Source organism: Mycobacterium mantenii, from assembly GCF_001667865.1.
GTDB classification, from domain to species: Bacteria; Actinomycetota; Actinomycetes; order Mycobacteriales; family Mycobacteriaceae; genus Mycobacterium; species Mycobacterium mantenii_A.
On the sequence record NZ_LZJP01000110.1, the window covers coordinates 113,389 to 170,318 of the forward strand.

At 64.3% G+C, this 56,930-nt stretch carries 59 protein-coding genes and 1 other RNA gene (2 of these 60 only partly in view); 37 read left to right on the forward strand and 23 right to left on the reverse strand.

Annotated features, from left to right (window positions below; all coding sequences use genetic code 11):
* The 9 genes from A5688_RS21190 to ssrA all read left to right on the forward strand — a co-directional run.
* A protein-coding gene (locus tag A5688_RS21190; RefSeq protein WP_242660274.1) for a mechanosensitive ion channel family protein crosses the window boundary here: on the forward strand, positions 1-49 show its end. 938 nt of this gene lie to the left of the window's left edge; only the last 49 of its 987 coding nucleotides appear in the window; its start codon lies beyond the left edge, outside the window; the stop codon is at positions 47-49.
* The gene (locus A5688_RS21195; RefSeq protein WP_067910421.1) at positions 46-537 is read left to right on the forward strand and encodes a hypothetical protein; all 492 of its coding nucleotides are present in this window, start codon (positions 46-48) and stop codon (positions 535-537) included. The genes A5688_RS21190 and A5688_RS21195 overlap by 4 nt, the downstream gene beginning before the upstream one ends.
* 43 nt (positions 538-580) lie before the next feature.
* The gene (ftsE, locus tag A5688_RS21200; RefSeq protein WP_007772842.1) at positions 581-1,270 is read left to right on the forward strand and encodes a cell division ATP-binding protein FtsE; all 690 of its coding nucleotides are present in this window, start codon (positions 581-583) and stop codon (positions 1,268-1,270) included.
* Positions 1,271-2,164, forward strand: a complete 894-nt coding sequence (gene ftsX / locus A5688_RS21205; protein ID WP_067830720.1) for a permease-like cell division protein FtsX — start codon at positions 1,271-1,273, stop codon at positions 2,162-2,164.
* A 2-nt stretch (positions 2,165-2,166) separates the two neighbouring features.
* On the forward strand, positions 2,167-2,676 hold the full coding sequence (gene smpB / locus A5688_RS21210; RefSeq protein ID WP_065052255.1) for an SsrA-binding protein SmpB: 510 nt from the start codon (positions 2,167-2,169) through the stop codon (positions 2,674-2,676).
* A complete protein-coding gene (locus A5688_RS21215; protein ID WP_120312574.1) occupies positions 2,673-3,515 on the forward strand; it encodes a DMT family transporter in 843 nt (280 codons plus the stop codon). The genes smpB and A5688_RS21215 overlap by 4 nt, the downstream gene beginning before the upstream one ends.
* 53 nt (positions 3,516-3,568) lie before the next feature.
* Positions 3,569-4,414, forward strand: a complete 846-nt coding sequence (locus tag A5688_RS21220; RefSeq protein ID WP_067910416.1) for a maleylpyruvate isomerase family mycothiol-dependent enzyme — start codon at positions 3,569-3,571, stop codon at positions 4,412-4,414.
* A 166-nt stretch (positions 4,415-4,580) separates the two neighbouring features.
* A complete protein-coding gene (locus tag A5688_RS21225) occupies positions 4,581-5,543 on the forward strand; it encodes a hypothetical protein (RefSeq protein WP_067830714.1) in 963 nt (320 codons plus the stop codon).
* A 133-nt stretch (positions 5,544-5,676) separates the two neighbouring features.
* Positions 5,677-6,044, forward strand: a transfer-messenger RNA (tmRNA) gene (gene ssrA, locus A5688_RS21230).
* A 127-nt stretch (positions 6,045-6,171) separates the two neighbouring features.
* Here the strand turns inward: ssrA and A5688_RS21235 are convergent.
* From A5688_RS21235 to A5688_RS21245, 3 genes are all read right to left on the reverse strand, one after another.
* Positions 6,172-7,566: an aromatic ring-hydroxylating oxygenase subunit alpha gene (locus A5688_RS21235; protein ID WP_067910576.1), complete on the reverse strand. Its 1,395-nt coding sequence runs from the start codon at positions 7,564-7,566 to the stop codon at positions 6,172-6,174.
* Positions 7,567-7,585: 19 nt separating this feature from the next.
* Positions 7,586-8,497, reverse strand: coding sequence for an SDR family NAD(P)-dependent oxidoreductase (locus A5688_RS21240; RefSeq protein ID WP_347559125.1), 912 nt, complete (start codon positions 8,495-8,497; stop codon positions 7,586-7,588).
* Positions 8,498-8,573: 76 nt separating this feature from the next.
* Positions 8,574-9,470 carry an enoyl-CoA hydratase/isomerase family protein gene (locus A5688_RS21245; RefSeq protein ID WP_067830712.1) on the reverse strand — a complete coding sequence of 299 codons (897 nt, stop codon included), beginning with the start codon at positions 9,468-9,470 and terminating at the stop codon, positions 8,574-8,576.
* An 80-nt stretch (positions 9,471-9,550) separates the two neighbouring features.
* On the opposite strand from A5688_RS21245, the gene A5688_RS21250 reads away from it, so the two are divergent.
* The 8 genes from A5688_RS21250 (at position 9,551) to A5688_RS21285 (ending at position 18,369) form a co-directional block, all read left to right on the forward strand.
* Positions 9,551-9,985 carry an SRPBCC family protein gene (locus A5688_RS21250; RefSeq protein WP_067830709.1) on the forward strand — a complete coding sequence of 145 codons (435 nt, stop codon included), beginning with the start codon at positions 9,551-9,553 and terminating at the stop codon, positions 9,983-9,985.
* A gap of 33 nt (positions 9,986-10,018) precedes the next feature.
* Positions 10,019-11,338 carry an amidohydrolase family protein gene (locus tag A5688_RS21255; protein WP_082955088.1) on the forward strand — a complete coding sequence of 440 codons (1,320 nt, stop codon included), beginning with the start codon at positions 10,019-10,021 and terminating at the stop codon, positions 11,336-11,338.
* Positions 11,335-12,528: an acyl-CoA dehydrogenase family protein gene (locus tag A5688_RS21260; RefSeq protein WP_067830706.1), complete on the forward strand. Its 1,194-nt coding sequence runs from the start codon at positions 11,335-11,337 to the stop codon at positions 12,526-12,528. Before A5688_RS21255 ends, A5688_RS21260 begins: the two co-directional genes overlap by 4 nt.
* Positions 12,518-13,606, forward strand: coding sequence for an acyl-CoA dehydrogenase family protein (locus A5688_RS21265; protein ID WP_067910413.1), 1,089 nt, complete (start codon positions 12,518-12,520; stop codon positions 13,604-13,606). The genes A5688_RS21260 and A5688_RS21265 overlap by 11 nt, the downstream gene beginning before the upstream one ends.
* A complete protein-coding gene (locus tag A5688_RS21270; RefSeq protein ID WP_242660272.1) occupies positions 13,603-15,744 on the forward strand; it encodes a CoA transferase in 2,142 nt (713 codons plus the stop codon). Before A5688_RS21265 ends, A5688_RS21270 begins: the two co-directional genes overlap by 4 nt.
* Positions 15,734-15,964 (forward strand): hypothetical protein, encoded by a 231-nt coding sequence (locus A5688_RS21275; RefSeq protein ID WP_067830700.1) that lies wholly within the window; start codon positions 15,734-15,736, stop codon positions 15,962-15,964. The genes A5688_RS21270 and A5688_RS21275 overlap by 11 nt, the downstream gene beginning before the upstream one ends.
* On the forward strand, positions 15,961-17,079 hold the full coding sequence (locus tag A5688_RS21280; RefSeq protein ID WP_067910410.1) for a thiolase family protein: 1,119 nt from the start codon (positions 15,961-15,963) through the stop codon (positions 17,077-17,079). The genes A5688_RS21275 and A5688_RS21280 overlap by 4 nt, the downstream gene beginning before the upstream one ends.
* Before the next feature lie 75 nt (positions 17,080-17,154).
* Complete coding sequence (locus A5688_RS21285) at positions 17,155-18,369, forward strand: cytochrome P450 (RefSeq protein WP_067910407.1); 1,215 nt, start codon at positions 17,155-17,157, stop codon at positions 18,367-18,369.
* A gap of 17 nt (positions 18,370-18,386) precedes the next feature.
* On the opposite strand, the gene A5688_RS21290 is transcribed toward A5688_RS21285, so the two are convergent.
* A complete protein-coding gene (locus A5688_RS21290) occupies positions 18,387-19,607 on the reverse strand; it encodes a CaiB/BaiF CoA transferase family protein (protein WP_067910404.1) in 1,221 nt (406 codons plus the stop codon).
* 11 nt (positions 19,608-19,618) lie between these two features.
* Complete coding sequence (locus tag A5688_RS21295; RefSeq protein ID WP_067910401.1) at positions 19,619-20,824, reverse strand: cytochrome P450; 1,206 nt, start codon at positions 20,822-20,824, stop codon at positions 19,619-19,621.
* Positions 20,825-20,931: 107 nt separating this feature from the next.
* On the opposite strand from A5688_RS21295, the gene A5688_RS21300 reads away from it, so the two are divergent.
* The 6 genes from A5688_RS21300 to A5688_RS21325 are packed head-to-tail and all read left to right on the forward strand — an operon-like array spanning position 20,932 to position 27,270.
* Entirely contained in the window at positions 20,932-22,167 is a 1,236-nt protein-coding gene (locus A5688_RS21300; RefSeq protein ID WP_067910398.1) for a CaiB/BaiF CoA transferase family protein, read from the forward strand.
* 14 nt (positions 22,168-22,181) lie between these two features.
* Complete coding sequence (locus A5688_RS21305; protein ID WP_278185191.1) at positions 22,182-23,393, forward strand: CoA transferase; 1,212 nt, start codon at positions 22,182-22,184, stop codon at positions 23,391-23,393.
* Positions 23,390-23,836 carry a VOC family protein gene (locus tag A5688_RS21310; RefSeq protein WP_067910395.1) on the forward strand — a complete coding sequence of 149 codons (447 nt, stop codon included), beginning with the start codon at positions 23,390-23,392 and terminating at the stop codon, positions 23,834-23,836. Before A5688_RS21305 ends, A5688_RS21310 begins: the two co-directional genes overlap by 4 nt.
* Before the next feature lie 46 nt (positions 23,837-23,882).
* Positions 23,883-25,082 (forward strand): cytochrome P450, encoded by a 1,200-nt coding sequence (locus A5688_RS21315; protein ID WP_067830678.1) that lies wholly within the window; start codon positions 23,883-23,885, stop codon positions 25,080-25,082.
* A gap of 2 nt (positions 25,083-25,084) precedes the next feature.
* The gene (locus A5688_RS21320) at positions 25,085-26,128 is read left to right on the forward strand and encodes an acyl-CoA dehydrogenase family protein (protein WP_067910392.1); all 1,044 of its coding nucleotides are present in this window, start codon (positions 25,085-25,087) and stop codon (positions 26,126-26,128) included.
* Positions 26,129-26,130: 2 nt separating this feature from the next.
* The gene (locus A5688_RS21325) at positions 26,131-27,270 is read left to right on the forward strand and encodes an acyl-CoA dehydrogenase family protein (RefSeq protein ID WP_067830669.1); all 1,140 of its coding nucleotides are present in this window, start codon (positions 26,131-26,133) and stop codon (positions 27,268-27,270) included.
* An 11-nt stretch (positions 27,271-27,281) separates the two neighbouring features.
* Here A5688_RS21325 and A5688_RS21330 read toward each other — a convergent pair whose 3' ends face one another.
* Complete coding sequence (locus A5688_RS21330; RefSeq protein ID WP_067910389.1) at positions 27,282-27,488, reverse strand: hypothetical protein; 207 nt, start codon at positions 27,486-27,488, stop codon at positions 27,282-27,284.
* A 119-nt stretch (positions 27,489-27,607) separates the two neighbouring features.
* On the opposite strand from A5688_RS21330, the gene A5688_RS21335 reads away from it, so the two are divergent.
* Positions 27,608-28,903, forward strand: a complete 1,296-nt coding sequence (locus A5688_RS21335) for an amidohydrolase family protein (RefSeq protein ID WP_067830664.1) — start codon at positions 27,608-27,610, stop codon at positions 28,901-28,903.
* A 4-nt stretch (positions 28,904-28,907) separates the two neighbouring features.
* Here A5688_RS21335 and A5688_RS21340 read toward each other — a convergent pair whose 3' ends face one another.
* The 4 genes from A5688_RS21340 to A5688_RS21355 form a co-directional block, all read right to left on the reverse strand.
* On the reverse strand, positions 28,908-30,092 hold the full coding sequence (locus tag A5688_RS21340) for an adenylate/guanylate cyclase domain-containing protein (protein WP_165607493.1): 1,185 nt from the start codon (positions 30,090-30,092) through the stop codon (positions 28,908-28,910).
* Positions 30,093-30,400: 308 nt separating this feature from the next.
* Complete coding sequence (locus A5688_RS21345; RefSeq protein WP_067910386.1) at positions 30,401-31,342, reverse strand: SMP-30/gluconolactonase/LRE family protein; 942 nt, start codon at positions 31,340-31,342, stop codon at positions 30,401-30,403.
* Positions 31,339-31,902: a nuclear transport factor 2 family protein gene (locus A5688_RS21350; protein ID WP_242660270.1), complete on the reverse strand. Its 564-nt coding sequence runs from the start codon at positions 31,900-31,902 to the stop codon at positions 31,339-31,341. The genes A5688_RS21345 and A5688_RS21350 overlap by 4 nt, the downstream gene beginning before the upstream one ends.
* A gap of 102 nt (positions 31,903-32,004) precedes the next feature.
* A complete protein-coding gene (locus A5688_RS21355; RefSeq protein ID WP_067910383.1) occupies positions 32,005-32,820 on the reverse strand; it encodes an SDR family NAD(P)-dependent oxidoreductase in 816 nt (271 codons plus the stop codon).
* Between the two features lie 175 nt (positions 32,821-32,995).
* Between A5688_RS21355 and A5688_RS21360 the strand changes: the two genes are divergently transcribed.
* Entirely contained in the window at positions 32,996-33,853 is an 858-nt protein-coding gene (locus A5688_RS21360; protein WP_067830990.1) for a mycofactocin-coupled SDR family oxidoreductase, read from the forward strand.
* Positions 33,854-33,876: 23 nt separating this feature from the next.
* Here A5688_RS21360 and A5688_RS21365 read toward each other — a convergent pair whose 3' ends face one another.
* Both A5688_RS21365 and A5688_RS21370 read right to left on the reverse strand, forming a co-directional pair.
* Positions 33,877-34,638 carry an enoyl-CoA hydratase/isomerase family protein gene (locus tag A5688_RS21365; protein ID WP_067910554.1) on the reverse strand — a complete coding sequence of 254 codons (762 nt, stop codon included), beginning with the start codon at positions 34,636-34,638 and terminating at the stop codon, positions 33,877-33,879.
* A gap of 32 nt (positions 34,639-34,670) precedes the next feature.
* Positions 34,671-35,867: a cytochrome P450 gene (locus A5688_RS21370; protein ID WP_067830640.1), complete on the reverse strand. Its 1,197-nt coding sequence runs from the start codon at positions 35,865-35,867 to the stop codon at positions 34,671-34,673.
* A 94-nt stretch (positions 35,868-35,961) separates the two neighbouring features.
* On the opposite strand from A5688_RS21370, the gene A5688_RS21375 reads away from it, so the two are divergent.
* Positions 35,962-36,774, forward strand: coding sequence for an enoyl-CoA hydratase-related protein (locus A5688_RS21375; protein ID WP_067830637.1), 813 nt, complete (start codon positions 35,962-35,964; stop codon positions 36,772-36,774).
* Positions 36,775-36,776: 2 nt separating this feature from the next.
* Entirely contained in the window at positions 36,777-37,979 is a 1,203-nt protein-coding gene (locus A5688_RS21380; RefSeq protein WP_067910379.1) for an acyl-CoA dehydrogenase family protein, read from the forward strand.
* Between the two features lie 2 nt (positions 37,980-37,981).
* Here the strand turns inward: A5688_RS21380 and A5688_RS21385 are convergent, their stop codons facing one another.
* The 10 genes from A5688_RS21385 to A5688_RS21430 all read right to left on the reverse strand — a co-directional run bounded on the left by A5688_RS21385 (position 37,982) and on the right by A5688_RS21430 (position 47,326).
* Positions 37,982-38,752 carry an enoyl-CoA hydratase/isomerase family protein gene (locus tag A5688_RS21385; protein WP_067910376.1) on the reverse strand — a complete coding sequence of 257 codons (771 nt, stop codon included), beginning with the start codon at positions 38,750-38,752 and terminating at the stop codon, positions 37,982-37,984.
* Positions 38,753-38,762: 10 nt separating this feature from the next.
* Positions 38,763-39,560: an enoyl-CoA hydratase/isomerase family protein gene (locus A5688_RS21390; RefSeq protein ID WP_067830610.1), complete on the reverse strand. Its 798-nt coding sequence runs from the start codon at positions 39,558-39,560 to the stop codon at positions 38,763-38,765.
* A gap of 6 nt (positions 39,561-39,566) precedes the next feature.
* Complete coding sequence (locus A5688_RS21395; protein WP_067830598.1) at positions 39,567-40,418, reverse strand: enoyl-CoA hydratase/isomerase family protein; 852 nt, start codon at positions 40,416-40,418, stop codon at positions 39,567-39,569.
* Entirely contained in the window at positions 40,415-40,648 is a 234-nt protein-coding gene (locus A5688_RS21400; protein WP_082955086.1) for a lipoyl domain-containing protein, read from the reverse strand. Before A5688_RS21400 ends, A5688_RS21395 begins: the two co-directional genes overlap by 4 nt.
* Entirely contained in the window at positions 40,645-42,666 is a 2,022-nt protein-coding gene (locus A5688_RS21405; RefSeq protein WP_067910373.1) for an alpha-ketoacid dehydrogenase subunit alpha/beta, read from the reverse strand. Before A5688_RS21405 ends, A5688_RS21400 begins: the two co-directional genes overlap by 4 nt.
* Positions 42,667-42,752: 86 nt before the next feature.
* Positions 42,753-43,100, reverse strand: coding sequence for a nuclear transport factor 2 family protein (locus tag A5688_RS21410; RefSeq protein ID WP_242661383.1), 348 nt, complete (start codon positions 43,098-43,100; stop codon positions 42,753-42,755).
* A 53-nt stretch (positions 43,101-43,153) separates the two neighbouring features.
* Positions 43,154-43,549: a Zn-ribbon domain-containing OB-fold protein gene (locus tag A5688_RS21415; protein ID WP_067830575.1), complete on the reverse strand. Its 396-nt coding sequence runs from the start codon at positions 43,547-43,549 to the stop codon at positions 43,154-43,156.
* Positions 43,546-44,718 (reverse strand): acetyl-CoA acetyltransferase, encoded by a 1,173-nt coding sequence (locus tag A5688_RS21420; RefSeq protein ID WP_067910370.1) that lies wholly within the window; start codon positions 44,716-44,718, stop codon positions 43,546-43,548. The genes A5688_RS21415 and A5688_RS21420 overlap by 4 nt, the downstream gene beginning before the upstream one ends.
* Complete coding sequence (locus A5688_RS21425) at positions 44,715-46,208, reverse strand: class I adenylate-forming enzyme family protein (protein WP_067910367.1); 1,494 nt, start codon at positions 46,206-46,208, stop codon at positions 44,715-44,717. The genes A5688_RS21420 and A5688_RS21425 overlap by 4 nt, the downstream gene beginning before the upstream one ends.
* Positions 46,205-47,326: an LLM class flavin-dependent oxidoreductase gene (locus tag A5688_RS21430; RefSeq protein ID WP_242661381.1), complete on the reverse strand. Its 1,122-nt coding sequence runs from the start codon at positions 47,324-47,326 to the stop codon at positions 46,205-46,207. Before A5688_RS21430 ends, A5688_RS21425 begins: the two co-directional genes overlap by 4 nt.
* Between A5688_RS21430 and A5688_RS21435 the strand changes: the two genes are divergently transcribed.
* The 7 genes from A5688_RS21435 to A5688_RS21465 all read left to right on the forward strand — a co-directional run bounded on the left by A5688_RS21435 (position 47,311) and on the right by A5688_RS21465 (position 53,831).
* Complete coding sequence (locus A5688_RS21435; RefSeq protein WP_082951107.1) at positions 47,311-48,207, forward strand: MaoC/PaaZ C-terminal domain-containing protein; 897 nt, start codon at positions 47,311-47,313, stop codon at positions 48,205-48,207. The genes A5688_RS21430 and A5688_RS21435 overlap by 16 nt on opposite strands.
* A 2-nt stretch (positions 48,208-48,209) precedes the next feature.
* Positions 48,210-48,833, forward strand: a complete 624-nt coding sequence (locus A5688_RS21440) for a TetR/AcrR family transcriptional regulator (protein ID WP_067830559.1) — start codon at positions 48,210-48,212, stop codon at positions 48,831-48,833.
* The gene (locus A5688_RS21445) at positions 48,823-49,572 is read left to right on the forward strand and encodes an SDR family NAD(P)-dependent oxidoreductase (protein ID WP_067910364.1); all 750 of its coding nucleotides are present in this window, start codon (positions 48,823-48,825) and stop codon (positions 49,570-49,572) included. Before A5688_RS21440 ends, A5688_RS21445 begins: the two co-directional genes overlap by 11 nt.
* A 73-nt stretch (positions 49,573-49,645) precedes the next feature.
* Positions 49,646-50,413, forward strand: coding sequence for an enoyl-CoA hydratase-related protein (locus tag A5688_RS21450; RefSeq protein ID WP_082951106.1), 768 nt, complete (start codon positions 49,646-49,648; stop codon positions 50,411-50,413).
* 10 nt (positions 50,414-50,423) lie between these two features.
* Positions 50,424-52,064, forward strand: coding sequence for a class I adenylate-forming enzyme family protein (locus tag A5688_RS21455; RefSeq protein WP_067910360.1), 1,641 nt, complete (start codon positions 50,424-50,426; stop codon positions 52,062-52,064).
* Complete coding sequence (locus A5688_RS21460) at positions 52,061-52,702, forward strand: nuclear transport factor 2 family protein (RefSeq protein WP_067830545.1); 642 nt, start codon at positions 52,061-52,063, stop codon at positions 52,700-52,702. The genes A5688_RS21455 and A5688_RS21460 overlap by 4 nt, the downstream gene beginning before the upstream one ends.
* Position 52,703: 1 nt before the next feature.
* Positions 52,704-53,831, forward strand: coding sequence for an acyl-CoA dehydrogenase family protein (locus A5688_RS21465; RefSeq protein ID WP_067910357.1), 1,128 nt, complete (start codon positions 52,704-52,706; stop codon positions 53,829-53,831).
* A gap of 20 nt (positions 53,832-53,851) precedes the next feature.
* On the opposite strand, the gene A5688_RS21470 is transcribed toward A5688_RS21465, so the two are convergent.
* Positions 53,852-54,772: an SDR family NAD(P)-dependent oxidoreductase gene (locus tag A5688_RS21470; RefSeq protein ID WP_242661378.1), complete on the reverse strand. Its 921-nt coding sequence runs from the start codon at positions 54,770-54,772 to the stop codon at positions 53,852-53,854.
* A gap of 83 nt (positions 54,773-54,855) precedes the next feature.
* Here A5688_RS21470 and A5688_RS21475 point away from each other — a divergent pair, with 83 nt between their 5' ends.
* The 3 genes from A5688_RS21475 to A5688_RS21485 all read left to right on the forward strand — a co-directional run.
* Positions 54,856-55,467 carry a TetR/AcrR family transcriptional regulator gene (locus tag A5688_RS21475; RefSeq protein WP_068268263.1) on the forward strand — a complete coding sequence of 204 codons (612 nt, stop codon included), beginning with the start codon at positions 54,856-54,858 and terminating at the stop codon, positions 55,465-55,467.
* A gap of 103 nt (positions 55,468-55,570) precedes the next feature.
* Positions 55,571-56,338, forward strand: coding sequence for an SDR family oxidoreductase (locus A5688_RS21480; protein ID WP_067830519.1), 768 nt, complete (start codon positions 55,571-55,573; stop codon positions 56,336-56,338).
* Positions 56,335-56,930: the start of a DUF427 domain-containing protein gene (locus tag A5688_RS21485; protein ID WP_067830523.1), read on the forward strand. The gene runs 685 nt beyond the window's last position; the window shows 596 of its 1,281 coding nt (coding positions 1-596); its start codon is at positions 56,335-56,337; its stop codon lies off the right edge, out of view. Before A5688_RS21480 ends, A5688_RS21485 begins: the two co-directional genes overlap by 4 nt.

Below are 56,930 nucleotides of genomic sequence, written 5' to 3' on the forward strand. Positions count from 1 at the left end.
CGAGCAGCAGTCCGACGATGAAGTCCAAGGTGCGGTGCAGAAGCGTTGAAGTTCACCCTGAACATCCTCGAGAAGCGCGGCGACGACACGGATGCGGAGCATCGCTGGCCGAAGTACGTGTTCGGCGGGCGGATGCGCACGTCGACACTCGTGCTGCTCATCGCGTTCTTCGCCGCGTGGTGGGTCTACGACACCTACCGCCCCGAACCGCCGGCCAAGCCGCCGGCGCAGCAAATTGTGCCGCCGGGCTTCGTGCCCGACCCCAACTACACGTGGGTGCCGCGCAGCCGCGTGCAGGCGCCGCCGACCGTCACCTATACGCCCACTCCGACGAGCACACCGCCGCCCCCGCCACCGCCACCGCCGCCGCCGGTGACGACGACCACGACCACGACACCGCCGTTCCAGCTGCCTCAGCTGCCGTGCATCCTGCCGCAGCCGTTCTGCCCGCCCAGCTCGAGCCCGGCCACACCGCCGTCGCAGCAACCGCAGCCGGGGCCCGGCCCGACGCCGACTTCGCCGCCACCGGCCAGTTGACTTCGCCTGCCAGCGAAATTCACCGCTACACTGGCGTGCCGTGATGATCACCCTGGACCATGTCAGTAAGAAGTACAAAGCGTCGGCCCGTCCGGCGCTGGAGGACGTCAACGTCAAGATCGACAAGGGTGAATTCGTCTTCCTGATCGGCCCGTCGGGGTCGGGCAAGTCCACGTTCATGCGGCTGCTGCTCGGCGCGGAGAACCCGACCAGCGGTGACGTCCGGGTGTCGAAGTTCCACGTCAACAAGCTGCGCGGTCGTCACGTCCCGAAGCTGCGCCAGGTCATCGGCTGCGTCTTCCAGGACTTTCGCCTGTTGCAGCAAAAGACCGTCTACGAGAACGTCGCGTTCGCGCTCGAAGTGATCGGCAAACGAACCGACGCGATCAACCGGGTGGTGCCGGAAGTGCTGGAAACCGTCGGCCTGTCCGGCAAAGCCAATCGGTTGCCCCACGAATTGTCCGGTGGCGAGCAGCAGCGGGTGGCGATCGCCCGCGCGTTCGTCAACCGGCCGCTGGTCCTGCTGGCGGACGAGCCGACGGGCAACCTCGACCCAGATACCAGTAAGGACATCATGGATTTGTTGGAGCGGATCAACCGCACGGGGACGACGGTGCTGATGGCGACGCACGATCACCACATCGTCGACTCGATGCGCCAGCGCGTCGTCGAATTGTCGTTGGGCAGGCTGGTTCGCGACGAGCAGCGCGGCATCTACGGGATGGACCGCTAAGTGCGCTTCGGCTTCCTACTCAACGAGGTCCTTACCGGGCTCCGGCGCAACGTCACGATGACGGCCGCGATGATCCTGACGACGGCGATCTCCATCGGGTTGTTCGGCGGCGGTCTGCTGGTGGTCCGGCTGGCCGACAACTCGCGCGAGATCTATCTCGACCGCGTCGAGACGCAGGTGTTCCTGACCGACGACATCTCGGCCAACGACACGACATGCACGTCGGCGCCGTGTAAGGGGTTGCGCGACAAGATCGATGCGCGCCAAGACGTCAAATCGGTGCGCTTCGTCAACCGGCAGGACGCCTACAACGACGCCATCAAGAAGTTCCCGGAATTCAAGGATGTGGCGGGTAAGGACTCGTTTCCCGCGTCGTTCATCGTCAAACTGAACAACCCCGAACAGCACGCCGAGTTCGACGCCGCGATGCAGGGCCAGCCCGGGGTGCGCAGCATCCTCAACGAAAAGGACCTCATCGACCGGTTGTTCGCCGTGCTGGACGGCTTGCGCGATGCGGCGTTCGCCGTCGCGCTGGTGCAGGCCGTCGGGGCGATCCTGTTGATTGCCAACATGGTGCAGGTCGCGGCGTACACCCGGCGCACGGAGATCGGGATCATGCGGCTGGTGGGTGCCAGCCGGTGGTACACCCAGCTGCCCTTCTTGGTGGAGGCGATGCTGGCCGCGTCCATCGGGGTGGCCATCGCCGTCGTCGGACTCATGTTGGTTCGGGCATTGTTCCTGGACAACGCGCTGAGCCAGTTCTATCAAGCACATCTGATCGCCAAGGTCGACTACGCCGACATCCTCTATATCTCGCCGTGGCTGTTCCTGCTCGGCGTGTCGATGGCGGCAATGACGGGGTACGCGACCTTGCGCCTCTATATACGGCGGTAGCTGTGGCCAAGGGATCCGGCCGAGCCAAGGCGGCGGGCGGCAAAGGTGGCAGCAAACAGGTGATTGCCACCAATCGCAAAGCGCGGCATAACTATTCGATCATCGAGTTGTTCGAGGCCGGAGTGTCTTTGCAGGGCACCGAGGTCAAAAGCCTTCGCCTGGGCCAAGCGTCGTTAGCTGACGCGTTCGCAACGATCGACGACGGCGAAGTGTGGTTGCGTAACTTGTACATTCCGGAGTATCAGCACGGTAGCTGGACCAATCATGAGCCGCGTCGCAACCGAAAGTTGTTGTTACATAGGCAACAAATTGACAGGCTGGTCGGCAAGATACGGGATGGTAACCTCGCCTTGATGCCGCTGTCATTGTATTTCTCCGAGGGCAAGGTCAAGGTGGAACTGGCCTTGGCGCGCGGTAAAAGGGCTTACGACAAGCGCCAGGACATGGCGCAGCGCGACGCACAGCGCGAAGTGGTCCGGGAAATGGGGCGCCGAGCAAAGGGCATGACCTGATCGGGGCGGCATACGCCCAGCTGTCGGCCGTTACGTACGGCGTCAGCGATTTCGTGGGCGGCGTCGCAGCTCGGCGGGTGGCCGCGCTGCGCGTGATGCTCGTCGCCTACCCGATCGAGACGCTGCTGGTGGGCGTGATGGCCCTCTTCGTCGGCGGCCCCATCCATCTCGGTGCCGTCATCTGGGGTGCCCTGTACGGCATCGGCATGGCGTTCGGCATGTGGGCGTTCTTCGCGGCGCTCGGCTCCGGGCCCATTTCTGTTGTCTCACCACTGGCCGCGGTGCTCAACGCCGCGGTGCCCGTCGCGGTCGGCATGGCGCTGGGGGAGCGGCCCGGCCAAGCGGCCCTGGTGGGCGTCGTGCTGGCGCTGGCGGCGGTGATGCTGGTCAGCCGCGAGGCTCCCGTCGAGGGGACCCCGTACCGGTTCACTCCAAAAGTGGCCTGGCTCACAGTGGTTGCGGGCTCGGCGATGGGGCTGAACCTGGTGTTCCTGCACCAAGCGCCGCACGTGTGCAAACTGTGGCCGCTGTTCTTCGCCCGGGTGGCGGCCAGCCTCGTGGTGTTCGCGATGGCGAAATCCAGCCAGAACCTGGCGATGCCGCGGGGGCGGCCGCTCAAATTGGCCGTGGCCGTTGCGGTGCTGGACATTTTCGCCAACATCACCATGCTCGCGGCGCTGCACACCTGGCTGCTGTCGCTGGCCAGCATCTTGATTTCCCTTTATCCGGCCGCGACGGTCGTGCTGGCGATGGTCGTGCTGCGCGAGCGGGTGACCCGACTTCAGGGCATCGGCATGGTGCTCGCCATGGGATCCGTGGCGATGATCGCCTCAGCCTGACGGGTGTGGTGCCGCTTCTGTTGACGGGGAAGCATCGGCCTACGATCCTGAGCATGGCCGATCGCCCCGTCACCAAACTCGACAAGCCCGCCGTCCTCTCCGGTCTCTTCGCGGTGTGGGACGACATCGACGCGCTGTTGGGCGGGCTGTCCGAAGCGCAGTGGCGGGCGGCGAGTCCCTTGCCGGGCTGGGACGTCAAAGCCTTGGTGGCGCACATCATCGGCACCGAGTCGTTCCTCGCCGGCATCGCCGCACCCCAGCCCGATATCGACGTCTCGGCGCTGGAGCACGTGCGTAACGACATCGGCGTGATGAACGAGTGCTGGGTTCGCCATCTGAGCACGCACGCCGACGCCGACGTGCTGGAAAGCTTCCGGGCGATCACCACCGATCGGCGCGAAGCGCTCACGAACATGTCCGGCGACGAGTGGGACGCCGTGACGATGACACCCAGTGGGCCGGACTCCTATGGCCGGTTCATGCGGATCCGGGTGTTCGACTGCTGGATGCACGAGCAAGACATTCGAGTGGCGTTGGGGCGGCCGCCGTCCGACGACGAGCTCGCCGGCCCCGCGGCCTCGCTCGCCGTCGACGAGATCGCCGGCACCATGGGCTACGTGGTGGGCAAGCTGGCCAAGGCGCCCGACGGTTCACGCGTCCAGTTCGAGCTCACCGGTCCGCTGGCCCGCACCATCCGGGTCGGCGTCGACGGCCGGGCCGCGGTGGTCGACGACTTCGGTGGTCAGGAGCCCACCGCGACCCTCCGGCTCGACGGGCTGCAGTTCACCCGGCTCGCCGGTGGCCGCCCGATGTGTCCCGCCCGCTCGCAGGACATCGAGTTCGGCGGCGATGAAGAGGTCGCCGCGCAGATCGTCGAGCGCCTCAATTTCGTTATCTGACAAGATTTTTCGTTTCACTCGGCAATCTCTGGGCCGTGACGGAGTAAACAAAGCGAGATATGTCACACCTGGGCATCGAAGGTGTCTTGGGGGCCGGTGAACGGGTAGGCGGCAAGGGAGCGCGCCTTGCGCCGACCCATCGTCAACGCCAGGAGGGCCATACAAAATGACTGCACCCGATACCTCGAGACTGCTCGCGCAACTGCGCACGCTGCTCGACCTGACCAACACCGAGATCCAAATCGCGGAGACCCGCGTCGTCCAGGCGCGCACCGAGGCGGTGCGCCGCGAGCTTTCCCAGAACGCCGGAAACGGCCGTGCGCGGGCCGAAGCGATCGAATCGGCGATACGAGACCTGGGGGGTTACCCCGACGTGATCGGTCCCTTCCTGGGCCGCGCCGCCGCGGCGGTCAAAGCGCTGACCGAGCAGGCCGAACCCTTCGACGAGGCGCTGCTGGGTGACCTCGCGCTCGAAGACCAGCTGCTGGACCGGGCTCGCTACACCAAGGCGCTGGCCGTCGCCGCAAAGCGCCAGGACATCGTCGATCTCGCCGACCGCCTGATCACCGCTCACGCGGCGACCGTTGACTGGCTGACCACCGTGCTCGCCGAGGATGCGCTGGGCGGACCGGCGGCGCTTCGCCGGACCCCGATCCAGATGGCCGCCGGCACCGCGGTGAAGCTGGTCAACCTGCCGGTTACCTGGTCCGCCCGTGGGGTGGACCGGGCCGTGGATGCGCTGCGTTCCACCGGTCCGGCGATCAACGACCTGGTCAAGCGCGGTGGCAACGCCGGCGAGATCGCCGCGAAGGCGCTGTCCGCGTCACAGAGCGCCGCTTTGCGGGCCGCGGAACGGGTCACCCGCTCCGAAGGGGCGGACCGGGCCGCCGACGCCTTGCACTCCGGTCGCGCCGCGGTCGGTGTCCTGGATGAGTCCGAGTTGCCCATCGGTAACTATGACGAACTCAATGTCAGCGAGGCGGTGGCCGCGATCAAGGATCTCACCACTCCCGACGACGTGCGGGTTGTCATCGCCTACGAGGAGGCGCACAAAAACCGGCAAGGCGTTGTCTCGGCGGCGCAAACCCGTATTGCTGCCATCGCCCAAGAGGTGGTCGGCATCAACTAGCGATCCGACTGCGACCGAATCCCCCGGTGTCAGGCGCCGGGGGATTCGGCGTCCCAGCCGGAACATATTTGCGTTGCCGCTGGTTGATAGGCAGGTACCATTGATATTCCTGCCGAAAGTCGGCGGGGTGCGAGGGGCTGAAAGGTTTCGACTTCGCGCATCGAATCAAGGGAAGCGTGCCGGTGCAGGCAACTGACCACCGTAAGCGTCGTTGCAAACAGATAAGCGCCGATTCACATCAGCGCGACTACGCTCTCGCTGCCTAAGCGACAGCTAGTCCGTCAGACCGGGAAAGCCCTCGACCCGGACCCTGGCGTCAGCTAGAGGGATCCACCGATGAGTCCGGTCGCGGGACTTATCGGGACACCAACAGCGACTGGGATCGTCATCCTGGCTTGTTCGCGTGACCAGGAGATCCGAGTAGAGGCATAGCGAACTGCGCACGGAGAAGTCTTGAGGGAATGCCGTAGGACCCGGGTTCGATTCCCGGCAGCTCCACTGAGAATGTGCTGGTCAGAGCCTTTCAGCTCTGGCCAGTTTTCTTTTCTTTTCAACCTCGCATCACCGACCCAAACGGTCGACTGGTGTAGGGAACGGCCTCTGTCCGGAGAGCGACGCTGCTTACCTTTCAGCGGCCGTCATTCTCATCGACAGAACCGAACAGGTACCTGTCGGCGATCGCGTGCTCGTTCCGGATCGACATCTCCTGGGCGGTGTTCAGCCACAGCCCGTCGAAGCCCGCCGAATGCATGCCAGCGTGAATGGCTCCGATATTCTTCAAGTCCTGCGACGGCAACTCGCCCCAGGCGTCGTGATCCTGCCACCGCTCGAACACTTGCCACTGTGTTTGGGGAACCTCCCGGGGTGCGAAATGCTCCAACGAGAACATTTCGAACGTGCACCGATTCGGGTCTTCGGCGTCGGGCAGCATGCGGTATCCGAGCAGGCACGATTTCTCGACCAGGATGACCATCGTGGGAAACACGTGCCAGTCGCCGTTACCCGCGAAGTACTGCTCCATGGACATCTGCGGAAAGTCGACGCCTTCCGCCCGTGCGAGTTCCTCACACAGTTGGTGATAGAGCACGAACGGCGGGACTTCGCTTGGCTCCTGGGTCGCCAGCTTTTGCGCGGCCCGGGAGTCGCGTTCGGTGACCAGTGAGCCGACCTCAAGGTATTGGTATTGCATCGAATTTGCGAATACCTCCGGTCGTGCCGCCAGTTCCTGGCGCGCGCTGTCGCGGCTGGCATGTTCGGGGCGCTGGGTGTACACGAACCGAGAGTGGTTTTTGTATGTGATCGTGGGGGTGTACGGGGCGTAGACGTACTCCTGCGGGGCAGCGGGCGCTGCCGATGGCCGCGGGCCCTCTGCGGATCGCATCGTTTGCGGGTGGGTGCCGGGGGTGTGGTAGCCCTCGATGAACGCGTCGACAACCGTCTTCCAGTTGGCCGGCAGGAAGGTGCGCTTGCGCCAGCGGTAGCGCATGTCCTGCAACCGGAATGGCGCCAGCGCGGTCGGCAGCGGGTCCAGCCATTCGAGCAGATCAGGCGGATCTTTCGACATGCTGACAAACACCCAACCGCCCCAGTTATCAACGGCGACCGGGCGTAGGCTCCATTGCTCCCTTGGGCGGGAGGCGAATTCGTCGCGGCATGGAACGAAGGATGACCGCCCGTCTAAGCCATAGCGCCAGCCGTGAAACCCACAGCGCAACTCCTTGTCCTGCGAACATCCGCTGCCCTGGACGATTTTCATCCCACGGTGGGCACAAGCGTTGTGAAACGCCTTGATCCCGCCATCCTTCTGACGCACCACGGCGATGGATTGCCGGCCGATCGTGTACTCGTAATAACAACCGGGGGAGGGGATTTCCTCTTCGCGACACGCAGGCTGCCAAACTTGGGTGAATAATCGATCCAATTCGAGTTGCAGGAACTCGGGATCGATGTACCTACTCTTCGGCACGAACGTCTCACCGCAGGCATACTTCTTGGGCACCCGCTCGGTGGCAAGCTCGGTCATGATCACCCTCTCCGTCGGGTCAACTGGCGGGTGGCTTGTCGAAGATGTTGGGATACAGGACGGCTTCCTTGAACGACGCCTCGATCTCGGCGAAAGCAGTCGGGATATCCCAGGTTCCCGACGTCGACACGATTTCGCGTTCGACGACCGGGTTGGACATCAGGCTGATACGGCCGTTGCCGGCGAAGATGACGCGCCGGTTGAGCCAATCAGATTGCACGCTGGCCAGATACACCACGGGCGGCACGCAGTTCTTCGGCGATAGGCGAACGTTGGACTCCGAGTAGTCCATGCTCCCGCCACCCTTGATGCCCTGGGTCATGCGGGTGCCGGCGATCGGCGCGATGGCGTTGCAACGCACCCCATAGTTCCGTAATGCGTTGGCGCACGAGAAGGTCAGGCCGACTATGCCCATTTTGGCGGCAGCATAATTGGGCTGGCTGGGGGCGCCCTGCAGTCCCGACATCGACGTGAACGTGATCAGTCGGTACTGCCCGCCTCTGTTTTCGCGCCACCATGCCGCCGCGTGGCGGGTGACGTTGAACGTGCCTTTGAGGTGCACCGAGACCACTGCGTCCCAGTCCTGCTCGCTCATCTTGAATACCATGCCGTCGCGCAGGATTCCCGCGGCGTTCACGACGACATCCAAGCCTCCGAGCATTTCGGCGGCGCGGTCGATGAGATCCGCACACGCAGCGAAGTCGGTGATGTCGGTGGTATCGGCGAATGCCTTGCCGCCCCGGCTCGTGATCGTCGCGGCCACACTTTCGGCCGGGCCCGCGTCTTGGCCGGTCCCGTCGACGCCGACTCCGGCATCCGACACCAGGACCGTTGCGCCCTCGGCCGCCAGGCCCTCGGCGACCGCAGCCCCAATTCCCCGTCCAGCGCCGGTTACCAGTGCAGTGCGTCCGTCAAGCACACCCATCGTCATTCAGCTCCCTGTGCCGTTTGCTTTTCAGCATACAGAACACACATACAAAATCTGTATAGGTGTTGCATCACCGAAACTATTCGAATCCCCACTCGGAATAGCGGCGCTCGAGCTCGGCCATGGCCTCCCGGCCGCCGCGAGAGCTACGCTCCTTCATGAAGTTGAACTCGTCATCACGCCAGGACAGGTTGCTGAACACGGTGTGGCCCATCGGGACCCAGTCGCCGAACTGTGCCATTCCGACCGCGTGCCAGAACGCGATCAGCGCGTGCTTTCCCACCATCAACCCGTCGGCTGAATGATGGGCTATCGCGTGGGCGTACCGCATGGCTTCGTGGCGCAACGACTCGGCGGGCACCACTGACGCGGCCACGCCCCATTCGCGCAGCTCGGCCGCCGTCACCTTGCGCCCGGTGATCATTGCCTCGTAGCCGCGGTTAGGCCCTAATTTGAGCAGCGCCAACGGCATAGCTGTGGAGAATCCTGCGAACCCGATGCGCGCCTGCGGGCGAGCGAGATACATGTCGTCGGAGACAATCAGAATGTCGGCGGCGAGAGCGAGGTTCATTCCGGCGCCCAGCGTGGCGCCCTGGCAGGCCGCGATCACCGTCTTGGGAAACTCCAGCCAGTTCGTCAGGTGCCGGTGCAGTCGTCGCGCGTTGCCTAAGCGTGCGGTCTGTGGCAACCGCTTCCCCTTGGTCAGCCCTGCTTGCTCCACCGGGAGCCGGCGGACATCGTCGCCGCTGCAGAAGTCCTTGCCCTCGGCCAGGAGGATGACGACTTTGACCTCATCGTCGTCTTCGGCGCGGGTCAGCCGCTCCTTGAACAGGTTGTGCATGTCGGGCGACAGGATTGCGTTGCGCCGGTCCGGCCGGTTGATGGTGATCTGAGCGATGTGCGGTTCGACGACTTCATAACGGACCCAGTCGTCATCAACTACGTATTCGCCTTCGGCGGGGGCGTCGGCGCTCATATCACCGCTCCTTCGCGCACTCGACAGTACACAGATACAGTAGTCGATCAACTGTTACATGGTGGTGGTACCTTCAGCGAATGCCATCGTTCACGGTCACCAAGCGGCTCGCAGCATCGCCGGACGCAGTCTGGGCAGTCCTGGCTGACTTCGGCAACGTCGATTGGATCCCCGGGCCCAGCGATGTCCGGGTCGAGGGCAAAGGGCCAGGCATGCGGCGGTTCATCGCCGCAAGTAGTGAGACGCCGGTAATCGAGACGCTCATCTGGATCAAGCCGGATGAGCGCGCGCTATCGTACGAGATCGCCAACAATCCGATGCCAGTCAGCCGATTTGTGGCGGTCAATACCGTCTCCGAAAGCGCGGATGCTGTTGGGGAATCGATCGTCGTCTGGGACATCGACTATGAGCCGATAGGTGATGATGCCGACGCGCGCGATGCCATGGAGGCCGTCTACGGCTTGATGGCGGGCTGGGTGCAGGACTTCGCCAATGAGCGGCGGACGTCCGGATAGAACACTTAGACATAATTTGTTAATTAGTCTAAAATGCATCAGGTGATTGATCCTCTCGATCTGGTGTTGATCAGTGTGGACGACCACACCGTCGAACCGCCCGACATGTTCACTGGGCGGGTACCACGCCGTTTCGCCGACGACGCTCCACGCATCGTCGAGGACGCCGACGGCGTGTGTTTTTGGGAGTATGACGGTCTGCAGCTGCCCAACATCGGACTCAACGCGGTCGCGGGCCGGCCCAACGACGAGTGGGGATTTGAGCCCTCTCGATTCAGCGACATGCGGGCAGGCTGTTACGACGTCGACGCGCGGGTGAACGACATGAACGCGTCCGGTGTGTTGGCTTCGCTATGTTTTCCGTCGTTTCCCACCATCTCCGGCGCGCTCTTCACCTACCGGGGTGACCGTGAGGTCTCCGAGGTGATGGTCCGCGCCTACAACGACTGGCACATCGAGGACTGGTGCGGCCGTCATCCCGACCGGTTCATCCCGATGGGCATTCTGCCGCTATGGGATCCGGCGTTGGCCGCGGCCGAGGTGCATCGGCTGGCGCGGTTGGGCTGCCGGGCGGTGACAGCACCGCAGCACATTGGCAACTACGGCCAGCCGCCGTGGCAGGACCCGCATTGGGACCCGCTGTGGGAGGCTCTGTGTGAACAGAACTGCGTGGTGAACATCCACATCGGCACGGGAGGCGGCATGCCCGTGCCGTCCGACCTGACCACCTACCTCGCGTACAACGCGATGATCCCCCTTGACACCCAGCGGTTCACGGCCGATCTGCTGTTCTCCCCGGTCCTCACGAAGTTTCCAACTATCAAGTTCTCCCTATCTGAGGGCGGGATCGGCTGGATCCCGTTCCTGTTAGAGCGATTCGAGGACATCTATTCCCGCCAGCGGGCGTGGACCGGAGACGATCTCGGTGATGGGCTGAGCCCCACCGACGTATTCCGACGCAACTTCATGTCATGTTTCATCCGTGACCGCGTGGGCATCGAGATGCGCGACCGTATCGGGGTGGAGACCATCTGTTGGGAGATGGACTATCCGCACTCGGACAGTAGTTGGCCTGACGCACCCGAGCAGCTCGCTGCGCAGCTGCAGGGCTGCAGCCCTGACGAGGTCGAAGCGATCACGTGGAATAACGCCGCCCGTGCTTTCGGCTACACCGGCGTTGAGCGACTCGGAAGAGTCAACTGCACCGTTGCGGCATTGCGGGGGAAGATCGCCGGCTTGGATCTGTCCGCCCCGAAGGTAGACGCCGGCCGCGCGCCGAAGGCAGGTGCCACGGCGATCACGTACGGGGACATGAAGGTGCGGATGGCCTCGATCCTTCGCGGTGGAGCGTGACCGAGCCAGACTATGGCGTTGTCCTCGCCGACGCTGATCGCGAGTTCCGCGATGAGGTCCGCGCTTTTCTCGCATCAGCGCTGACGTCTGAGGTCCTGGGTCCCGGAGGCAACGAGACCGACCGCCTGGACCGAATGCGTTTGTGGCAGAGACGGCTCTACGACGCCGGTCTGGCCGCGATCTCTTGGCCTGTGCAGTTCGGCGGCCGCGCCGCCACACCGGTGCAGCAGCTGATCTTCAACGCGGAGATGGCTGCCGCCCGCGCGCCCGAACCCATTAATCGGAGCGCCGTCAATCAGCTGGGGCCCACCATCATTCAGTGGGGCAGCGACCAGCAGCGCGCACGCTATCTGCCCAAGATTCTGTCTGGAGAAGAGGTATGGTGTCAGGGCTTCAGTGAGCCCGAGGCCGGCAGCGACTTGGCCGCGCTGAAGACAAAGGCCGATATCGACGGCGACGAATTGGTGATCACCGGACAGAAGGTCTGGACTTCAAAGGCCCAATACGCAGACTGGATTTACATTCTGGCGCGTACCGATCTGACGGCGGATAAGCACCATGGAATCAGTTACATCCTGGTGCCTTTAGCAACCCGCGGAATAGCGGTGCGCCCGATACGGCAGATCACCGGTCAGTCGGAGTTCAATGAGGTTTTCTTCGATTCGGTGCGTGTGCCGCTGATCAATGTTCTCGGGCCGTTGAATGGCGGTTGGAAGGTGGCCAAGTCCACACTGGGCTTCGAGCGTGTTGGCCAGAGTCGCACTCATCGCATCGAGCGGCGGCTTGCGATCCTGGTCAAGATGGCTCAGGAGGAGAATGCGCTGGCCCGCAACGGCTTTAACGACAGCTATGTCGCCGATCGGATTGTCGGATTCGCGGCGCAGGTGGAGGCGCTTCGGCAGATTTCGGCACAGGCGACCGCCGCGGGCGTCCGTGGTGTCAGCCCTGGCCCGGAGGCGTCGGTGGCCAAGTTGCTGACCTCGGAGGTCGACCAGGCGATGGCGAATTTCGGGTTGGAACTCGCCGGCCCCGCCGGCACGTTGGAGCGCGGCTCGATCGGGGCGATCAAGAACGGCAATGTCGCTCAGAGCTACTTGTTGATGCGGGCCGCGACCTTCGGTGCGGGCACATCGGAAATCCAGCGCAATGTGATTGGCGAGAAGCTCCTGGGGCTGCCCCGTGACTGCTAACGCCCTGTCGTCATTGACCGAGATAGCCGACACCGCAGCAGAACTGGCCCGGCTGCGCGAATCGGCCGACGATGTCCTGCGGCGGGCATGGTCGCCGCAGGCATTCCGGAGCCTGCTCGACGGCCCCGGGCCGGTCTTCGACCCAGTGCTGTGGCAGACCATCGCAGAGTTGGGATGGCCCGATGTTTTGGTGAGCGATGCGGGCGGCGGGGGAGGCGGGGGTCTTCGTGAGTTGTGCGTGCTGGCCGAGGCGGCAGGCGCAGCGGCGGCCCCGGTCCCGCTGGGCGTAGCGGCTGTCGCAGGCTGGTGCGAGGATCGGTGCGCGGACGGCGTCAGCCTGGTGTTACCCGAGCGCGGTGAACTCACTGGCGCCGGCAACATCTCCGGAGTATGGCCGCTTGTGCCCTTCGCTGCGGTTGCGACCAGGCTCCTGGTCTGCGCCGGCAAGAACGACCAGACTGTTCTGGGTGTGGTCGACCCGACCGGCGCAGGCGTGACATGTGAGGCGGTCACTCCACTGGATCACAACCCTGCTGCCCGAATCTCCATGCAGGAAGCACCGATTGATGTCATCGAGTGGGGTGAGCCAGCCGAGGTCCGCCATCACGGCGCGACAATGCGTGCACGGGTCGCCCAGGTGGCCGAACTGGTCGGCATCGCCTCGGCCGCCAACGAAGCCGCGGTCGAATACGCCAAGCAGCGCACCGCGTTTGGCCACCCGATAGGTGCATTCCAGGCGATCAAGCACCGCCTCGTCGACCAGCGGTGCGCGATCGAAGTCGGGCGGGCCCTTGTCAACCGCGCCGCCGACGCGTGCCAGCACGGGCATCCCGACGCCGCGGCGCTGGCATCGCTTGCTGCATATTGGGGCATCGACTCGCTGCGCGCCGTACCTGAGGGCGCGACCCAGGTGTTCGGCGGCATCGCCTACACCTGGGAGCACTACGCCCACATTCACCTTCGCCGCGCGGCGGGTGCTGCGGCAGGACTCGGAGGCCGCGCATACCACCGCGATGCGGTCACGCGCTGGCTGGACGGCCGGCATCGCTCCGCCGACAACGAGGAGCGTGGAGTGTGAACGCTACCGATCGAATTTCTTTCCTATCAGGAATCAACGTCCTCGAAATCGGCGACGGGATAGCCGGTTCGGCGGCGGCGGCCCTGCTCGCTTGTCTCGGCGCTGTCGTCACCAAGGTGTCCGAGGTAAAAACGACCGGCCGGGTTGGACCCGTGCTCAGCACCCCAGCGGGGCCCGTCGCGGCCGTCGACTTGACCCTCGATCGCGGCAAGCGAATCGTCGGATCGCCACCGGATCTGTCGGCACTGATCAATGAACACGACATCGTGATCGTGGACCACAACGCCGCCGTGGACCCGCCCATGGCCGACAACGCCGTTGTGGTGACTGTCAGCCCCTTCGGACTCGATGGACCGCGGTCGTCTCAGCGGGGCGGTGAACTTGTCGCTCAGGCTGCCGGCGGGCTGCTCGCCACGATCGAGGGAGCCGACGGAGCGCCCGTGCCCGCCCCGGGCTATGTCGCGCTTAAGGCGGCGGGCGCGGCCGCGGCGTTGGCAGCGTTGCACGGCCTCGATCAGCGCAACTCCACGCACGCGTCGGTATTCGTCGACGTCTCGGTTCAGGAGGCAGTGGCGTTCACCGCGGCTCTGCCAGAGTGCGCTCATGTGCTCTACTCGTGCCCGGGGAGGGCGGGCAGCGGGCGCTATGTCGCACCGTCGGGTTTGTTCGGGTGCCGCGATGGGATGGTTCGCATCACCGCGGTGGAAAACCACCAGTGGCGGGGTCTGCTTGCCGCACTGGGCCATCCGGCGTGGGCCGCGGGCCTCGACGAACGAGCCGCCCGGATCGAACAAGCCGACCTGATCAATGAACATGTCCGTGCGTGGGCGGCAACGCGTGACAAAGAAGGGTGCGCCGCGCTGCTGCAGGCCAACGGTGTGCCGTCGACACCGGTCAATACTCCCACGGAAATCCTGACCTCACCCCAGTTCTCTTCTCGCAGCGCGATTTCGACGACGGAGCTTTGCGGTGTGGCAGTGTCCGTGTTGGGCCCGCCATGGCTGGTGCACACGGGTGGGCGATCAGATCACCGACGCACCGGTCGCTTGGCCGACCTGAAGATCGTCGAACTGACCCACGTGTTGGCCGGACCGATCATCGGCGCATTACTCGGCGCGATGGGAGCGCGGGTTGTGAGGCTGGAAGACCCCGAGCGACTCGACATTTATCGACGCACCGGCCCCTTCGCCGGAGGCCGGCCGGGCGTCGAGCGCGGCGCCTACTTCGCAGTCGCCAACCACTCCAAGCAGAGCATTCTGATTGAGCCTGGCCGGGCGGTGCAGGACGTCGACGCGGCGGTGGCCGACTGCGACGTGCTTATCGAGAACGTCGGCACGTCACGACTCACCCGGCTGGAGGTGGAGCCCGCTGCGGTCACCGGCTCGGGCAGGCTCGCGGTTCGGGTGTCGGGCTTCGGGGCGACTGGCCCCATGGCGGGATACCGCGTGTACGCCAACAACGTTCAGTCCTACGGGGGTCTGGCCGGGCTGACCATCGGCTCCGACGGGTCACCGGCGCGGCTCGGTACGGTCCTCGCCGACCCGCTGTCCTCGGTGGTGGCCGCCGCGGTGATAGCCGCGTGGGCCATCGGGCCCGCCCGCGATACCGGAGCGGTGATTGATCTGTCCATGGCCGAGGTCGTCGCGTCGACGGTGGCCGAGTTCGTCGCTGCGGCCTCGGTCGCCGAAGAGCCGGTGGACGACAACGCGGCCGCCTCGCACCGCGGGGTGTACCGAAGCCGCGACGGCCGCTGGGTAGCTGTTGAACTTGTTGAACCCAGTGACTGGGAGTGTTTAGCCGGCTTCCTCAAAGCGCAGATGGATTCGCCGCACGGCGTGGTGACCGAGCAACTGGCAGCGCTAATCGCCGCTGCGTCGGCTGACGACGTGGCAGCGCGCTTGACCGCCGCGGGGGTGCGCGCCCAACCGGTGCAGCGCGCCGAGGATCTGGTGGCCGACGAGCATCTGGGGGCCCGCGGATTCTTCCCCGAAATCACTCATCCCGACCCCGAAATCGGTACCGCCCGATTGGTCGGGCTGCCATGGCGATTCGCGGGCCTGGGCGCTATTCGGCTGGCGCCGCCGCCGGGGCTGGGCAATGCAAACGCTCGTCAGGAAAGGATGACCAATGCCCGGTGACCCGACCGCGACGGTGTGGGCCTCGACCTTCGTACCGGCGAAATCGCCGATCCCCGGTTATGGCCAGGACGGCTACAGCGTCGCGTGGGTGGACACCCCCGACGGGCGGCTTCAGGTGCTGGTGTTGGGACCGAGGCCGGAACCGGGCACGGTCGGTCGTGTCGTCGAAAAGACCTTGGGAGACACCGCAACTGTGTTGTTCGAAGGGGATCCGAGATGACCGGTGTACGCATTGCCGGAGTCGGCGTCACCCCGTTCGGCAAGTACGGTGATACCGCGCTGGCGGATCTCGGTGTCACGGCCGCCGAGAAAGCGCTTGGAGATGCGGGTCTCGACTATGACGCTGTCGGCGAGGTCTTCACTTCCAGTTCGATGGCGCCGCCCCAGACAGGGTTGAAGGTGGCGCATCGTCTGGGCCGCACCGGAATTCCCGTGACCGCAATCGAAAGCGCCTCAGCGGGAGGCATGGTCGCGTTGCGGCACGCCGTCTGGGCGGTCGCGTCGGGCCGTTGCCACACGGCTTTGGCGATCGGCTACGAGAAGACGACGGCTCTCGAACCCGGCGGGGTGGTACCGGCTGCGGTCGATTTCTGGGACCGCTTCCCGCCGCAGATTCACTATGCCATCGAGGCCAATCGGTGGCTCTACGAGGCCCAGTGCGGTCCGGACGCAATCGGTGCCGTCGCAGCCAAGTCGTACAACCAAGCAAGGCTGAATCCGTTGGCGGCGCGCCGAACCGACGACGAGGTGACGGTCGAGCAGGTGATGTCAGCCCGCATGGTCGCCGAGCCGCTGACGAAGATGATGTGTCACGCCTCCGTAGACGGCGGAGCCGCGATCGTGGTGACGGGCGGAGACCGACCGCGATCGGTGGCGGTCAACTCGATCGAGCAGACCAGCTGGCCGCAGGACCCGACGTGGCCCGTCAAGGGTCCATGTGTCGGCCCTCCGTCACAGATCACGCTGACCGCTCAGCGGGCCTTCGACGCTGCGCAGGTCGTCCCGTCTGATATCGGGATTGTCTCCCTGCACGACATGTGCGCCAGCGAGGAGATCACCGCGCTCATCGCGATGGGCCTCGCCGACGTCAAGGATGTGGCTGACCTTGCCCAATCAGGTGGACTGGCGTCGGGCGGCCGCTTACCAACGAACACCGACGGCGGTTGCCTCGCCCGTGGCCACGCCTTCGGCGCAACCGGATTGGCACAGGCAGCTGAGATAGTCAGTCAGCTTCGGGGCGAAGCGGATTCGCGGCAAGTCCCCGATCCCCGGATCGGGCTGGCACAGGCGATGGGCGGTGGCGGGTCCTGTGTCGTCGCCGTGCTGGGCCGGTGATCCCGGGCGTGGGGGTGGTGGGACAGCGGTGCGGGCGCAGCGGGCCGACTTTCAATGCTGTAGCGAGGTCGATCCATGACGGTTCTTGATAATCCGATCCAATTGTTCGGCGCGGACGCGGTACAGGACCCCTATCCGTTGTATGACCAGATGCGTGCTGTGGCGCCGGTGCATCGCATCGGAAATTCGGCGTTCTACGCCGTGTGCGGTTGGGATGCGGTGATGGAGGCCGTCGAACGGGTCGACGATTTTTCTTCGAACCTAACGGCCACCATGGTCTATCACGACGACGGGACGGTCACCCCATTCGAGCTGGGTTCGCCGGGGGATCAATCTCACGTGTTGGCCACCGCGGATGATCCGGTGCACGCGATGCACCGCAAAATCTTGCTGCCGCACTTGTCCGCCAAGCGGGTCCGTGTCATCGAGGAGTTCGCCGCCGATACCGCTGATCAGTTGTGGGACGAGCATCTGCGCGGCGGTCACATTGAATGGATGAGCGCTGTGGCCAACCGGCTTCCGATGATGGTGGTGGCCAGGTTGCTGGGCCTGCCCGACGACGACGTCGACGACCTCATCCGCCTCGGCTACGCCACCACGACGTTGCTCGACGGGATTGTCACACCGGCACAGCTCGAGGCCGCCTGGGCTGGAGCAGCCGAACTGTCCACGTACGTGATGGAGCATTTCGAAAAGGCAGCGGAGAATTCCGACCACGGTCTCATCAGTGACCTGGCCGCACGCTGTTCGTCCGGGGAGCTTGAGCAAGCACCAGCTCTCCGGATAATGCTGACGCTGTTCAGCGCCGCCGGTGAGTCGACGGCATCACTTCTGGGAAGCGCGGCGTGGATTCTCACCGACCGACCCGAGATTCAAAAGCGGCTTCGTGACAACCCCGAATCCCTGGGCGCCTTCATCGAAGAGACATTGCGCTGCGAGGCGCCGTTTCGCGGCCACTACCGACACGTAATGCGCGGCACCACACTCGGCGGAGTCGAGGTAGCCGCCGACTCTCATCTGCTGCTGATGTGGGGAGCGGCTAATCGCGATCCAGCCCACTTCGACGCGCCGAATGAGTTTCGCCTCGACCGCGGTAACCCCAAAGGACACGCGACCTTCGGCAAGGGCGCGCACTTCTGCGTGGGGGCTGCACTGGCGCGGTTGGAGGCGCAGATCGTGTTCCGGATGCTGCTGGCGCGCACCAGCTGGATAGAGGCGGCCGACGTTGGGGAGTGGTTGCCCAGCATTCTGGTCCGGCGCCTGAACCGTCTTGAGTTGGCCGCCCGATAGGCCGCGCGGGTGGTCCGTCAGCCGATGGCGCCGCTGTCCTTGAGGGCGATGATCCGGTCCCAATCGTCACCGAGTTCGAGGATCAACTCCTCGGTGTGTTCGGCGAACTCCGGTGCTGGACCGAGATGCAAAGGCGTCTGGTCGAACAGCACTGGACTGGCCACCAAGTCGAAAGACTCGCCGTCGCGCTCGATTGTGACGATGCCGCCATTGGCGCGCACCTGCGGGTCAGTCGCCACCTCGGCCGTGTTGAGGACCGGGGCCCACTGGCCGTCGAAGTCCGCGAACACTTTGCGCCAGTGTTCAAGAGGGTGTGTCGCGATGGCGGCACGCAGCACGTCGGTTGCCTGGTGGGCGTTCTCGGTGAGCAGCTCATGGCTGGCGAATCGCTCGTCGGCGGCAAGTTCAGGAATTCCCACACGTGCGCAGAATTCCGGGAAGTACCGAAACGCCTGCAGCATAGACAATCCCAGGAATCGATTGTCGCTCGTTCGGTAGAAACCGGTGAGTGGATTGTGCGGCGCTACGTTGGCGCCGGCCGGATTGGCCACCCACGGCTCGCCGCTGACCAGGGCGGCGTTGACGGCCACGCCCATTGCCCATACTCCGACACCAAGCAGCGAGATGTCCACTGTGCGTGCCACGCCCGTCCGTTCGCGCTCGAACAGCGCTGCGGCGATGCCACCAGCGATCGTCATGCCGCCGAGTGAATCGCCGTACGCGGGGCCCGGTTGCGCGATTACTCCATTGAGGTCACTGGGCGTCGTGCTGGCGGCGCCGGCGGCGCGACTCCAGAACCCCGTCATGTCGTAGCCACCCTTGGCGCCATCATCGCCGAGCGGACCATAGGCGCTGCCACGGGCGTAGATGATCTTCGGGTTGACCGCCCGGACGTCGTCGACGTCGATCTTGAGCTTCTTGCGGGCGTCGGGCAGAAAATTGGTGAGAAATACATCGCTGGTCCGTGCAATGTCCATCAGCAGCTCGTGCCCGTCGGGGGTTGAAACATCGATCGCTATCGACCGTTTACCCCGGTTGGCGTGCTCCATCACGGGATTGCGCCGGCCTTCCACGGTGATGTTGCCCAGCTGACGCAGGCCGCGCTGCGAGTCGCCGGTGCGAGGGTGCTCAACCTTCAACACATCGGCACCCCAGTCGGCCAGCACAGCGCCCGCCGCAGGAACGAACGTCCACTGCGCGACCTCCAGGACGCGCACGCCGTCCATCGGTCCGCTCATCGATGCGCCTCTCAGCGGTAGTTCAGCACGACCGGCAAGTGATCGTGGGTATGCACTAGCGCGGACGCCCGCGGCACACGCTCGCCGACCACGTGAATGCCGGTGGCGCGCTTGGCGATTTCGTCCAGCAACAGGCGCGCCTCTCGTCGGGCGAGCGCGGCGCCCATGCAGAAATGTTCACCCACACCGAATCCGAGGTGACTTGCAGCGTCGTCGCGGGTGATGTCGAACTGCTCGGCGGTCGGTCCCCAATGGTCCTGGTCGCGATTGGCCGATGCATACGCCAGCAACACGCCGTCGCCTTTCCTTACGGTCGCGCCGCGCAGGTTCACATCGTTGGCGGCCTGGCGGGCCATGCTCATCACCGGCGTCCAGTACCGCAGGACCTCCTCGACCGCGTTGGCGCTCAGACTTGGGTCTGCGAACAACTTCTCCGCTTGGTCGGGATGCCCGTCGAGGCAGTCTGCGATTCCCGCGATCAGGCTCTGCGTAGTTTCGCTGCCCGCCGCCAGCAGCGTCAGCGCGTAAATCATCACCTGCGTCTCGTTGAAAGGTTCTCCGTTGACCGTCACCTCCGACAACAAGGTGAGCAGATCGTCTTGTGGATCGTCCTTACGTTCGGCGACCAGACCCAGCAGGTACGGGCCGATGTGTTCGAAAATGAACGCGAGGTCATCGTCACTGGCCACCCCGCTGCCGACGTTCGCGATTGTGGTCGCCCAACCTGCGACCCTGGGCCAATCCTCCTCAGGCACTCCGAGCAGGTAGGCGAAAACATAGACAGGAATGGGCTCGGCGATCCGCTGGATCCAGTCGAACTCACCATCCGGCAGGCCGTCGAGGACGTCGTTGACGACTTGGCGCACCCGCGCTTCCATCTTGGCGACCGCCGCCGGCGTGAAACGGACGCCGATGGCCTTGCGATGCTCACGGTGTTCCGGGGGATCCATGAACATGATGCCGCGGCCCTGGTATCCCTGTGGGTCGCGGCCCTCCCGGTGCGCAATCAGATCCATCATTATGCCGATACGCTCGGACTTGAACTTCTCCGGACGCGCCGAGATGCCCTTGATGTCTTCATATTTGGTAATAACCCAAAACTTGCCCTCCTCGTACCAGTGCACGGGGTCGGCTTCGCGCAACTGTGCAAATGTCGCGTTCGGGTCGCCGAGGTAGAACGCCGGCTCGTCGAACCGGGCGGCTGCGATCGTCACCATAGAGTGAACAATAGAACATCGAGTGTCAATCTGCGAGCACCGGCCACCCGACCACGGATGCACCCAGCCTGTTGGCAGAAGAACAAAATCTGTTTTATTGTTGCACAGTGACCAGCGCCTTATCCCATCTTCGCGTGTGCGACCTGGGCGGCCAGCTGGCCGGGGCCGGCGCGACGAAAATTCTGGCGGCCTTCGGCGCCGAGGTGATCCGGGTCGAGGATCCGGTTACTCGCGGGATGTGGGACGCACTGCGCGGCGTGGGCCCGTTCGTCGACGATCGCAGGGGAGTCAACCTGGGCGGCGGTTTCAACAACCACAACGTGGGCAAGCTCGGCGTAACCATCAACCTGCGCGTCGACGCCGGTAAGGACCTGCTCCGCGAGCTGATCGCGGTGTCCGACATCGTGTGTGAGAATTTCGCAGCCGGCGTGCTGGCCAGGATGGGCTTCGGCTACGACGAGCTGCGACGTATCAAACCCGACATCGTCTACGTGTCGAATTGCGGCTTTGGCCACACCGGTCCGTATCGGGATTTCAAGACCTGGGGCCCGATCGTGCAAGCCCTGAGCGGGCTCACGTTCACGGCTGGGCTGCCCGGCAGGGAACCCGCTGGATGGGGTTTCTCCTACATGGACCACATCGCGGCGTACTACATGGCCGCCGCGATTCTGGCGGCGGTACACCATCGCGAACGCACAGGCGAAGGCCAGCACGTCGATTTGGCGACGGTGCCGGCCGGCATCGCCATGCTGCCCACCGAGGTGCTCGACTGGACCGTGAACAAGCGGCGCGCACGCTCAACCGGGAGTCCCCACGGCAATCGCGCCGACTTCGATGAGATGGCCCCGCACGGGATCTACCCGTGCCTGGGTGAGGACCGGTGGATCGCCATCGCTTGCCGCGACGATCGCGATGTCGCGGTCCTTGCCAAACTCGTTGACAAACCGGAACTGACTGCCGACCGGTTCGCGACACTCGAGCAGCGGCTCCGCGTCGCCGACGAGCTCGATGAATTGCTCAGCGCATGCACCCGGACGCGCGAGGCCTCTCTACTGGCAAGCGAACTCACCGCTGCGGGAGTTCCCGCCAGCGTTGTCAAGTCGCCCCGTGAACGCATCGACGAAGATCCCGACCTAGCGGAATGGGGTCTCTTCCCGGCCGTGGAGCACCCAGAGATCGGGACGGTGCGGGTCGAGGGGCTGCCGCTGCGAATGTCGGCCTCGCCGTGGAATGTTACGCGGGCGGCGCCCTGCCTCGGCGAACACAACCGCCAGGTGTTGGGCGGATTGCTCGGTCACAGCGGTCAGGAACTGGACGAACTGACGAAGCAGGGTGTGATCTGAACGCACTAGCCGGAATTCGCGTCGTCGAGATCAGCGACCAGTTCACGCCCATTGGTGGACGGGTACTCGCCGAACTCGGCGCCGACGTGATTGTCGTTGAACCTCCGACCGGATCTCCACACCGGTCGCGCCCACCGTTTGCGCTCGAGGTTCCCGGGCCCGATGCCAGCCTGCGGTGGTGGGGCGGAAATGCCGGAAAGCGCTCGGTGACCATCGATCTCGACACTCCGCAGGGGATGATTGCGCTGCAGCGCCTGATCGCGCGCGCCGACATTGCAATTTCGGGGGCCGGGCCAGTGGGCGATGGCCCGCTTGGCTACGTCAAGACCGCGGCCAATAACCCGTCGTTGATCTGGGTAGCGGTCAGCCCGTTCGGCCTGAACAGCGCCCGAGCCGACCAACCGGTCACCGACCTCACCATGCTCGCCGGAGGGGGGCCGGTGTGGAACTGCGGCTACGACGACCATTCACTGCCACCGATCCGCGGTGCCGGCGAGCAATCCGCAAACATAGCCGGAATGTACTGCGCCATCGGAGCATTGGTTGCGCTTGCCCATCGTGACCAGACCGGCGAGGGGCAACTGGTCGACGTCAGCGTCAACGCTGCCTGCAATGTCAGTTCCGAGCAGGTGACCTACCACTGGCTGGTCAACAACGAGACATGCGTTCGACAGACCGGTCGGCATGCATACTTCACGCCGAGTCAGCGGACCCAAGTTCTTTGCGCAGACGGCGCGTACGCCACCACCGGCGTGTTGCCCCGGAAACCACACGAGTTCGCCAACCTGCTGGCGTGGCTCACCGAGCTCGATCTAACCGACGAGTTGCCCGAGGCCGTGTTCCTGGAGCTGGCCGCCTCGCGCGACGCGCCGGTGGACATCGCGCAGATCGGCGCCGACGACGAAACCACCGCGATCCTGACGGCGGCCCGCGAGGCGCTCACTCTGATCGCCTCGCGATTACCGGCCAAGGCGTACTTCCTGGAGAGCCAGCGCCGCGGATTCCCAGCCGGAGCGCTGCTGTCGCCTGACGAGGCATTCGAGGACGAACACGTCGCCGCCCGTGGGTTTAAGGTGCCGGTGCGCCACCCGGAGTTGGGGGAAACCTTCAACTACCCGGGCACACCGTATGTGTTCAGTGCCGCGCCGACGTCCACCCTGACTCGCCCGCCTCTGGTTGGCGAACACAACGCACTGCTCGACGAAATTGTCGACGACACCACATGAGCGGCGGCCACCGACTCACTCACATCGGACTATGTGTCAGTGACATTGGCCGGTCAATCGGATTCTATTGCGAGGCTCTCGGATTCGACGAGGTCAGTCGAATGCACGTCGAAGGGCCTGAGACAGCACAACTGCTAGACGTGCCCGGACTGGTGCTTGACCTTGTTTACCTGCAGAGGGACGGATTCCGCCTCGAGTTGCTGAGCTACGCGGCGCCGGGGGTTCACGGGAATGTCGAGCCGCGGCAGATGAACGCGGTGGGATTTAGCCATCTGTCGTTTCGCGTCGACAACCCCGACGAACTCATCGCGCGGATCGAGCGCTCCGGGGGGCGGGCACGACCCGAACGGACGGTGACATTCGAAGGTGGCAACCGCGGCCTGATGGCCACCGACCCCGACGGCAACTGGCTGGAGTTGATTGAACACCGCCCTAGACAATGATCAACTGATCACAAAACGTTCGATTGTTCAGTCAAATGATAGAGTCATGGCTGTGCCGGCCACCAGTGAGCTGATGTATTCGCCGTTCTCTAAGGCGATCTTCGACGATCCGTACCCCGTCTACCGGCGACTGCGCGACGAGGCACCGGTCTACCGGGATCCCGAGGACCGCTGGTGGGTGCTGTCCAGATTCGACGACGTCTCGCGGGCACTTCGGGACTGGGAGACGTTCTCGTCCAAGCTGGGTCCGGCACCGGAGAATCCCGACAACGACGGCCGCAAATACTCCGTGATCTCGATGGACCCCCCTCGCCATGACCGTATTCGCGGTGTCCTCAAGGGCTTCTTCACGCCAAAAGCGGTCGCCGCGATGGAGTCCGCCCTGCAAGCGGTGGTCAACACCCATCTTGACCGGCTGCGCCCCGGAACCACCGTCGACGCCATGGAGGCCTTCGCGTTCTCGGTTCCCACCGACGTGATCGGCGACCTGCTCGGCGTGCCGCACGGCGATCGTGCGCAGCTGCGCGTTTGGTGGGAAGCCTTCCTGACGCGCGAGGAAGGCGAAGTGGTCATGCCGGCCAAGGCCATCGAAGCGAATCGGATGATCAGCCAGTACATCGGCGACCTCATCGAACGACGCCGTACCGAACCCGGGGACGATCTGATCAGCATCGTGCTCCAGGCCACCTTCGACGACCCCGAGGCCGGCGGTGAGCGCTCGTTGACCGCGCACGAGGTGCTCATGTTCTGCAACCTGCTTTCGGCCGCGGGGTCGGAAACCACTCAGAAATTGATCTCCAACGGCTTGGTGGCCCTCGCGGAGCATCCCGACCAGTGGCAGCGAATTGTCAAAGACCGCAACCTTATTCCCGTAGCCGTCAACGAGGCACTTCGTTATGACACCCCGAGTCATTGGGTGGCCCGCACGCTGACGCGGCCCATTGAGCGGCACGGTGTCACCATGAACGCCGGAGACTGGGTGCTGCTGCTCCTGGGCAGCGCGAATCGGGATGAACGTCGATACAAAGACCCCGACCGTTTCATCATCGGGCGGCCTCGCGGCACCGACGTCTATTTCGGCTGGGGAATCCACATCTGTCTTGGGCAGTGGCTGGCGCGCCGGGAGGCGCAACTGGTGTTCGAGTACATCGCCAAGAAGTTCCCGAACTACGGCATTGGGGCGCACGAGCGGGTGCTCACCGCGACCGTGCGCGGCTACACCCGCGTGGAGATGACCCTGCGCTGACCATGGACATCGCCTTCACCGACGAGCAGCAACTGCTGCAGGACACCGCCACCCGGCTGGGGGAGAGCCTCGCCGTCACCGGCCCCGAACAACTGCCTACCGATGCGGCGCTCGACGCACAGTGGCGCCAGGTTGTGGAACTTGGTGTGCCGACGCTGCGTTCGCCTGCCTTGTGCGGACTCGCGGCCAGCGGCGTGGAGACCGCCATCGTCATCGAGCAGCTGGCGCGAGCCCTCAGCGCCGTACCGGTGATAGGCCAAGCGGTGCTGGCCACCGAGCTTTTAGAGGCTGCCCGTGCCGAGGAGGAACTGCAGCTCGTCGCGGACGGAAGCCTGCGGGTGGCGCCGGTGCTGACGATGGACTTGGCGGGATTTGCAGCGGCGAATCAGCCAGGAGTGGCATTCGACGCGGCGGGTGCTACCCACGCACTACTAGCGGTCCGAACGGATGCTCAACGCAAGCTCGTCTGCGCGCCGCTTGATGGTGACAAGGCAGCTGCCCTCGACCTGACCCGCGTGTTGCGCCGCACACCAGCCGATTTGGCGGCTTCGGCAGGCGCGACCGGGGAGCCCATCAGTGATGAGCGCTGGCAGCGGGTGGAGTCGCTGGCCATGACCGCGCTCGCCGCCGACCTTGTCGGCGTCATGCAAGGTGCGCTCGACGATGCGGTGCGCTACGCCGGCGAACGCGCGCAGTTCGGAGTCAAGATCGGCTCATTCCAGGCGGTGGGACATCTGCTCGCGGATGCCCTGGTACAAGTGGAAGGCGCCCGCAGCTGTCTGTGGTACGCCGCGTGGGCGATCGACCAACTGCCGGTTGAGGAGGCGCGGTTGGCAGCGATGACGGCGAAGGCATACGCCGCCGCGGCGGGCCGCGAGGTGGTGGAGACGACCGTTCAGGTATTCGGCGGCATCGCGATCACGTGGGAGCACATCTCGCATCTGCGGCTGCGTCGTACGCTGCTGGACCGGCGCGTATTCGGTGACGAGGTGGCACACTATGACGCCATCGCAGCGATGCGGTTGGCCAACCGGGAGTTGGCGTAGCGATGGACTTCAACGACAACGCGCCCGAAGCGCAGTTCCGCGCCGAGCTGAGGCAGTGGCTTTCCGAACACGCCGCGGACGCTTCGATCCCCGAGGATCCCGCCGCCCGCGCTGATGCGCAAAACGCTTGGCATCAAACGCTTTACAAAGCCGGGTACATCGGACTCTCCTTCCCCGTCGAGTATGGAGGGCACGGCAAGGCGCCCATCTACGAGGCGATACTCAACGACGAACTCGGCCGTGCCGGCGCCCCGCCTATTGAGGGGGTCGGCCACCTCAGCAACGCCTTGCGGTTGTTCGGTACGGACGAGCAACGGGACACCCTGCTGCCCGGGCTGTTGTCCGGCCAGGTGCGGTGGTGTCAGGGATTCTCCGAACCCGAGGCTGGATCCGACCTAGCGGGCCTGAAGACCCGCGCCGAGTTGATCGAGATCGAGGGACATCTGCGGTTCCGCGTCAATGGCCGCAAGATCTGGACCAGCTTCGGGGCCGTGGCCGACTGGTGTTTCCTGCTGTGCCGCACTGAGCCCGACGCCCCCAAACACGCAGGTATTTCGGCGCTTCTGGTACCGATGTCGACGCCAGGAATCCAGGTCCGCCCGATCGTCAACGCCGCGCGCAACCGTGAATTCACCGAGGTCACGTTCGACGACGTGGACGTACCTATGGCCAATCTGCTAGGTGAGCGCGGCCAGGGCTGGTCCATCGCCAGCCAATTGCTGGCCTACGAGCGCGGTCCCGGCGACATCAACTGGGTCAGCCGACTCTCGACACAATTGCGGCGGCTAGAGAACGACATCCGGACCGGCTGGCTCCTCGACTCACCCGCGGCGCGGGCCCGGCTTGGGCGGGCCTACGTGGAGTTACGCGCTCTCCAGATCAAGGTTCAGCGGTCACTCACGGAGCGCCAACACGGAAAACTTCCGGGCCCGGAGGGCTCGGTCGACAAGCTGCTCATGGCCCGGGCGGACCAGTACTTGGGCCACACCATGATGGATTTGTCCGCCAGCGGCCCTCTTCTCACGGAGGGCCTGGAATGGGACATCTACCTCTGGTCGCGCGCCGCCGGCATCTACGGGGGCACTGCGCAAATTCAACGCAACATCGTCGCGCAGCGGGTGCTTGGACTGCCACGCGCCTGAGCAGGTGCCCGTTACCCCGGCCCGGCCTCGGTCAGGTGTCTGTACGCCTCTTTGAGACCGTTGAGCCGCCTTTCGAGGATCTCGTCGCCCGCATGGGCCCCGCTGAGTTTCGCGCTGACCTCGGCAATCTCCGCGGAGAGCCGTTCGGCCGCTTCACCCTTGGTGAGCAAGTCTTGGTCGGCCCAGTCGTCATGGGGGATGCGCTCATGCGAGTCCATCGTCTCTCCTCAGTGCACCAGTGGTTTGAGCCTAGGTGGAGATCGGCGCTATAGTCAGTTAGGCATAAAGTGTTTAGTTGTACTGTAACGCATGAATCGGAAGAGTTGAGGACTGGACGATGCCCCTGCAACCATCGATGAAGCTTCTGTCGGTCGACGATCACCTCATCGAGCCACCCCATGTCTGGATCGACAGGCTGCCGAAGAAGTACATCGATCAGGGTCCTCGCATCGTCGACTTCCCGCGCGAGGGTGCTCCGCCCATGCAGCAGTGGGTCTATGAGGGCCGACCGTATCCCAACATCGGGCTGAACGCGGTCGCGGGCAGGCCCCCGGAGGAGTTCGGCGTCGATCCGATCCGCTACGCCGACATGATCCCTGGATGTTATGACCCGAAGGCCCGCTTGGCCGATATGGACATCGATGGTGTCCATGGGATGTTGTGCTTTCCGTCATTTCCCCGATTCTGCGGCACGGTCTTCCTCGAGGGGGAGGACAAGGACCTGGCGCTGCTGGGCGTCAAGGCTTGGAACGACTTCTCGCTCGATGAGTGGTGCGCTACAGATCCCGCCCGTTTCATCCCTATGGCGATCACTCCGCTGTGGAATCCAGCGCTTATCGTCGCCGAAATCGAGCGAGTGGCGGCCAAGGGAGCCCGGGCGATCGGCCTCCCGGATAACCCGACCAACCTCAAGCTGCCCAGTTATCACACCGCGTACTGGGAGCCGGTGTGGTCGGCGTTGGAAGAGACGAATCTGACGGCGGTGATGCACTTCGGCAGTGGCGGATTCCCGCCTCAGACGGCGCCGGAGGGGCCGTTCGCGGTGATGATCACGTTGATGGGCACCACATCGATGGCCGCGGCCACCGAGCTCATCTTCTCGCCGGTGTTCCATAAGCATCCAAACCTCAAAGTGGCGTTCTCCGAAGGCGGCGTCGGCTGGATGCCCTACCTAGTCGAGCGCGCGGATTACGTCTGGCGCAAACACAAGTACTACCAGAACATTCACCCGACCGTGGCGCCGTCGGAGCTGTTCCGGCGCAACATCTCCGGATGCTTTATCGAAGACGAAGTCGGGATGGCAATGCGGCACCAGATCGGAATAGACAACATCACGTGGGAGTGCGACTATCCGCACTCCGACTCGTTCTGGCCCAAGAGCCGAGCGCGCGCCGAGGAAATGCTGGCCGATGTACCCGACGAGGAAGCTGCCAAGATCGTCGAGCTCAACACTCGGCGCTGGTACGCATTCCCGGAGGAGGGCTTCAAGTCCTGCACGGCGGACTCCGGGTGGCGCCCGAACGACGGCAACCCAGCCGACTATGACTACGACGAGGTCATGGCAAGTCATGGCGGGGTCGGCATGGAGGCCTTCATGAACAAGATGGAGGAGCAGAAGGCTCAGAAGCTTTGAGCCGTTAATCGACCGGAACGGCGATTTCGGTCGGATTGTCGCGTCCGCGCAACACTTTGGAGTCGATGACGCGCCATCGCCGCCTCTCCGACTCGTCCGCCCGGCTCAGCGCCGCACCCGACGCTGCGACACCACCGGACAGCTTGGCGACCTCGGTCAGCCGCGCCGCCTCGTTGACCGGGTCTCCGATCACCGTGTACTCGTACCGGTTGGGGTCGCCAATGTTGCCGGCCACCGCCGTTCCGGCCGACACCCCAATGCCGACCTCGATGTCCTCGTTCGACCGGTTGAGTCGGATCTTGAGCTCACGCGCTGTCGTGAGTGCGTCCGCGGCCGCCCGGGCATTGGCGTTCGGGGCGCCGAAAACCGCAAGGGCGGCATCGCCTTCGAACTTGTTGATCAAACCGTTGTGGCGTTCCACGACGTCGATCACCACGGCGAAGAACTGGTTGAGCATGATCACCAGTTCGTCGGGTTCTAGTGCGGTGGCCAGTCGTGTCGAACCAACCAGATCGACGAACAACACCGCGACTTCGCATTTCTCACCGCCCATTTCGGTCTCGACGCCGTTGCGGGCGACTTGCTCCGCCAGGCGCGCTACGTCACGGCCGACGTGCCGACCGAACAGATCGCGGAGACGTTCACGTTCGCGAAGTCCGCTGGCCATGGTGTTGAAGCCGGCCTGCAGCAGCCCGAGCTCAGAGGCGTCGAAGACGGGAACGGATGCGTCGAAGTCACCCCGCTCGACGTATTGCATACCCCGCCTTACCTCGTCGATCGGGTCGGCGATGGTCGACGCGTTGAAGGCAGCGATCACCAGGCCGCAGGCCATGGCGCACCCCCCGAGTACGAGAACGAGAAGCGCAAGTCGATGCGCGGAGTATTCGACGAACAACGCGCTCTCGGCAACCAGCATGACCATCAGCGTCGGAACTCCCGTTCCTATCACCCAGGCGCTCACGGCGCGCAACCGAAGGCCCGGCCCCCGCGGCCGTGTCGGCGGGTTGTCGGTGAGCAACCTGGCCGCCGTCGGCCGCAGTGAGATCCTGCACATCCAATAGGCCAGTGCCGTTGTCACGATGGCACCGAGCAGAATTGACACTCCCAGCGTCGCGGCCAGCCACGGTGTCTCGAGGTTGATGAGCACAAAAACCGCAGCCGCCGCCGACCATACGGTCCCGTGGACCACCGCCATCCTCATTGGGATGGCCAGGACGACGCGGCGCACAGTGACATCGTTTGCCCCCGCAGGCAGGCTCATCCAGACGTACGCCCATAACCCGGCCAAGGGCAAGACGGTGCCGGAGTAGCACAGTGCTGCAACGATATTGACCAACATCACATGGTGTTTGCTCAGCGCCGCACCTGTGGGCAAAGCCCAGGCGGTCAGTGCTGCGATCAGCGCCGAGCCCGTGACAGTCGGGACGATCGCCCCTGAAATAACCAGCGATCTGCCGGTGCGAGCGAACGGCAGGCGACGTGGGGCAAGCGAGGCTTTCACGGTGGCGGCGGGGCGATGCTCGACTTGTGCAGCCAGTTCGCAATGCTGATCAGTCGTCCCGATGATGCGAGCGTCATGAATAGGGTGCGGGCATCGGCGCTCAATGCGACATTGGTGGTCATCGGGTCGTCGGCGGGAATCGCACCGAGAAATTCGCCGGTCGGGGAAAAGACGGTGACCCCGCCCGTCCCCAGGGTCGCGACGAGGATTCGGCCGGCGGGGTCCACGCACAGCCCGTCGGCCCCCCCAACGTTCAGCGGGCCGCCGCTCGGCACCGTCGCCAGACCCCGCGCCCGGCCCACCACGCCCGGTCCGTCGAGCGTGAATTCCCAAATCCGGCGCGTGCGCGTCTCTGCCACGTACAGCGACGAGCCGTCAGGTGACAACGCGACCCCATTCGGCATCTCGAGCGGGTAGATAATTTCGCGCAGGTCACCGTCGACCGTGCCATAGAGGAGTCCGGTCACGCTGCGGATGCGGCTCTGCACGGTACCTGCGTCGGTCAGATAGAAGCCGCCGTGGCTGTCAGCGCAAATGTCGCTGGGCCGCACCAGAGGCAGCTTCTTACCGGAACGCGTGCTGAACTCGGTAGCGAGCGTGTTGACGCTACCGTCGGATTCGATGATTTGCAGCGCGGGGGCAACGGGTTGGTCGGGCGGACCTATCGGCCGGAAGAGGTTCACGCAGCCGTTGAAGTCGTACGGCCACGGCCCGACCCCAAACTTCGACCCGCCGTTCTGACACACGATCAACCGACCGTCGGGGAGTTTGACCACGCCGTTGGGTCCGCCACCCGTGTGGGCGACTGTCTCGGTAGCCCCATCGGGGTGGACTCGAGTGATCCGGCCGGCCGCCATTTCGGACACCACAACGGAGCCGTCATCCAAGGCGATCGGACTCTCCGGGAAGGCCAACCCGTCGGCAAGGCAGCGGCTCATCGCGGCTGTTTTCTATCACGTTGCGGTACAACGTGTTTCGTTGCATCGCTCCACCAAGCGACGAAAGCCGGATCGGCCAGCGGCAGGTCTCCGACGCCGGTCTGATTTCGCGGCCAGTCGGCGGCGCTTTGCGTCAGCGGTGACGTGGGCCTGTTCACGCCGTACAACAGCCGATGCCGGCGGTGCAAGAAACACCACCGCTCTTCGTGTTTCTCGTAGCGGTCCTCATACTTGATGAGCTGTTCGATGAATCCCTCGGCGTGCGTATGCGCGAAGCACTGCGCCCAGACCTGCCCGTGTGCTCGGTCCTCGGTTTCGAGCTCGATGAGGTGGTTGGCGACCAGAATGACCGCGAACACGCTGGCGTCGAGGCTGTCGGACATGAGACGGCGCGCGCCGTCGCGACCCTCTCCATAATCACCGAACCGCGCGTGCGGAACGAACAGGTCAGCCATCGCGTCGACATCGCGGGTTTCGATCGCGGTGGCGTAGCGGAACGGCAGTTGGCGAATCTCCTCGCGCGCCAGCATGGCTTGTACGGCTGGATCGATCGTGACCACCGAATCCTCCTCCTCCGCCACAGTTATTTGTCGATGTTTTCCAACGTGTGCATGGGATGAGTCATGAACGGATGCATGGCGTTTGACTTCTTTAGGGCGGTATCACGTGATGGAGGTCGGCTGGCCGAGGATGTAGTGCCCGGTCTGGGGATGGTGGTACCAGCCCCCAGCCGCTGCCGTACCGCCGTCGACATGCAATGTCTGTCCAGTCACGTATGCGCTGAGATCGCTGGCGAGGAAGACTGCCGCGCCGGCCATTTCGTCGACGTGGCCGGCTCTGCCCATCGGCACCATGAATTCGGCGTGCTCGGCCCCGGCAGGGGCCATCTTCGCGAGGCTCTCGGTCAGCGTGAAGTCGGGAGCCAGTCCGTTGACACGGATACCGTGCGGCGCGAGTTCGAGCGCAGCGGTTTTCGTAAAGTTCACGACCCCGGCCTTGGCCGCGGCATAGGCGGCAAACCCGGGCGCCGCCCGCACCGCCTCGATCGTGCTGACGTTGATGATGCTGCCGCCGGTGCCAGCTTCGACCATTGCGCGCGCGACCCGTTGAGTGCACAGCAAAACCTGGGTGAGGTTGATGCGGATCAGTGCGTCCCACCCGTTGGGAGAGGTTTCGAGCAGACCAGACCAAAAGACTCCACCGGCATTGTTCACCAAGAGGGTTGGGGTTCCTAACTTCTCGACGGTGGCGGCGAGGGCGGCATCAACCTGCTCAGCGTCGCGAACGTCGGTGACGCACCCGAGGCCGTCGATTTCCTGGGCCGCGGATGTCGCCGTCTGCGGGTCCCTCTCCCAAATTGAGACCTTTGCGCCGAATTCAGCGAACGCTGCGGCAACGGCCCGGCCGATGCCGGCCCCGCCTCCTGTCACCACGGCTACCCGGCCGTCCAGTGACGCGGCGTCGCGGTGCAGCGTCACTCGCTTTCCCTCACGCGAATCGGACTAGTAGCCGTATCCACACGCGTGACAGATTAACACTGAGTGTTCTATTATCCAATAATACCGTGGGGGTCGCGCCAGTCGCAGAATGTCCTGCGGCTTGTACCGGGTGCCGGTCGAGCAGCTGGCTCGTCGAATGACGATGGAGGAGCAGATGCAGCGTCTGAACGGCAAGGTGGCCGTGATAACCGGCGCGGCCCGCGGACAGGGCCGCAGCCACGCCGTCCATCTTGCCGATGAGGGCGCCGACATCATCGCGCTGGACATGTGCGCCAACATCGAAACCAACGAGTACCCGCTTGCTACCAGGGAGGATCTGGACGAGACGGTCAAGCTGGTCGAAAAGTCGGGTCGCCGCGCGGTTTCGGCGGTCGTCGACGTTCGCGACCGTGCTGCACTGAAGAAGGCAATGGACGAGGCCGTCGCCGAGTTGGGCGGTCTCCATGTCGTTGTGGCGAACGCCGGCATCTGCCCGCTGGGCAACAATGTCCCGTCACGGGGTTTCATCGACGCGTTCGACGTCGACTTCGTCGGCGTGGTCAACGCCGTCCACGTCAGCATGCAGCACTTGCACTCGGGCGCATCGATCATCGTCACCGGCTCCATCGCCGGACTGGTTCCGCAAAAGGACCTGGCCACCGGCGGTGGGCCGCAGGGCCCGGGCGGCGCCGGCTACGGGCTGGCGAAGAAGATGCTGTGCGAGTACACGAAGGGGCTGGCCCTGACACTGGCACCCGAGCAGATCCGGATCAACACCGTGCACCCGACCAACGTCAACACCGGGATGCTGCATAACCTCCCGATGTACCGGACGTTTCGTCCGGACCTGCCCGAACCGAGCCGCGAGGACGCCGAAATCGTCTTTCCGATCCTGCAGGCGATGCCCGTCCCGTGGATCGAGCCACATGACGTCTCCCACCTGGTGGTGTACCTGGCGTCGGACGAATCCCGTTATGTCACCGGACAGCAAATATTCGTCGATGCCGGCGCGGGATTGAAACTTGGCCTTTAGCAGCGGCATTCGCCAGCTGGTCCTCACCGTCCACGGAAATCGGGATCGCGTCGTTCGAGAAAAGCAGTCACACCTTCGGCTACGTCGTCGGTCGCGGCCACCTGTTCCACCAACAATGCCTCGGTTCGAAGTGCGGCGTCACGATCTACGTCGAGTGCTTGGTTGAGCATTGCCTTGGCCGCCGCCAGCGCACGCGTCGGACCTTTGGCGAGCCGCCGCGCCCATGCGGCCGCCACTTCCTCGAGGTCGCCGTCGGCGACCACCTTGTTGACCAAGCCGATCCGATGGGCTTCGGGAGCGGACAGCTCCTCGCCGAAAAACAGCAGCTGCTTTGCGATATTGAAGGGCACCTTGCGGGCCAGCAGATAGGCGGCACCACCGTCGGGCGCGAGCCCTCGCCGTGTGAAAAGCTCGATAAGGCAGGCGCTTTCGGCGGCCACGATGAGGTCACAAGCGAGCACCATGCTCGCGCCCACCCCGGCGGCGATGCCGTTGAGCGCACACAGCACCGGCTTTTCGCAGTCGAGCAATGCGGACACCACCGCCTGAGAACCGGTACGCAGGATGCGGGCCGCGTCGCCCGCAATGCGGTCCTTTTGAGGCTGCATTCCTGGATCATGCAGATTCGGTCCGGTGCAGAAGTGTCTGTCGCCGCGACCGGTGAGCACCACCGCCCTGATGTCAGGATCGCTGGACGCGGACTGAAGGTTCTCAATCAGGCTTCGCTGCATGGCACGCGTCACCGAATTGCCGGCGTCCGGACGGTCCAACACCAGCCAGCGCACCGCGTCTTGTGTGTGCGCCGCAAGGTCGGGGGTCACGGCCGGATCGGCACGCTGGCGGGCCCGCGCACCGAATTGGTGTGCACGTAGGTCACCGCGTCTTCATCGACATCCCAGGCGGGAAAACGCTTCAGTGTCTCTTCCAGCGCAACTCGGGCCTCGAGGCGGGCCAGCGCCGCGCCCAGACAGAAGTGCGAACCGTGACCGAAGCTGATGTGACGGATCCCCGCGCGTTCGACGTCAAGGACGTCCGGGTTCTCGTATTGGCGTTCGTCGCGGCCCGCGGATCCGGTCAGCAGAGCTACCCGCGAGCCCGCGGGAATGATGGTGCCGTTGTAGGTGACATCGCGGTTCGTGTAGCGGCCCTGTACGGGCGATGGGGCGTCGTAACGCAGCAGTTCCTCGACGGCGTTGCCGATCAGTTCTGGTCGGTCCACCAGCTTGGCTCGTTGATCGGGGTAGTTCGCGAGTGTCAGCGCGGCCCATCCCAGCAGGCGCGCAACCGTCTCATTGCCGGCGACGTTGATCATCGCGATGAACATCAGCACTTCACGATCGTCGAGGCGACGGGTCTGGCGGCCCTCCTGCACGAGGTCGGAGGTCATCAGATTGCCGACGATGTCGTCGCTCGGTGTGGTTCTGCGGCGCTGGATCTGGTCGGCGTAGTAGCCGAGCAGCTTGATGTTGGCCTGCTGGCCGTCCTCGCTGAGCTGGGTTGTGCCCTCATCGCGGTGGAGCTGGGCATCCGACCACTCGCGCAGGTTGTCGTGATCTTCTTCGGGAAAACCCAGCAGCGAGCTGATCACCATCACCGGTAACTTCATCGAGAAGTCACGCACATAGTCGAAGCCATCGGTGCCGACGAAGGCATCCAAATAATGGCTGCACAGCGTGCGGACACGGTCCTCGAGTCGGGCAACCTCGGTTCGGAAAAAGGTGCGATTGACCATCTTTCGCAGTGCGGTGTGGTCGGGCGGATCCATCATGATCATCGCCCTGGGCGACGGCCACGGTTGCTCGCTGATGGCATCCAGGGTGATCCCGTGCTCCGACGAGAACGTCTCGGTGTCCAGCGACGCCTCCAGCACATCGGAGAACCGGCTGAGCGCGTAGAAGTCGTACTCTTCGTTGTAGTAGGTCGGCGCTTCGTCGCGCAGCCGTTTCCAGACGGCGTAAGGGTCCTTGTGCAACGCGCGATCGAACGGATCCCAACGTAGGTCTGTTGTCGTCATCGGCACCGTCCTTTCCTGAAGAACAGTAATACATTATCTGTATAGTTGCACCATGCGGTGGTGGACCGCCCGGTGTTGAGGAGGAAGAACCGAAGTGGAAACGCGAGAACTCGAGCACGTGATCTACCAGAAGGACGGCCCGATCGCGCGGATCATCCTGAACAATCCTGACGCCGCCAACGCGCAGAGCTCCGAAATGGTCCATAGCGTCAACGCGGCCCTCGACGACGCGCAGTACGACTACGACGTCAAGGTGGTCATCATCAAGGCAAATGGCAAGGGATTCTGCTCTGGACACATCCCCACCGGCGCGTACCCGGAGTTCAAAGCCGAGCTGGAAGCATCGGGGAAAGTGTGGCGTTCTGCCGCGCAATTGTTCCTGTGGCCCGTCCTCAAGTTATGGGAGTTCCCCAAGCCCGTGATCGCCCAGGTGCACGGCTACGCGATCGGCGGGGGTACGACCTGGGCGCTGATTCCCGAAATCACCGTCTGTTCCGAGGATGCGTGGTTCCAGATGCCTCTGGTGCCCGGATTCGGGCTGCCCGGTGCCGAAACGATGTTCGAACCGTGGGTGTTCATGAACTACAAGCGGGCGGCCGAATATTTGTACACGGCTCAGCGGTTGACTGCCGCGCAAGCACTCGAGTTTGGTCTGGTGAATCGAGTGGTGCCCGCCGATCAACTCGAAGCCACCGTCGAGGAACTCGCCGCGAAGATCGCTACGGCGCCGCTGATCACGTTGCAGGCGGTCAAATCAGGCGTCATCCGAGCATGGGAGACCATGGGTTTCCGCACGCATCAACAGGCCAGCAACGACCTTCAGGCGGTGGTGACCGGAAGCAAGGAGTTCCAGCAGTTCGTCGCGGAGCTGATGAAAAAGAGTTCCAAACCCAGCGAGCGCATCTGACCATGCCGCTTCAACCGATCATCCGGTTTGGCGGGGACGAGGACACCGAGTCTCTTCGGGCGTCGGTGCGTGATTGGCTGGCGCACAACCTGTCTGACGAGTTCCGCCGGACTGCGGCCAATCCCGACTATCTGCCTCGCGATGCCCACGAGCGCGCGGTCATGTTCTGCAAGGCGCTGCACGAGCAGGGATGGTTTGTGCCGCACTGGCCGGCCGAGTACGAGGGCGGAGGGCGCGGTGTCGTGGAGCAGGTAGTCATCCGTGAAGAGCTCGCGTATGCGGGCGCACCATTGGTGAACACGAACGGGGTCAACATGTTGGCGCCGATATTGTTCAAATTCGGCACGCCGGAACAGAAGGCGGAGCATCTGCCTGCCATCGCGCGCTCGGAACGTATGTGGGCGCAGGGCTATTCGGAGCCGGAAGCCGGCTCGGACCTGGCGGCCTTGCGGATGACCGCGCGGCGGGACGGCGCCGATTACGTCCTGGACGGGCAGAAGACGTGGACAAGCAACGGCGTGCTCGCCGATTGGATCTTCGTCCTGGCCCGTACGTCGCCGGTGGCAGGCAAGCGCCAGGCCGGAATCTCATTCTTTCTCGTCGACCTGGAGACGCCAGGAATCACCCGTCGACCCATCAGGTCGATGACCGGCTATCCCACATTTGCCGAGGAGTTCTTCGACGGTGTTCGGGTTCCTGCGGCCAACCTTGTCGGGGCCGAGGGGGAGGGGTGGACGGTCGGGAAGGCACTGCTCGACGTCGAACGGTCGAATATCACCAGGGCCGCACAGGCTCAGCGTTATCTCGACGAGCTGATCGACTGGTGCCGCGCGCAAAAGGGTTCGACACATGACCCACTGTCCGATCCGGCCAATCGCATTGCGCTCGCTCGCGCCGTCGAACGCGTCGAGGTTGGCCGCGCCCTGTCGTATCGGGTTGCACACCTCCAGGCCGAAGGTGCCCTGGATCCCGCACTGCCGTCGTTATCCAAGCTGTATCACTCCGAATTGACCGCCGAATTGCGGGGACTTGGCGCGCAGATCCTCGGGCACGCAGGCGAACTCATGCCGGATGATGCGGACTCGGTGCTCGACGGCCACTTCTCGGAGGGGTTGCTGCTGTCTCTCTTACACTCGATAGGCGGAGGCACCAGCGAGATTCAGCGAGATCTGATCTCGACGGTCGGCCTGGGCATGCCCCGCTGAAATCAGGAGTAGGCAGCTCGTCCCTCGGCGGACGCGGAACGTTGCTGCGCCACGGTCGCCATTGCCAGCTCAAGCGGATGGAATGCGGCAAGCTGGCCGCTCTCGGCCGAATTGATCAGCCGTTTGGTCATTTCCACCGCCCCCGCATCGGCTTGCGTGAGCTCATCGGCAATAGACAGCGCACACGCGATCGCCGAACCTGGCTCTACCACGTCGGTCACGAGTCCTAGCCGTTCGGCCTCGGCGGCCGATAGCCGTATGCCGCGTAGCAATAGGGACGCCGCGCGGTGCCGGCCCAGCTGTTGCGTGAGGCGCCAGGCCAGGCCGCCGTCGGGTACCACCGCGCGTGCCACGAACGGCGCGGCGAAGTAGGCATCGGACGCGCAGACAACTAGGTCGCACGACAGCGCCAGACTCCAGCCGAGGCCAATTGCCGCGCCTTCAACCGCCGCGATGGTCGGCGCCGGGACGGCTTTGAGTTGTTCCATCACCCGTTGCGCGTGCTCGACGCGGCCCGCGGGCCCCAGCGGCCCGCTGCCACGGGCGGGTCCGGTCTTCAAATCGCCTCCGGAGCTGAAAAATCCGCCCGCGCCGGCCAAAACCACACCGCGGGCGCCGTACGCTGCGATGCCACCGAGTGCGATCGATAGCTCGGTCCACGATTCGTAGCACAGGGCATTACGCTGGCGCGGCCGGTCCAATAAGACCACAGCGATGCCGTCGCGCTCTTCGTAACGAATTAGCGGAGCGTCCGCGTTAGCATCGTCGACCATCGGATCACCCCTACCGGTTCAGAAACTTGTCGATAGCAGCCCGGTGCTCGGGTGTGGTGAAACACTCTGTCTCAGCCGATATCCCATACTCGAGGATGCCCGTGATCGCGCGTTGGGCATGCAGATTCAACGTTCTTTTCGTGTCCTGCACCGCGCGCGGCGGCAGCGCGGCCAGGCGGTGGGCCACCGCCAGGCCCTCCCGTTTGATCTGTTCGTGCGGTACCACGCGGTTGGCTAAGCCCAGCTCGACCGCCTTGTCCGCTTTAATGCGTTCACCGAGCATCAGGTACTCCTTGGCTTTCAGCAGGCTCATCAGCAAAGGCCACAGAACCGATCCGCCGTCACCGGCAACCAGTCCGCTCGCTACGTGAGTGTCAGCGAAGAACGCCCGGTCTGACATCAACACGATGTCGCATAACACCGCGATGCTGCACCCGAAGCCGACCGCGGGCCCGTTGACAGCCGCGACTACCGGCAGTGGAAAGTCGATCATGTCGCGCACGATGCGTCGGGCGTCTCGCATTCCGGCGCGGCGTGTGACCGGGTTGTTGACATGGGTTTCCAGCCATTCCACCAAGTTTCCGCCAGCGGAGAAGTAATCGCCGGTGCCGGTGATCAGCACCGCCCGGGCGTCGGGGTCTTCGGCCAGGGTGGCCCACAGCCGGGTAAACGCGGTGTGCATCTTATTGTTGACCGCATTCGCGTTGTCGGGGTTGTTCAACGTCACGATCCGGACGGGACCGTCTGCGGCCACGAGGATTTCGTCGCACCCGGTCAGCTCTGGTGTGCCAGCAGGTAGCTCGGTCATCGGTGATCAGTCGCCATCTCGTTGTGGTAGCCAGGCCGGTCGACGCGTCTGCACGAAGGCCTCGCGGTCATTGTTCACCGGCCATTCGGGAGCCCTTTTCTGCAGGAATGCCGTGAAGGCCTCGATCTGTTCGGTGGTACCGATGGACGACCAGTAGCCCGTGACATCCACGGATGGCAACGCACGCGCCATCTCACGCTTGACCGCCGCCCGCGCAGCCGGGCCGGTCTTTCTGACTCGTTCGAGCAAGGCGTCGACTTCCGGTCGCAAGGAGTCGTGCGGCACCACCTTGCCAACCAGACCCAACCGCTCGGCCTCTTGCGCATCGATCCAATCATTGCCATAGACAAGGTGATTGGCTCTCAGTGTCCCCAGCCGCTGCGGCAGCCGGGCGGCGACGAACGCCTCGTACACGCCGCGGGTGAGGTCCGGAACCCGGAAACGGGCTCGATCGGATGCGACGACCAGATCCGCGAACAGCGTCATCACCAAACCACCGCCGAGGGCAATCCCGTTTACCGCGCAGACAACGAGTTTCGGTATCTTGCCGAGTGTTTCGAACGGCGTCCCGTCGTATGATTCGGTGAATGCGTCCCACGTCCGGTCCGGGTTTCCCACCGCGTTCATGTCCCCACCTGCGCAGAATGCCTCGCCGGTTCCGGTGAGCACCAGGAAGCTCAAACCCGGCTCGTCGGCGACGATCATCGCTGCCCGCTTGATGCCGTGGTAGCCGTCTGCGGTGACGGCATTCTTCTTCTCGGGGCGGCTAATCGTGACGGTCAGCGTGTCGCCCTGGATACGTCCGATGAGCTCTGGGGTGCCGAGGTCGACGTCGACCGATTCTGGGAGCGCGGTCACTGTTTCCCGATTACTGCGAGAAGTTCACCAACACTGTAGGTTTCGCCAACACTGACCTTCCAGGCCACTACTCCGCTAGCCGGCGCCTCTATGTCCATTTCAACCTTGTCCGTGGCGATCTGATAAAGCGGGTCGCCCTCGGAAACGTGGGCGCCCTCCTCCACGTAGAGGTCGGTCACCTCCGCTTCGGTGATTGCGTCCCCAGGTTTGGGCATCCGCACCTCGATCACACGATTCTCCTGACGGCTTGGACGAGTTGTGCAGCGTCCGGACGGCAGGCTGCTTCCAGGGTGGCCGCACGCGGCACCGGGGTATACGTGCCGGCCACGCGTTGAATGGGGCTCACCAGCACGCCGAACAGCTCGGTGCCGACGGCGGCGGCGATTTCGGCCCCCGGTCCGCAGAATCCGACCGACTCGTGGGCCACCACCAGGCGCCGGGTCTTGCGGGCCGATCCGAGCACCGTCGTCAGATCCAGCGGTACCAGCGTCCGCAGATCCACGACCTCGACCGAAACGCCCTCGGTGTCAAGCTGGTTGGCCGCATCGAGCGCGGCATGGACCATGGTGCCGTACGTACAGATCGTCACATCGGTACCAGCCCGTTTGATGTCGGCCTGCCCGAGTGGAATTACATAGTCGGCGGTGGGCACGGGCCCCTTACCGCCTCCGTAATAGAGCTTCATCGACTCGATGAACAGGCACGGATCATCCTCTGCCAGGCAAGCATTGAGCAGGCCCACGGCGTCGGCGGCGGTACTCGGCCAGACGACCTTGATTCCGGGCGTGTGCATCGCCCAGGCTTCGAACGCTTGCGAGTGTTGCGGTCCTGCGGCTGTGCCCACCATGGCGCGGATGACGAGTGGTGCGCCCTGCCGGCCACCTGACATGTACCGGATCTTCGCGGCGTGGTTGGCGATCTGATCCATGGCCACGCCCAGGAAGTCCATGAACATGAGCTCCGCCACCGGTCGCAGCCCGCCTAGTGCCGCACCGAGGGCCGCGCCGATGATCGAGGACTCGGCGATCGGGGTGTCGCGCACCCGGTCGGTGCCGTATTTGGTGGACAGCCCGGCGGTGATCTTGAACATGCCGCCGCCCGCGGCATCCGCGATGTCTTCGCCAAGCAAGATGATCGACTCATCTGCCGCCATCGCCCGGTCGAGGGTGCGGTTGATGGCCTGCACCAGACCCAGGTTTTCGGTCTCACCGTCCGGCACCGCGGCCGGCCGCCCGGCTGGCGGCACGGCTATTTCGGTGCCGCGCGCGAACACGTCGATGGTGAGTTCGCCGCCCGGGGGAGGATCCGCGTCGCGCGCGGCCGAGAACGCCGCATCAATCTCGGCGATCAGGTCTGCATCGATCCGATCGAGCTCATCCTCCCCGGCGGAACCGTCGTCGATAATGCGCCGTCGATATCGCGCCAAGGGAGGGTCGGCCCGGCGTGCCGCGAGCTCATCCGGGTCGGCGTAGGACATCTGGTCGCCGAAGTAGTGGCCTTGCAGGCGGTAGCCGACCGCCTCGACGAAGGTTGGGCCCTGGCCAGATCGGGCACGCTCAGCGGCCTCGGTCACCGCGGCATAAACCGCGACAGGATCGTCTCCGTCGACTGTGGTTCCCGGCATCGAGTAGCCAGCGGCGCGATCGGAGAGCCGAGCCGAGCGGGTGTAACCAGCCACCGGCGTGGATTCCGCCCACGCGTTGTTCTGGCAAAAGAAAATCACGGGAAGTGACCACAGCGCCGCCAGGTTCAGCGCCTCGTGCAGGTAGCCGATACTCGTTGCGCCGTCGCCAAAGCTCACCAATACCACCTGCCCGGTGGCCTTCAGTGATGCGGCCAACGCGATGCCGTTGGCGATCAGCGGTCCCGCCCCGACAATGCCGGTGGTCCACGCAATGCCGTGCTCCGGGTCGAAAATGCCCATCGCTCCGGCCTTGCCTTTGGACAAACCCGTGCTCCGGCCCAGAATTTCCGCGAAATACTTCGGCAGGTCAACGCCCTTGGCCACGACATCGCCGAGCCCGCGGTAGGTGGTGACCAGTTGGTCGGAGTTCGACAGTGCCAGCGTGGCTCCGGCCGACATCGCCTCCTGGCCGTCCACCGGCCAGTAGCTCATAGCGATCTCGCCGGACGACAACCCCTTGCGTACCCGCTCATCGCTGTGGTGCACCTTGCTCATCAGGCGGTACAGGGCGAGGCTGAGGTCGCCGCCCACCGTCTCGATCTCGGCGTCTACTTGTGTAGCCATCACTACTCCTTCGTGACCTCCGCCTAACCGACGAGTCTACAATATGACGAAATATGTTCAATCGTTCTATCGGATGGTCTGACGTGTCACGGCATGGCCCGCAGCTGCTCTGCGAGCAGCATTCGGTCGAAGTAACACCGTTCCAAGATGAGGTCGGGGCCGCGGAAGCCAAACAGATTGATGCTGAGCATGTCGACCGGAGTGCCCGGCGCAGTGGTCCTTGTCTCGACGATCAACCCATCGTTGCCGTGGTAAACGGCCTCGGCAGAATACTGCAGCAACGGCAGTGCCGCCCACTGCTGCTGTAGCATCGCGCGTACCGCCTCGTCGCCATCGAAAATCATTCCGGTAGGGATGATTTCGTAGCGCGGATAGCTGAACGTGGCCATCGCTCCGTCCAAGTCGCGCGCATTTTCGGCGGCAATGTGTCTCATTACCAACTCCTCGCGAGACAGCTGCTCCTCGCGAGACAGCTGCAGAGCGCCGCTCACCTGAGGTCGAAGACCGGGAGGTTGCGGCCGTCGTCGAGTGGCCGCCAGGTCACGACAACTTGGTCGCCAACCGCGGGAGGCGGCCCGAAGACGTTGGACATCAGGCGAACTCCTTCGACCAGATCCACCAGTACCACCGAGTAGGGAACCTTGTCGGCAAGCGCGGGAAGTGCCGCCCGGTGGTGCACACTGACCGCGTACACGGTGCCGTACCCGCTGAGCCTTTCCCACTGCAGCGCCGAAGCGCCACAATGCGGGCAGACAAACCGTGGGTACCAGACGAGATTGCTACACGATTCGCATCGCTGAATCATCAACTCACGTCGGCGAGTTGCTTCCCAGAAGGGGCTCGACACGACACTGGGTTCGGGTACCGGCAGAGTCTCCGTCATAGTGTGGCCTCCGTCCCCAGGATCACCGTGGATGTCGCCGATAGCACCCCGCCGGTGCCATGTGCCACGACGGTCTGGGCATCCGGCACCTGGCGTTCGGCGCACTCGCCACGAAGCTGACGAGCGGCCTCGACAAGCAGGAACGCCCCGAACGCGCCGGGATGGGTGTAGGCCAAGCCGCCGCCCGTGGTCTGGCCGGGCAGCGCCCCTCCGGGGCCCAGGGCACCGTCGCCGACGAAGGGCCCGCCTTCGCCCTTGGGGCAAAAGCCCAGATCCTCCAGCGCGAGCAGCACAGTGATGGTGAACGAGTCGTAGAGTTCCACGACATCGATGTCCCCCGGGGCGAGCCGTGCAGCCTTGAACGCGGCTGGTCCGGATATCGCTCCGGGAGTAACGGTGAGATCCGGCATCTGGGAGATCATGGCGTGCGAGGCCGCCGACGCCGCACCCAGGACGAAGGCCGGCGGTTTGGCCAGGTCGCGGGCGCGCTCGGCGCTCGTGACCACGAGTGCCGCGGCGCCGTCCGTGACCAGACAGCACTCGAGCTTGTGTAGCGGTTCGGCAATGAAGCCGGAGTCCAGGACGTCATCCACGGTGATCGTCTCGCGTAGGTGAGCGCGTGGGTTCATAGCCGCCCACCGCCTGGTGTCGACGGCGATCTGAGCAAGCTGGGCGGCCGTGGTTCCATAAGTCGCCATGTGGCGGTTGGCCGCGAGTGCGTAGGCACTGATCGGGAGCATCACGCCAAACGGGTTTTCCCACTCGAGCCGCTCGGGGGTGGCGAAGACACCCAGACCTTTTTCGCCGCGCTTTCGTGCGGCGCGCGGTGTGGATGCATAGACGATCACTACCGTCTCGGCCTCACCGGCGGCGATCGCCGCGGCGGCATGCTCGACGTAAAGCCCGTAGCTGGCGCCGCCGGTTTGGGTAGCATCGGTGAATCGTGGTGTGATTCCCAGGTATTCGGCCAGTTCCACCGAATGCATGAGCGCTCCGCCGGTACAGGTGCACAGGCCATCGACGTCCCGTAGCGACAAGCCCGCGTCGGCCAATGCCGCTGTGATGACGCGCGCTTCCAATTCCCGCAGCGGAACGTCGATCACACCGGTTGGCGAAACCTCGTCGGCCACACCGACGACGGCCGCCACACCTCGGATGTCGGTTGTCAACTCCGCACCTCTTCGAATAATCCGCGCACGCCGGGCTGGCTGACCTTGAGCGAGGGCGTCCGTGGCAACTCGTCGACGATGACCAGGCGGGCCGGAACCTGGTAGCGACTGACTCGTTCGCGCACATAGGTCAGAAGGTCCTCCGATGTGACGTGACCACCGTGGACCAACTCGACTGCTGCCACCGGCACGTGGCCGAGCCGTGCGTCGGGCAGGCCGGCCACGCCGGCGTCGCGCACCGCCGGATGGCTGCGCAGGACCTCGACGATTTCGGCGGGGGTGACCTTGAAGCCACCGCGGATGATGACGTCGTCGATGCGCCCATCGATGAACACGAAGCCGTCGGCGTCGACACGGCCGAGGTCGGTGGTCCGCACCCAGGCGCCACCGGAGGTACGGACCTCGATGCGACCCTGTTCGCCGGCCGGCATCTCGCCGTCGCCTTTTATCGACATGACGCGGATTTCCCGGCCTTGCTGTGGCCGTCCTACGCTGCCGCGTTTGGCTGCGGCCCACTCGCGATGTAAGGCAAGGTTCCAGCCCGCGACGCCGCCCGCGAATTCCGTTGCGCCGTAGGATGGCAAGACCGCAACGCCGTAGCACTCCTCGAACGCTTCCTGCACGTCGACGGGCAGATGCGCGGTGCCCGAGGTCACCACCTCGACGCTGGAGAACACATCGGGCGCCACCCCGGCGTCGAGCACCATCGACAGCGCCGACGGCACCAGGCTCACGGCGCGTGGCCGATGTCGGACCACCAGCTCCACGAAATCGGGCACCCGGAATCGCTCCAGCAGTGCGATCTTTCGGCCCTCGCAGACGTTGAGCAGCGTGCGGAAGAGGCCCGACATGTGCACCAGCGGCGAGCCGACGATCGCGACGCCGGAACGCAGTCTGAGTTCCGGCCTGTGCCCCGAACTGTAATGTGCGCTCGCCGCGGCGACGGTGTGCTCGAACGTGCTGTAGGAGAGTGGGATTCGCTTCGGTGGACCGGTAGTGCCACTGGTCAGCATCTCGACGGCGATTCCGGCGGTTTCGTTACGGAATGGTCCCGATCCCGGATTTTCGAGGCCGGCAACGCATGTGCAGTCGGCGGGCTCAATCCTCACCTGCAGCCCCATCGCCCCGGCGGCGGCGTCGATGACTCCGGTGCGCTGCCAGTCGATCGGCACTGCGACCACCGCGGGCAACCTCAGCCCACGGATGTCCGATGCGAGTCCGGCGTCGCCGTGTGACGGGTTGATCGTGACGATGCAACCGTTGGCCAACAACACGCCGAGCATCGCCCCGACCATCGCGGGATGGTTACGCAGCACCAAGCCGACAGCAGACCCCTCGTCCAAACCTACTGCTGCCAGCTGACTTTCCACTCCCGAAGCGATGTCTGCCAGCGCCTGCCAATTCGTCCAAGAACCCTGGTACTCGATCGCGGGTGCCCCGGGGTCGAGCGCCAGAACCGCGCGGATGCGGTCGGCCAGCTGGTTGTTCAAGCCGCCGCTGCCGCGAGCTCGGTGGCCGCCGGGATCACCTCTTGGGCGAACAACTTCATCGACTCATAGACCTTTGCGCGATCCATCGCCCCGCCTCGCGACATGCGCAATATGATGTTGCGCCAACCCATGTCGATGACGGTACGCATCTTCTCCACGATGCGGTCCGGATTGCCCATCAGCGTCAGGTGTGAATTCAGCACCTGCTCGTAGCTCTGCTTGTCATGCTTGTCGAACCAGTCCGAGTAGGCCTTGTAGTCGGCCGGTATCTCGCCGCCCCGCTCAAAGGGGCTCGAATACTTGCGGTGCGTCTGGATGGACAGCTCGACACTCTCGCGCGGATAGCTGCGCGCGAATGCGTCATCCTCGTGGCAGAACGCGTTGAGCAGCGCCCACACGTTACCGGTGGCTGCTTCGAGTCCCTTCTCGGACTGCACCTTCAGGTAGATATCCAGCGCCCCCTGCAAGTCCGGGTCGACCTGGTAGGGGTTGCCGATGATCGCACCAAAACCCTTCTCCGCCAGCCACTCGAAGCTTGACGGCGTCTTCATCACCGTGCCCCACACCGGAATCGTCTGCTGCGCCGGTCGCGGATAGACGGTCACGTCCTCGAGCTGGAAGTACTTGCCGTGATAGCTGACATTTTCCTCGGTAAGCAGCCGGCTGACGATCTCCACGCACTCCTGGTAGCGGCTGGTGGCCTCGTCCATCGAAAGGCCGAAACCTTTGAACTCGTGCGCCTGATAGCCGCGGCCGAAGCCGGCGTCGAAGCGTCCGCCGGACAAAACGTCGACCATCGCGATGCGTTCTGCCAGTTGGATCGGATTGTGGAAGGGCGCGACCATGCACGCGGTTCCGATGCGGATGCGTTCGGTCTGCGCAGCGATCGCCGTAGCCACCTGCGGAAGGTCGGGGAGCATCCCGTATGGAGAGAAGTGGTGCTCGGCCAGCCAGACCTCGTCGTAGCCGAGCTCCTCTGCCCAGCGCGCTTCCTCCAGCACGTTGGCCAGCACCTCTTGCTCGCTGAGGTGGTTGGGCTTGTCGCCGAGGATGAACACGCCGAACTTCATATCGGTCCTTCCTTCTGACCTAACTGAAATAGTTGCAGTTACTGCCACTATATTGCACGATTGAACATATATCGTCAATCCGTTCAGTACCAGGAGGTGCCGTGGTTCTGTCCGACGCGGCGGTCGGAATAGCGCTGAAGCCTAAGACCTTTCAGTGGGATCAGACCGACGTGATCCTTTATGCACTGGGAGTTGGAGCGCGCCCGCCTGCGGAACTGGCCTTGCTCAACGAGGCGTGCGGTCCTGCGGTGCTTCCGACGTTTGCGCTCATCGCCAACTGGTGGGCAGTCAAGGATCTGCGCAGTGTTCTCGACCTCGGCACGTTTCCGATCGTCCACTCCGCCCAGTCGCTGGAGTTGCATCGACCGATCGGCGCCAGCGGTGAACTGTCAGTGCAGGCTCAGGTGTCGTCGGTATGGGACAAGGGCAAACACGCCGCCGTCGAGTTGACCAGCCGGGGGATCGACGCAGACGGAACCGTCTTTGTGGCCCGGTCGCAGACCATGGTGCTCGGGGCCGGGGGATTCGGTGGTGAGCGGGGACCGTCGGCCGAGCCAGATCCGGACGGGCCCCCGGACGAAGTCTTCGACGACACGATCCGGCCGGAACAGGCCGCGATCTATCGACTGTCTGGTGACCGCAACCAGCTCCACATCGACCCGGCTGCGGCCCGCAAATTCGGCTTCGACAATGTGTTCCTGCACGGCCTGTGCACCCTGGGATTCGCCGCGCGGGCGGTGATCAACGAAATCGGCCACGGCGATCCACAGTCATTGACATCCTTGAGTTGCCGGTTTGCCAAGCCGGTCGAACTCGATGCTTCGCTGCGCACTGAGATGTGGCGAACCGGAAATTCTGTGCGTTTCCGGACACTGCAAGGTGACATCGTCGCGTTGAGTTCAGGAACTGCCACGTTGGCAGGGGGATGACCATGGACCAACGCCGGGCCCGCGGATTGCGCAACCGACACGCGCTCATTCACGCGGCGATCGAGCTCTTCGCCACCCAGGGCTACGAAACGACCACAGTCGAGCAGATCTCGGCCGCGGCCGGTGTAGCGCCGCGCACGTTCTTTCACCACTTCGCCACCAAGGACGACATACTGTTCGACGGCTACGCCGATCGGCTCCAAGAGGCCACCCGCCGGTTTCGTGCCGCACGGTCGAAATCCTTGTGGGACGCTCTTGCCGAAGCCTCGTCCGCGGTGGCGGAGGCGATCATCGAACAGCCCGAGATCTTCGTGGTCCGCGCCAACATGTACCACAACGTGCCATCGCTGCGCGCAACGATGCTGCGGATCAACGAAGACTGGATCGATCAGCTCACCGCCGAAGTGGCGCGGTGGCTGAACAGCAATGGGGAGACGGACCTGAGGCCTCGCCTCGCTGCCTCGCTGACCAATAGCGCCAACCGCGCGGCCATCGATGTGTGGGTCGCCGGCGGTGGTCAGGGAAACCTGACAGAGCTGATGGCCGAAGCCATTGAATTGGTCCGGCCTTCCATCGTCGCGATCGAGCGTACGGCAGCGACGAGAGGGGGTCAGCGTGTCGGTTGAATCTCGTCCGCTGGCGGTCGTCACCGGGGGAGCACGCGGCATCGGTGAGGCCATCGTCGCCGAGTTGATTTCCAACGGTCATCGCGTGGCCGCGGTTGACATTAACGCGAAAGCCATTGCGCGAGCCCAGGGTTGCGACGCGGCACGCTCAGGCGATCTTATCCCCGTGAGCCTCTCGATTACGGATCGTGGCGCCGTGGAGGATGCGCTGGGCAACCTCGCCGACCAGTACGGACCCATTCGTGCACTGGTGAACAACGCCGGGATGACGCTGCCCGGAACGTTTCTCGAGCAGAGCGACGAGGACTGGGATCGCATCGTGGAAGTCAACCTCAAGGGCACGTTCATCATGGCGCAGGTTGCGGCCCGGCAGATGGTGGCCGCAGGCAGCGGGGTGATCGTCAACATCAGCTCGGTTTCGGCCCACGGTGTGCGCACCGGTCCGCCGGCCTATGCGGCCGCAAAGGCGGGCGTGGAGGGACTGAGCCGGCTGATGGCCGCCCAGTTGGGTGTGCACGGCGTGCGCGTCAACACGGTTGTGGTCGGTACCACGGCGACGCCCTGGCTCGTGGGGCGCAAGACCGAGGACGAGCTGGCGCAGATGCGCCGGACCACCGTGACCGGGAAGTTGGGCGAACCAGCGGACGTTGCCGGTGTGGTCGCATTCCTGTGCTCGTCGGCCGCCAAACACCTGACAGGCCAGCTGATTTCGGTGTCAGGAGGCCAGTGGATGCCATGAAAGTCTCAGGCGAGACGATAAGACAAATTCTGCTATAGTGTTTAGCTGCTACAGATCGATGCCAGGGGATGTCGTGGAACTGAAGAGAATCCTGTTCGAGGTCAGCGAGCATATCGCCACGATCACCATCAACCGACCGGAGCGGCTCAACGCTACCGACGATCTGACCCGCACCGAGCTTGGCAATGCGTGGGCGTGCGTCCGCGATGATCCCAACATTCGAGTGGCCATCATCACCGGAGCGGGGGGGCGTGCGTTTTCCGCGGGCCAGGACATTCGGGCGACTGCAGAGGGCGGCATCCGCAACAAGGTTCCCGGTTCTCGGCTTCACCACAACGTGTGGAAGCCGGTCATCTGCGCCCTCAACGGGATGGCAGTCGGAGGCGCTCTGCATCAGGTCGCCGACTCCGACCTGATCATCGCAGCCGAACATGCCGAACTGATCGACACGCACTTGACGGTCGGCAACGTCTTCGCGCTCGAGCCCGCGGTGCTACTGCGCCGAATGCCGCTGTCGATGGTGATGCAGTTGGGGCTGATGACCAAGCAAGGGCGTATCAGCGCACAACGAGGCTACGAGATCGGCTTGATAAATGAGGTGGTACCCGCGGACCGACTGCAGCAGCGCGCCAGGGAAATCGCTTTGGAAATAACGAAACTCTCGCCGGCGACTGTCCAGGCGTCCATCAAGGCGATGTGGGCCAGCCTCGACGTCGGACTGCGCGCGGCCAATGACGTCGCCTACCGCTACGTGCTGCAACACCAGCTGACCCATCCTGACTACCGGGAAGGGATGCTCGCGTTCGCCGAAAAGCGCGAACCACGCTGGGTAGTGGAATGACTGTCGCGCCATGAGTCAGTCCGCACGGACATTCACCTATGACCCGTTGCCGTACGCACCGGTGCTGCCGGCGATGCTGGCCGGTCTGGTTGCTGACTACGGCGACAGCGACTTCATCGTTTCCTCGGTCGGTGACGGCACCGTCGAGCGGATCACATACGCGGAAGCTGATTCCAGGTCGGCCGAGATGGCCCGGCGACTTGTAGCCGCGGGAGTAACCAAGGGTGTGCGCGTCGGAGTGATCGCACCGAACGGCCCCGATTTCGTCGTCGCGTTCCTGGCCGCCACCCGGATCGGTGCCGTCGCGGTGCCCATTAACACTTTCTTCCAGCCGCAGGAGTTGAGGTGGCTGCTTCGTGATGCCGACATCCACACGCTGCTGTCGGTCGACTCACTGCTCGGCAAAGACATGCTAGCGCGGGTGACCGAGGCCGTGGGTAGTTTTTTCATGTCGGCCGAGCAGCTGGCTGTAGAGCGACTACCGCACTTGCGCAACGTACTTGCGCTCGGCGACACCGGTCGGCGATGGCCGACGGCATGGCCGCAGCCGGTATCCGATCCATTCCTGCGGGCGTGTGAATCTACCGTGCGCCCGTCCGACGACCTGGTGGTCATCTACACATCCGGGAGCACGTCAGATCCCAAGGGCGTCATCCACACGCACGCCACGGTGATCGCACACTCCCGCTTCATCGCCACCCAGCACGAGTGGAAGCCCCATGACCGCGTATATATCCCGATGGCGTTCTTCTGGGTGGGCGGACTGGTCTTCGGACTGCTGGGGCCGATGCAGACCGGGGTGACGATTCTGACCGAGCATCGATTCGAGGCCGGTGATGTGTTGCGCCTCCTCGAAGCGGAGCGGGCCACCTACGCAACGGGTTTCCCGCACGTCGGTCCGGCGCTGGCGAATCACCCAGACTTCGCGTGCACCGATCTGTCGAGCCTGCGGGAGGGGTACCACCAGGTCCTGCTGGCGCCGGAACTGCGCGCCGTCGATCCTTCGTTGCGGGTGACGCAGCTTGGGATGACCGAAACGTGCAGTTCGCACACGTGGTGGCCGCCGCATGAGCCGGTGCCCGAGACCAAGCGCGGTTCGCTCGGCGTATCCGCGCCCGGCTACGAGCACCGGATTGTCGACGATTCCGGCGCGGACGTGCCCAACGGCACGGTGGGCGAGATATGCGTCCGAGGTGTGGCCATGATGCGAGGCATCATCGGGCGGCAGCGCGCCGATCTGTTCGACGCCGACGGTTGGTATCACACCAAGGACGCGGGGTACTTGGACGATGACGGGTTCGTCTACTTCACCGGCCGGACCGACGACATGATCAAGACTTCGGGAGCCAACGTCGCACCCGTTGAGGTCGAAGCGGTGATCACCAGCGTCGACGGTGTCCGGATCGCTTATGTCGTCGGCGTTCCCGACGCGGACAGGGGCGCGGTGGTCTGTGCGGTGGTCGTGCGCAACGAAGGACGGCACACGTCGCAAGACGAGCTCGTCGCCGCATGCCGAAGCGAACTGGCCGCCTACAAGGTTCCGAAGAGATGGGTGATCCTGCCCGACGCCGATCGGCTGCCGTACACCACCACCAACAAGATCGACAAGAACCGGTTGGGGCAGCTACTGGAGTCCGGGGAGTTGGCGTGACGGATCTGGAGGCGCGCATCGCCCGGTTGGAGGCTATTGACGAGATCCGGCAATTGGCCGCCAAGTACGCGGTGGCGTTGGACATGCGCGACTTCGATTCCTTGACAAACCTTTTCGTGGACGACGTCGGTGTGCCGGGCAAGGGTCGCGGTCGCGCGGCGATGCGGGAGTGGTACGACGCCCAGATCCGGCGCTCGTTGCTGGGCAGCGCACACGGCGTTCTCGGCCACGTCATCGACGTGCACGACGCCGACAACGCCAGCGGACTCGTCTATTCACGCAACGACCTAGAGACGGAGTCGAACTGGGTCATCGAGCTGCTGGCCTATCTGGACAGCTATGAACGGCGGGGCGGCCATTGGTATTTCGCCCGCCGCACACCGCTGTTCTGGTACCAGAGCGACATCACCGACCCGCCGGTCGGGCCACGCAAGATGCGCTGGCCGGGTACCCCGCATCACGACGGCGCATTCCACGACGCCTTCCCATCGTGGGAGGCGTTCTGGACCGCCGATCCCGGACGCTTCGACGCGCCCGTCCCAGCCCCGGCCGTCGTCGGCGAGTGGTTGCGCACCCTGCGCCGAGGTGTTGCCGTCCCTCGCGTCGACCCCTCCGGCCGTGGCGCAACGGAGACCTGAAATGCCTGGCAATGCTATGAGTTTCGCGTTCACCGATGAGCAGAACGAACTGCGCCGCACCGTGCGCTCTTTCCTGGAGAGTAAGGCCAACGAGACCGAGGTGCGTCGGCAGATGGAATTGCCGTTGGGCTACGACCCGAGTGTATGGGCTCAGATGTCTGACCAGATGGGCCTGGTTGGGCTGGCCATCCCGGAAGAATTCGGCGGCCAGGGCTTCAGCTTCGTCGAACTCGGAATCGTCTGCGAGGAACTGGGCCGGGCTCTGCTTCCGTCGCCCTACTTCGCGTCGGTCTTGCTGGCCGCCAACCTGATCATGCATTCCGGCGATGACGCCGCCAAGAAGCGGTACCTGCCAAACATCGCATCCGGTGACGCCGTCGCGACGTTGGCGGTCACCGAAGAGTCGGGCCGCTGGGAAGTCGACGCCATCCGGGCGCGGGCCCGCAGCACAAGCGACGGGTGGGTGCTGGACGGAACCAAAGCGTTTGTTCTCGACGGTTGTAGCGCCGATGTTCTCTTCGTGGCGGCCCACACCGATGCGGGCATGTCGCTCTTCGCCGTTGACCGCGTTGACAGCCTTATTCGCCGGCCGTTGTCGACCTTGGACCAGACACGCAAGCAGGCGCGCATCGAGTTCAACGCAACGCCGGCGTCGCTGGTCGGTCGCGATGGTGCGGCGTGGCCGGTATTAGCGCGGACCCTGGCGCTCGGTTGTGCCGCGCTGGCCGCCGAACAGGTCGGCGGCGCACAGCGCTGCCTCGAACTGGCTGTCGACTACGCCAAGATGCGCAGACAATTCGGCAAGCCGATCGGATCATTTCAAGCCATCCGCCACAAGTGCGCCGACGTCTTGCTGGACGTCGAATGTGCCAGCGGCGTAGCACATTACGCGGTGCGCGCAGCAGCGCAACTGTCCGACGAGTTGCCGGCGGTGGCATCGTTGGCCAAGGCATGCAGCTCGGATGCGTATGCACGCGCAGCCGCAGCCAACATCCAGATTCACGGGGGGATCGGCTTCACCTGGGAGCACCCCGCGCACCTGTATTACAAGCGAGCAAAATCCTCCGGCCACCTGCTGGGAGATCCCACATTCCACCGGGGACTGCTCGCCGACGAGATCGGAATCTGAGACCGGCACGCGCGAGCGCCTCAGAAGTCCGTGCCTCCATCGATGTTGATGGCCGCGCCAGTCATGAAGGCTGCGCGCTCGCCGAGCAGGAAGGCGATCAGCTCGCCCGCCTCGGCGGGGCGGCCTCCGCGGCGAAGGGCGACCCGCATGTTCCAGTCCGGATTGCTCGCTAAGTGCGTGTAAATCGCGTCCTCGAGTGGCACGTCGTATTCCGCCGCGCGCTGCGCGCGAATGGAGTCGTTCACCTCGGTGTCGAACAGCCCTGGACATACAGTGTTCACCCTGATGCCGTCGGGACCGTGCGTTTTGGCCAGGATCTTCGACAAGGTCAGCACCGCCGCTTTCAGCGCGTTGTAGGGCGGTATCAGAATCTTCGGCGCCCGTACCGAGTACGCGGCGGTGGTCACTATCGTCCCGCCGCCGTTGCGCTGCAGGTGGGGGATGGCGGCGCGGCAAGAGCGGACGGTAGCCATCAGGATCAGCTGGTAGTACCAGTCCCACGAGTCGTCGCCGTGTTCGAGGAACGGTCCCTGCTGGTTCATCGGGCCAGCCGTCACGGCGAGACCTCGCAGCGGGCCCAGGCACGCGGACGCGTGATCGATAGCCCGGTCCACGCCGTCGCCGAGGGCGGCCGCGTCGACGGCGATTCCGACCGCACGGATGCCATGGTCGGCGCTCAGTTGCTCGGCGCGATCGCGGGCGCGGTTACCATCGCGAGCCAAAAGCGCGACGTTGGCTCCGTTTTCGGCGAGTTGCTGGGCGGTGGCGAAACCCATCCCGGTGGTCCCGCCGACGAGAACGAAGTTGCGCCCCGCCACACCGAGGTCCACGCCCCCGCCCCTTCCGTGCGATCGAACCCTGACGTCCCAAAGGCCCATACTAAACAAAAGAACGGAAAATGTAGAAATGATCACTAATCTGCCCGTCGCAAGGGCGGTCATGGGCATAGATTGAACATAAAGGGCATATTTGTCGCGTAAGATGGCTGTTTCGGGTGGGGCGGCTATCACGGCAGAGGAGCGAAATGTCGACGGAACGGGCCACTGCCGAGCTGGACTCGGCCGAGGAGTTCGATCGCCGGGACCAAATTCTGGGGGCGGCGAACGAATGCTTCACCCAGCTTGGGATCGCGCGCACCAGCGTGCAGGATGTCGCGCGGACAGCCAATGTGTCGCGCGGCACGGTGTACCGCTACTTTGAGGACCGCAATGTGCTCATCGAGGCCGCCATCGAGTTCGGGGCACAGCGGTTCTATCGCGAAGTCGCGGTGGCGATGGCCGCGAAGGCGACGCTGGCCGAACAGGTTGGCGCAATGGCCGAAACCCACGCGAAGATACTGATTGACCATCGCACTCGTAACCGATTGATGGCCGATGACGCAGAGCTGATGCGACACATGATCTCCGATGGAGACACCGCCGTGCGCCGCACGACGGCATTTCTGATGCCATACGTTCGCGACGCCCGGGAACGGGGCGAGATCGGCGCCGGTGTCGATGTGACGGCCGCCAGCGAATGGCTGGCGCGCATCATCTACTCGTTCTCCACCGTCAACGAGGCGCAGACGTTCGACATGTCCAAGCCGGCGACGGTGCGGCGCTACGTCGAAACCTTTGCGATCAACGGTCTCCGCTGATCTCCGTCCTGCGCAGGACAGCTGGGCGTAACTGAACAACCAATGTACTAGTGTTCCACGAAGGCGAATGCGGGCCGAGCCGCGAACGTGAGAAGAGGGCGCCATGAGTGAGCGGACTTTGGCCGGCAAGCGCGTCGTGGTCGTGGGCGCATCGGCCGGGATTGGGCGGGCTTTCGCGGTGCGTGCGGGTAAGGAGGGCGCGGAGTTGCTCATCGCCGCACGCCGACGGGATCGGTTGGAAGAGGTTGCCACCGAGGCCGGCTGCGGCAGCGCCGTGATCGCAGATGTGCGCAGCATGGAGGATTGCGCGCGCCTCGCCGATGTCGCGCGAGACGCCCTGGGGGGCATCGACTTGCTGTTCATATCGGTGGGTTACGCCCCGTTGCGGATGTTCGCCGATACCTCCGCCGACGACTGGCTGGACGTAATGCGTACCAACGTCATCAGCGTTCATCAAGTGATCAAGTCTTGTGTGCCGGTGCTGGCGCCCGCCGCGATCGTCAGCGCCTTGTCCTCCGAAACCGTGGGTCAGCCAAGGACCGCCCTCGGCGCCTATTCATCGAGTAAGGCCGCGCTGTCGGAGAGCCTCAACGCCTGGCGCACCGAGCACCCGAGTTTTCGGTTCTGCTGCATTACGGTGGGGGGCACCGTGCCCACGGAGTTCACCGCGGCCTTTGACCCCGACCTGCTGGGGGTCGTCGTCCAGGATTGGATCGCGCGCGGCCTGCTTCAGGAAGAGCTGATGACGCCCGAAGACGTTGCCGACGTACTGGCAGGCGTTTTCGCGAGCGCACTGAATTCTCCCGCCGTCGGCCTCGAGCAGCTCGTCGTCCGTCCGCCGTCGTCGATGCGTAGGGCGGTGACGGCATGACAGCGCAAGTCCAATCAGCGTGGCCCGATCACCCCGAATACCGAATCGAGGCAATCCCGTGCCCTCATACCGGTCAGGTGTGGTTCGGCGATGTACTCGTCGCCGAAAGTGACCGCTGCCTCGTGGTCACCGAGACCGACCACGACGACCGGCTGTACTTCCCCGAATCTGATGTGCGGTGGGAGCTCTTCGCGCCGTCGGACCACACCACCGTGTGCCCCTTCAAGGGCCGAGCAAGTTACTGGACGTTGACTAGTGCTGACCCCGCAATCGAAAACGTGGTGTGGACATACCGCACCCCGTTGCCTGAAGTTGCCGCGATCGCGGGGCACGTCTCCTTCTATGACGATGGATTGCGTGTCGTCGTCGTCGAACACTGGCCCGAGGGCTCGAAGGTTCCTGTCACGTTCCCACTTTGGGGAGACGCAAAAGAGCTGCAGAGGCTGATCGATGTTCAGCCCATAAGTAACGACCGTTACGTTGGGCCGGCTCATGGACCCACCCACCGCAACGTTGTCGAGGGTGGACAACTCCTCGCGGAGGCCATCGTCGCCGCATCGAAAGCGCTTCCAGAGCAGAGAGTTACGTCGGC

Excerpts from the sequence above, each read along its gene's own strand:
- ftsE (WP_007772842.1), top strand. The coding sequence starts at position 581 with ATGATCACCCTGGACCATGTCAGTAAGAAGTACAAAGCGTCGGCCCGT.
- A5688_RS21220 (WP_067910416.1), top strand. The coding sequence starts at position 3,569 with ATGGCCGATCGCCCCGTCACCAAACTCGACAAGCCCGCCGTCCTCTCC.
- A5688_RS21225 (WP_067830714.1), top strand. The coding sequence starts at position 4,581 with ATGACTGCACCCGATACCTCGAGACTGCTCGCGCAACTGCGCACGCTG.
- A5688_RS21235 (WP_067910576.1), bottom strand. The coding sequence starts at position 7,566 with ATGACCGAGCTTGCCACCGAGCGGGTGCCCAAGAAGTATGCCTGCGGT.
- A5688_RS21240 (WP_347559125.1), bottom strand. The coding sequence starts at position 8,497 with ATGACGATGGGTGTGCTTGACGGACGCACTGCACTGGTAACCGGCGCT.
- A5688_RS21245 (WP_067830712.1), bottom strand. The coding sequence starts at position 9,470 with ATGAGCGCCGACGCCCCCGCCGAAGGCGAATACGTAGTTGATGACGAC.
- A5688_RS21250 (WP_067830709.1), top strand. The coding sequence starts at position 9,551 with ATGCCATCGTTCACGGTCACCAAGCGGCTCGCAGCATCGCCGGACGCA.
- A5688_RS21255 (WP_082955088.1), top strand. The coding sequence starts at position 10,019 with ATGCATCAGGTGATTGATCCTCTCGATCTGGTGTTGATCAGTGTGGAC.
- A5688_RS21275 (WP_067830700.1), top strand. The coding sequence starts at position 15,734 with ATGCCCGGTGACCCGACCGCGACGGTGTGGGCCTCGACCTTCGTACCG.
- A5688_RS21280 (WP_067910410.1), top strand. The coding sequence starts at position 15,961 with ATGACCGGTGTACGCATTGCCGGAGTCGGCGTCACCCCGTTCGGCAAG.
- A5688_RS21285 (WP_067910407.1), top strand. The coding sequence starts at position 17,155 with ATGACGGTTCTTGATAATCCGATCCAATTGTTCGGCGCGGACGCGGTA.
- A5688_RS21290 (WP_067910404.1), bottom strand. The coding sequence starts at position 19,607 with ATGAGCGGACCGATGGACGGCGTGCGCGTCCTGGAGGTCGCGCAGTGG.
- A5688_RS21295 (WP_067910401.1), bottom strand. The coding sequence starts at position 20,824 with ATGGTGACGATCGCAGCCGCCCGGTTCGACGAGCCGGCGTTCTACCTC.
- A5688_RS21310 (WP_067910395.1), top strand. The coding sequence starts at position 23,390 with ATGAGCGGCGGCCACCGACTCACTCACATCGGACTATGTGTCAGTGAC.
- A5688_RS21315 (WP_067830678.1), top strand. The coding sequence starts at position 23,883 with ATGGCTGTGCCGGCCACCAGTGAGCTGATGTATTCGCCGTTCTCTAAG.
- A5688_RS21320 (WP_067910392.1), top strand. The coding sequence starts at position 25,085 with ATGGACATCGCCTTCACCGACGAGCAGCAACTGCTGCAGGACACCGCC.
- A5688_RS21325 (WP_067830669.1), top strand. The coding sequence starts at position 26,131 with ATGGACTTCAACGACAACGCGCCCGAAGCGCAGTTCCGCGCCGAGCTG.
- A5688_RS21330 (WP_067910389.1), bottom strand. The coding sequence starts at position 27,488 with ATGGACTCGCATGAGCGCATCCCCCATGACGACTGGGCCGACCAAGAC.
- A5688_RS21335 (WP_067830664.1), top strand. The coding sequence starts at position 27,608 with ATGCCCCTGCAACCATCGATGAAGCTTCTGTCGGTCGACGATCACCTC.
- A5688_RS21345 (WP_067910386.1), bottom strand. The coding sequence starts at position 31,342 with ATGAGCCGCTGCCTTGCCGACGGGTTGGCCTTCCCGGAGAGTCCGATC.
- A5688_RS21360 (WP_067830990.1), top strand. The coding sequence starts at position 32,996 with ATGCAGCGTCTGAACGGCAAGGTGGCCGTGATAACCGGCGCGGCCCGC.
- A5688_RS21370 (WP_067830640.1), bottom strand. The coding sequence starts at position 35,867 with ATGACGACAACAGACCTACGTTGGGATCCGTTCGATCGCGCGTTGCAC.
- A5688_RS21380 (WP_067910379.1), top strand. The coding sequence starts at position 36,777 with ATGCCGCTTCAACCGATCATCCGGTTTGGCGGGGACGAGGACACCGAG.
- A5688_RS21385 (WP_067910376.1), bottom strand. The coding sequence starts at position 38,752 with ATGGTCGACGATGCTAACGCGGACGCTCCGCTAATTCGTTACGAAGAG.
- A5688_RS21390 (WP_067830610.1), bottom strand. The coding sequence starts at position 39,560 with ATGACCGAGCTACCTGCTGGCACACCAGAGCTGACCGGGTGCGACGAA.
- A5688_RS21405 (WP_067910373.1), bottom strand. The coding sequence starts at position 42,666 with ATGGCTACACAAGTAGACGCCGAGATCGAGACGGTGGGCGGCGACCTC.
- A5688_RS21410 (WP_242661383.1), bottom strand. The coding sequence starts at position 43,100 with ATGAGACACATTGCCGCCGAAAATGCGCGCGACTTGGACGGAGCGATG.
- A5688_RS21415 (WP_067830575.1), bottom strand. The coding sequence starts at position 43,549 with ATGACGGAGACTCTGCCGGTACCCGAACCCAGTGTCGTGTCGAGCCCC.
- A5688_RS21440 (WP_067830559.1), top strand. The coding sequence starts at position 48,210 with ATGGACCAACGCCGGGCCCGCGGATTGCGCAACCGACACGCGCTCATT.
- A5688_RS21455 (WP_067910360.1), top strand. The coding sequence starts at position 50,424 with ATGAGTCAGTCCGCACGGACATTCACCTATGACCCGTTGCCGTACGCA.
- A5688_RS21465 (WP_067910357.1), top strand. The coding sequence starts at position 52,704 with ATGCCTGGCAATGCTATGAGTTTCGCGTTCACCGATGAGCAGAACGAA.
- A5688_RS21470 (WP_242661378.1), bottom strand. The coding sequence starts at position 54,772 with ATGACCGCCCTTGCGACGGGCAGATTAGTGATCATTTCTACATTTTCC.
- A5688_RS21475 (WP_068268263.1), top strand. The coding sequence starts at position 54,856 with ATGTCGACGGAACGGGCCACTGCCGAGCTGGACTCGGCCGAGGAGTTC.
- A5688_RS21480 (WP_067830519.1), top strand. The coding sequence starts at position 55,571 with ATGAGTGAGCGGACTTTGGCCGGCAAGCGCGTCGTGGTCGTGGGCGCA.